Raw genomic sequence first — 56,577 nt, forward strand, 5'->3', positions numbered from 1 at the left:
TTCGGTTCAGGCTGGACCTGGCTGGTGAAAAACGCTGACGGCTCGGTCGAAATCGTCAACACCGACGACGCCGGCACTCCGATCACCAGCGGCCAGACTCCGCTGCTGACCGTCGACGTTTGGGAACACGCCTACTACATCGACTACCGCAACTCTCGCCCGGATTATCTGGCGGCGTTCTGGAAGTTGGTGAACTGGGAATTTGCCAATGAAAATTTCGCCAAATAACGGCGAAATTTTTGCTGGACGCTGAACGGGAGACGCAGGATAGGAGCGACGGTTTTGATCTTATCTTTAAGCGTCTCCCGTCTCCCGGCGCGAAACGCCCAAGCGTCTCCCTCTTTTCAACCAAAGGACCCTCAAAATGACTCGCGTTGGTATCGTCTATTTTTCGGCTGGAAAAACGCTGCAGCAGTTAGCAACGGCGTTGGCCGAAGGCGTGGACGCTTTGGCCGATAGCGAAGCTGTTTTGTTGCCCATTGAAGGTCGTCATATCCTTGAGGGGCGCTATCAAAATTCAGCCTTGTTGGAGCAGTTGGATCAGGTCGATGCCATCGCTTTTGGGTCACCGACTTACATGGGTGGACCGGCCGCGCAATTTAAAGCCTTTGCCGACGCCACTTCCGGACCGCGTTATACCGATCAGCTGTGGTCGGGTAAGGCGGCCGCAGGTTTTACCGTCGGTGGCAGTGAAAATGGCGATCAGTCAGCAACGCTCGGTTACTTCAATATTCTGGCCAGTCAGTTGGGTCTGGTCTGGGTCAATCTGGATATGGCCAGTCAATACAATGCGGCCGGGTTAAATCGGCTGGGTTCCCAGCAAGGCGTGGTAGCGAGATCGGAAAATGGTCGCCTGCATCACGATGATGTGGCCACGGCTTATTATCTGGGACAACGATTGGCAAAGTTTGCCCATCGTCTGCAGCCCTTGCAAAAAAGTGCACGGCCAGCAGACGACGGACGCTCCGCTCTGGTCATTTCCTAGTGCGACGGCAACGCCTGCCGGGTGCGGAAGAACGCCATAACCGAACGCAGGTGTTCGGCCTGCTCACTCAACTCACCCGCCGAACTGGTCAGATTTTCGGCCGCATCGGCATTGGATTGTGTGATGGAACTCATCTGCTCCATGGCCGAATTAATCTGCCGGGTAGCCCCTGATTGTTCGCCAGAAGCCACCGACACCTCACGCACCAACTCAAAGGTTTTCTGAATCGTCGGTACGATATCGGCAAATAATTGCCCGGCGGTTTCCGACAATTCAACGCTGTGCTTAGCAGCCTGACCAATCTCCTGTGAAGCACCCTGGCTTTGCTCGGCCAGGCGTCGCACCTCGGCCGCAACAACCGCAAAACCACGACCGTGATTGCCCGCTTTGGTGGCTTCAACAGTGGCGTTTAAGGCTAATAGATTAGTCTGGTAGGCAATGTTGTCGATGATGCTGATTTTCTCGGCAATTTTTTTCATTGCCGCTATGGTTCGGTCAACCGCCTCACTGCCTTTTTCGGCTTCCACCGTTAATTGCTGAGCAATGCTTTCGGTGGTTTGAGCATTCTTGGCGTTCTTATCAATGGACCCGGACATCTCTTCGATGGACGCCGTTGTTTCTTCGACATTCGCTGCCTGGTCCAAGGTTGACTGACTTAAGCGGCGCGACGTGCTGTTCAGGCTCGAAGCCGCCGTGCCCAGTTTGGCGGCGGACTGCAAAACTTCCTGAATGGTTTTATTTAACTGCGCCAGGGTCGCATTGATTGAATTTTGCAAATCCTTAAGCCGGCCCCGGTAAGCTGTGCCTTGCAGTGTCTGCGTCAAGTCGCCCTGTTCCAGCGCCTGCATCATGATGGTGATTTCATCAATGGGCTCGGCAAAGGCATTCATGACGCTGTTCAGGCCGGCGACGATGCGACGGAAATCACCCTGATGCACGGCTTCGTCGGCGCGCACATTCAGTTCACCTTCGACGGCAGCTTCGACCAGTTTATTGGTGTCATCAATCAGCGCTTTGATATTGCTGCGTACTTTTTCGATGGTGGTGTTGATAAAGACTTTCTTGCCCGGGAAGGGCGCCAGAGGTGCATCCATTTCGCCAGCGCCAAAAGCTTCAATGCAATCGAGAGCGGTGCGCTGATCAATGATGTGACCTTGCACCATCTGGTTCAAACCTTCAGCCATGGTGCGATAAGCGCCACCGAATTGTTTGGCATCGATCAGCACATCGATTTCACCCTTGGCATGAGCGTTCGACATGCGATTCATTTCAGCGATTAAATCATTGATGCGGCTGCGTACCACCTGCAATGCCGCCAAGATACTGTTGTCGTCACCGTCTTTTACCGCGATGGGAATGTCCAGATTACCATTGGCAATCTGCCGGGAAATTTCTGCGGCGGCTTTGGGTTCACCACCCAATTCGGACAGAATTCCGCGGCTGATACGCACCGATAAAATGAGCGCAATGATGACCATGATCAGACTGATCACCAGTAACACGGCCAGCGATAATTGATAGCTGGATTCGGCATGAGCCGTTTCGCGCTGCAGCAACAGGGTTAATTCGTTACCGATTTCATCAATGACATTGCGCATGGTATTGAACTGTTCGTCGACCTCGCTGAGGCTGCGATCAATCAAGCGTGAACGGACCAGTGGCGATGTCGTTGATTGCAAAGTACTGACCAATGTCATTGTGCTTTGCTGCCACTGGGTTTCCAGATCAAGATACTGCTCAACCAATTGATTGGATGTGGTGTTGTTAACCAAACTGGCGTAGCGCAGAACGCGATCGTGCGCCTGTTGAATGTTTTCCTGGTGCGACTCACGCTGTTCTGCGAAGGCTTCGCTGTCAGGTTCAAGTACCAGCAGGCTGCGTTCGGCCACCAGCGCCTGTTGTAAATCGCGGTCCGCATTGAGCAGAAAACCCTGGGCAGGAGCGTGTTCGTTGGAGATGCGACTGACCTGATCATTAAAGCGCCAGATAATGAAAGTACTCAGTGCAACAACCAGAATTAAACCAGCCGTCAAAATGCCAAAACCGACATTCAGCCGCGTACGAGTCTTGAGGTTTTCAAACATAGATCGGTCCCTGCAGGGCAGGCCTCCACAGTGAAATTGCCATCAGGCATTTTTTTGCTGATTTTCAGTATAGAAGGACTGGGAATAACGCAAGGCAGAGAGGGGACAGATGCGACACCGGTTATTGAATTGCCTAACCCTGTGTCCGGGTTCACGCTTTGAGAAAGCCGGTAAATCCTTTACAGAACCTTGATGGCGGCACGCCACAGGCTCACTAAAATCGCAGCTGCATTCACATGGACCCACTGCAATGACCGAAGTAACGAGCTCAGGCGGCGATGCTGTTTTCTCAAACGCTGCTCCGGGACACACCCAACCGTCCGTCACCGATATAACAACCGAAACCTCTTATCCAGCGTCATCCAGACTGCGCCGTGAAAGCGGGATGCGTTTATACAAACGCCTGATGGCGGGTTTATTTTCCAACATATTTTTTGCGCTGGCGTTGATAATGGCGCTGTCGAGTTTGTTTAATTTGGTCTCCGATATATTCGATACCGGGGAAATGATTTCGACCGTGGTGCGCGCCATTAATACGCTGGTGATTGCTTTGGCGATGTTTGAACTGGGCGCCGGCATCAGCAAGGAATACAGCAGTGAAGACAGCAGCGAAAATGTCTACACCAATATTCGCCGCACCATTACCCGTTTTGTCGGCACTGTTTGTATTGCGTTGGTGTTGGAAGCACTGATTATGATCATTAAGTACAGTCAATTGGATTTGGCCGGCAATCTTTATTATCCGGTTGCCATTTTGTTTGGCTCGGGCGTGTTGCTGTTATCGCTCGGAGGCTTTCTGGCGTTGACGCGCGGTCATACCGAGTAGCGCTTGCTGTTGAATCAGATGGGCAACTCGGTGGTGTACTTGAGTTGCTCCATGGCAAAGCTGGAGCTGACGTCGGCTAATTTGATACGACTGACCAGGCGTTTATAAAAGCGGTCGTAAGCGGAAATATCGCCGACGACGACGCGCAGCAAGTAATCCACTTCACCACTCATCCGATAAGCCTCGACGATTTCTGGCAGGGCGATCACCGTTTCGGTGAAGTCGTCCAGCCAGGCATCGTTGTGTTCGTTGGTGCGGATAAACACAAAGACATCCACCCCCAGCGCCAGCGGCTGGCGGTTCAACAGCGCCACCCGACGGCGGATATAGCCGCCGGCTTCCAGTGCCTGAATGCGGCGCCAGCAGGGGCTGGTGGTCAGGTGGATGCGTTCGGCAATGGCTTGAACTGAAAGCGTTGCGTCCTGTTGCAGCAAACGCAGTATGGCTAAGTCGGTGCTGTCGGGCATAAAAAACCATTAAGGATATAATTTGTAGAAAATATACGCTAATTATCAGCGGTCGGCTGAAAAATTTGGCAAATTTATTGATCAGCAGCGAGCGATACTGGTTCACCCACTTTATTAACGGAACCGGCCATGACGCTTGCCCTCAACCCCCGCACCGATCGTTGGCAGACGCTGCGCGATAACACCATCAACCTGCCCGATAACCGCCTCTATGCTGACTGGACGGCCAGCGGTCGACTGTACCGGCCCTTGGAAGAACGTCTGATCGATGTGGCCGCGCCTTGGATGGCCAATACCCACAGTGAGGCCAGCCTCAGTGGTCGCAGCATGACGGCGGCGTTAGAGCAGGCGCGCGAACAGATTCGTCGCGGTGTGGGCGCGGCCGAGGACGATGTCGTACTGTTTTGTGGCGATGGCATGACGGGCGCTGCGGCCAAGCTCAGCCGGCTGCTCGGTCTGTGGGTGCATGAACGGCATCGCGCCGCATTAAGCCTGCCGCAGGAACGGCGTCCGCTGATCTACGTCACCCATATGGAGCATCACTCCAACCAGACACTCTGGCTGGAAAGCCTGGCCGAAGTGCGGGTTATTCCTGCGGATGCCGATGGTGGTGTATCACTCGACTGGCTGGCTAACGATCTGGCGGATCTGCCGGATTCGCGTCCGCGTTATGCGTCGGTCACCGCCGCCAGCAATGTGACCGGCATTGCCTCTCCGTATCGGCAGATTGCCCGACTGATGCATCAGCATGGTGGTTATTGCTGGGTCGATTTCGCCTGCGCTGCGCCCTATGTCGACATCGATATGCACCCGGTTGATGACGAACCGTTGGACGCGGTGTTTTTCTCGCCGCACAAGTTTCTCGGTGGCCCGGGTTCCAGCGGCGTGCTGGTATTTAACCGCGCACTCTACGCCAACCGCGTTCCGGATATGGCCGGTGGCGGCACAGTGGTGTGGACCAATCCCTGGGGTGAACATCGTTTTATCCGCGACATCGAACGCCGCGAAAGCGGTGGTACGCCGGGTATTTTGCAGGGTTTGAAAGCGGGTTTGGCGATGCAGTTAAAAGCCGAGATCGGTGTGGTTGCCATGGCCGAACGCGAAGCGCAATTGAACGCTTATTTTCTCGCCGGGCTTGATCGGCTTGAGGGGGTGCAGCTGTTGGCTGATCAACACCGCCAGCGTTTGTCGGTGTTCTCGGTATTGATCGACGGTGTGCACTATTCACAAGCGGTGCGCCGTCTGAGTCACGACTATGGCATTGAAGCGCGCGGCGGTTGCAGCTGCGCTGGCACCTATGGCCATCATCTGCTGGGCATCGACCGCGCGGCCAGCCGCGCTTTCAGCGAGCGTCTGGAACAGGGTGATATGGACGCTCGTCCAGGCTGGGTACGGCTGAGTTTCCATCCGATGAACACCACCGCTGACCTGGATAGAGTCTTGGCTGCTTTGGCTGAGCTGGCGGCCAACCCAGAGCAAAGTGCCGGGCCCGCCAGCGCAGAGCTGGATCAACTCTGGTCGCCCTGGTTTTAGTGGTGGTTAGCGAATGACGCGGGCCAGTCGCCGCACTGCCTCGACCAGTTGCTCTTCAGCGTAGTAAGCGAAACAGAGTCGCAACGCCGAATGGTTATCGGCTTCGGCTGAAAAACGAGCGCCGGGCAAAAAGCCAGCGCCGGCGGCTATCGCTTCAGGCAGCAGAGTTTCGCTGTTGACCGGCTGGTTTAATTTCGCCCAGATAAAATAACCGCCTTGGGGCGCGGTAAAGCGAATCGCTTCGCCCATTTCCTGATGCAGCGCTGTGACCAGAGTCTGACAGCGGCGGGTTAATTGTTGACGCAACTGCAGAAGATGAGCGTTCAGGCGACCATCCTGCAGCAGTGGTTGCACTAATGCCGAAGTAAAGGGATTGAGGCCGCCGCCACTGTTGAACACGGCCGACTGCGTCAGTTTGTCGAGTAAATCGGGGTTGGTCTGAATCCAGCCCAAACGCAATCCAGGCGCCAGTATCTTGGAAAAACTGCCGATGGAAATAACCGGCGCCCGGGCATCGAAACTCGCCAGCGGCGGTGGCGGCGGCGTATCAAAATGCAGCAGTTGATACACCTCATCGGCCACCAGCGGGCAACCGCTCTGGCGAGCGACGGCCACCAGCTGTTGGCGCCGTTCAGTCGATACTGTGTGGCCAGTGGGGTTGTGAAACGTCGGGATGCAGTAACAAAAAGCCGGCTTGTGTTGATCGATCAGCGTGCTCAGTGCCTCTGGGTCCGGGCCGTCGTCATCGCGCGGGATGGGAACTAAGGTCAGTTCATGATCGGCCAGCAGGCTGCGCGCGATAAAGTAGGTTGGGTCATCGACCAGAACGGTATCGCCGGGTCGGGCAAAGCTGGCGCAGATGCGATCCAGCGCATTGGTCGAGCCGTTGGTGATCAGCAGGTTGTCGGCGGCGACGGTAACCGGGTAGTGCTCTGTCAGCCAGGTTGCCAGGGCGATGCGAAAGCGACCATCGCCAGCCGGCGCGCCATAGGCGAGCGATAACGGATCGGCGCGCAGTTGATCGAACAGGCCAATAGGCAGAAACGCCGGATCGGGCTGGCCGATACCGAGATCGAGGCGATCGGTGGGGGCGATCAGTTGGGTTATTGGCAGAGCACTCATTGTTTCTCCAGCAAACAGGAATGCTGCCAGTCTGGGCAAAAGCGCGGCGGGCTTCAAACCCGCCAGCTTCAGGAAACGTTTAGCGTGCCGGCACTTCCGGTAAAGGCTGCGCGCGCGGCAGGCTCAAGGTGGCCAGACAGGTGGGCACACAAATCAGCAACATGGCCAGAGTGATGCGGGTGATCGAGCCGTCGACCAGCAAGGTGGACAGGGTGGTCACGGTGCCGGAGACAACAAACTGCAAAGCGCCAATCAAGGCACTGGCAGTGCCGCTGAGCTGACTGAAATATTCCAGATAAGCGGCCTGGTTATTCGGGGCGATGGCGCCAACGGTGCCACCGACAATGACCATCATCGGCAGGAAGGACCACAAGCTGCTGCTGTTAAAGGCCAGGAAGATGTTCATCAGAATCAGCGCGACTAATTGCAGACTGACGGCAATTTTCAACAACTGCACCGGGGTGTAGGTGAGCAGCAAACGGCGGTTGATGATGCCCATCACCCCCATCAGACCAACGCCGGTGGCGAAGGCTGCCGAGAACTGAGCGTTGTTCAGACCAAACCAGCCCTGATACATAAAGGACGCGTGGGTGACAAAGAGCATCAGCACGCTGAAACCCAGCGCCTGAATGACGATGTGGCGCCAAGCGATAGGGTGCATCAGTACCTGCGCATAGTTGGTCAGCAACTTGCCGACCGGCTCATGTTTGATCTCACGCTTGGGCAGATGACGCAGCAGCTTGAACCACAGTAGAACCCCAACCAGCACACAGTAGACGGCGATAAACCAGAAGATCAGCGACCAGTCGCCAACCCACAGCAGCAGGGAACCCAGCGTCGGCGCCAATGCCGGGGCGATAAACATAATCAACGCTACCAGCGAAAACAGTCGCGCCGCTTCCTTGCCATGAGCATTGTCGCGCACCAGCGCCGGCACACTGACCATGATCCAGCCAGAACCAAACGCCATAATGACGCGCCAGGTAATCATCCAGGTCAGGTTATTGCTGGCGGCGACCATCAAAGCGGTCACAGCGTAGATGGCCAAGCCGGTTAACAGTACTGGCGCACGGCCATAACGATCCGATAACGGACCGCCGATGATCTGACCAAAGGCCAGGCCGAAAATAAACAGGCTCAAGGTCAGGGCAACTTGCGACTCAGCGACACCGAGGTCGGTCGCGATCACCGGAAAGGCGGGCAGGTAAACGTCAATGGCGAAAGGACCCATCGCCATGGTAGCCGCCATCAGGACGGCGAACTGGAGCGTTGTTTTCATGAAGAACCACTGTGATTGCAGCGGCGAATCGGGAGTGACTCGCCGGAAAGTCAGGCGGCGTAGTCTAGCAAAGAAGGCACGACGATCCGATGTGGAAAGTCACATCAACCACCCGTCGACTGGAACCCTGTGTCCAGCTGTCAGGATGGTCGGGAGTGGCCCCAGCGCACCGTCACCAACGTTGATAACCAACTGGCCAGGCCCGGCCATTCCAGGCTGATGCACAGCGCCAGGATGGCAGCGGTCAGTCCGCTGGTGGCGGAGAAAACGAAGAACAGGGCGGCAATCTGAACCGGCATCAACAGCAATAGCAAACCGGCGAGCATCAGCAGGCAACCGCCGGTGCGGGTCAGCAATACCAGGCGTGCACCCCACAGACCCAAGGCAATGCCGGCAACGCCGATAATGAGTGCGCTCGGGCGGACCAGCATTTGCCAGGCCTCGGTGGCGGCACGGGCGGTATTGGCCAGTTCTGCGGTGGTCAGCGCCAGGGCGCCCAGGGCCAGCCAAAGTAAGGCAAAAAGGCTGGAGGCGAGTCTAAAACGTTGCCAAGTGCGGTGGTCGAACATGCTTGGCTCCTCTGATACAACGTGAATTCAGTGGCTCCAGAACGGTGGGCATTCAGCAATCAATGCGTTCGTCCTGGGGACTACAACTACCACGCGATCTGTGATGAAGATAGCCCCGAAGACTGATTGGGACCCGAAGTTGAAGTGTAGACCGGGGAACGCTGGGTACTGTGTGTTTATGTTGTGTTGTGATGGGATAGACAATCCATTCGGACATCGGCTGATAATCGTTAAATGAGAATGATTGTCATAAATAACATGCTTGGGTATGATTTTCGCTTCTCATAACGCTGAGTAATTTATGTTTGGTGCCAACACCCGTGCAGCTCAGAATCGCCTTGATGCTGTGTTGACCTACATTCACCAACATCTGGGAAAGCCGCTGAAAGTGGACTTCCTGGCAAGTCAGGCTGGGTGGTCGCGTTGGCAATTCCAGCGGGTATTTGGTGCACAAACGGGATTGTCAGTTGCTCAATATGTCCGCGAGCTGCGTCTCAGTCGTGCAGCGGAAGCACTGTTGAGCACAAAGGCTCGTCAATTGGATATCGCTCTGGATTGTGGGTTTGATTCAGAGATCAGTTTCAACAGAGCTTTTAAGCAGGTATTTGGATGCACGCCTGGAGATTATCGTCGCAAAGGTGTGCGTAATGGTTTGAAAACCCCCATTCGAATCGGTAACACACCACTGCCGCCGGCTGAGTTAACGCCTCGCTTGTTACAGGTTCGTGTTGAAAGTCGACCGGCCATGGAGCTGGTTGGCGTCAGCAAAACCATTCAAGGCTTGTTTTCCTCACAGCCGAACTTTTCCTCAATAGTGCCCGCGTTATGGCGGGAGTTTCTCGCTGCCATGCCGCTTAATGAATGCGCGGGTCCCTTGCTTGGCGTGCTCGAAGTCAGCCGCTCTAAGGATCAGGGTAAGAGTTTTCCTTATTGGGCTGCGGCAGAGTACCGAGGGCAACCCGAATTACCGTCCGGTTTCGAAAAGCTGAGCGTTCCAGCACAACAATATGCAGCGATTCCATTTCAGGGGCCTATCCATGCCTTGGATAAAACACTGGAATGGTTCCTTCGTCATTGGCTGCCGGGTTCCGGGTATCGGGCTCTCTATGGTGTCGATCTTGAAGTGTATCCGCAGGGAAATACGCTGAATGGTGATCACACTGCCATGGAATATTGGGTGCCGATTGAACCCGCCCCGACAAACGTGTGAGGACCGAGTTCCGGATTTGATCCTCACGTTACTTGCACCATCTGGTTAAGTCTTAACGTCTAGTCGTCCTATAAAATGGGAATTGTTTCTATTTGTCTTTGATTCCCATTATTTAAAGGACTCGACTGATGCAAGCCCAAGCTCCTTTTCGACTATTACCCTTGATTGCGGCCATGGCTATAGCGCCCATGGCTTTGGCCGAAGAAACCAATCAGCCCGAAAGTGACGACACCGATACCCTTGATGAGGTTGTGGTGTTTGGCGAAACCTATCGAAATACGGCAACCAAGACCGTTCTTGACCCCCAGGAAACGCCTCAGGGCATTACCGTTCTAGACCGTGAAGCGCTTGAAATGCGTGATGCGGACTCAGTCTCCAGTGCATTGCGTTATGCTTCAGGAGTAAATACTGAATTGCGTGGTGGGTCGGTGAATCGACTCGAGCTATACAACATCCGTGGCTTCGAAAACCTCTACAACTATTACGATGGGCTGCCGCTGATTTACATCGACGGTTGGAACTATCAGGCGCAGGTCGATCTGGCTGCGGTTGGTCAAATTGAAGTATTCAAGGGACCAACCTCAACGCTCTATGGCGCTATGCCTCCAGGTGGCATGGTCAACATGATCGGCAAACAGCCATCGACTGATTCCGAACACCAGGTTGAATTGGCAACCGGCAGCCGAAACTTGCTTGAAGGCAAAGTGGAAAGCCAAGGGCAGATCGGCGATTCAGCGTTGTCGTATAGCTTTGTTGGCCTAGCTAGAGGTCAGGATGGACAGGCAGAAACATCGCGTATGGAACGTATGCTGGTTGCACCATCGGTGGATTGGCAGGTTAGTGATGACACGCTGATCAACTTGAATTTTTATTACCAGAATGATCCCGAAATGGGTATCTACAGCACGCTTCCTGCCAAGGGGGTGATCCTCGACAATGCGAACGGCGACTTGCCAGTAGATGCCTATGCGGGTGACGTAAACTGGGAAAAATACGAACGTGAAACCACGATGGCGGGTTTCAAAATCAACCACGATTTCAACAATAACTGGACCTTCCTGCATAACTTCCGCTTCACCGATGGCACTGGTTATCAGGAGAATACCTATAGCAATGGTTTGGCCGCAGATGATCGCACGCTAAGCCGTCGGGCCTATTCAACGGATGAAGAAACCCAGGCGATTACACTCGATAATCAGTTTACCGGTCTGGTGCAGACCGGGGCAGTCGACCATAACCTGCTGTTTGGTCTCGACCTGATTTCTGCGGATGCCAGTATTACCTATGACGATGCTGCCGCCCCAAACATCGATTTGTACGATCCAGATCACGATCAAATCGATCCTGACGCACTGACCTTTACTCGCTATACCGATCAGAACTTAAGTAAGCGCCAACTGGGTGTTTATATTCAGGATCAATTGGAATGGGGTGATCTTATTGTTATTGGTGGTCTTCGTTACGATGATTTTGAAAGTGAAATCAAAAATAACCTGGACGACACAACAACAACTCAACACGAGACCAATTTTTCCAAACGAATTGGCGCGCTTTATAACTTTAATGGCGTGTCACCCTTCATTAGTTATGCGGACAGCTTCCAACCGGAAGCGGGCACCGATACAGATGATAATCCGTTTGAACCATCCACGGGTGAGCAATGGGAAGCTGGTGTGAAATATGAATCAGCAGACCGTCGTACTGTGGCCAATGTATCGTTTTATCGTATCGACAAGAAAAATGTACCTGCGGCAGATCCGGATGGTGGTGCCTACGATAAAATTCAGGTTGGCGAAGTCCGTTCACAAGGTATTGAAATAGATGCCAGCGTTCAGCCGCTACAATCGTTGCTGGTTTCATTGAACTATACATACCAGAACGTTGAAATTACCGAAGATGAAACTGACCTGGAAGGCAAGACTCCGGTTTGGGTGCCTGAACAACTGCTGTCTGTCTGGGCGGATTATGGTTTCTATAACGGTGCTCTAGACGGCCTCACGGTCGGTCTTGGTTTGCGGTACATCGGTGAGAGCCAACTGAACGAGCAGAATACCGATACGGTTCCGTCTACAACGCTGATGGATATGAGCCTTGGCTATGATCTTGGCAGTCTGAACGAGCGACTCAATGGTGCTGAGTTGGGCTTGTCGGTAAATAACTTGCTGGATGAGCGGTATGCAACCTGTTTTGACGACGACAACTGCTGGTTCGGGGCCGAACGCACTGTCGAAGCCAGTGTCTCTTATACCTATTGATCGTTTATTTTGGTGACCAGAACCGGGCCAGTAATGGCCCGGTTTTTTTATAGCCTTTACCTGCTCCCCCGCCAATGCTTAGATAGCGCCGAAATCTTACCCGGCCACTGGCCGACAGCTCATGTTACAGATATCCAACACCGTCACCCTGGGCGACTGGGAAATCGAATTGCAGGCGATCCGGTCGCAAGGCGCCGGTGGTCAGAACGTCAATAAGGTGTCTTCTGCGATTCATCTGCGTTTCGATATTCAACGTTCCAGCCTGCCGCCGTTCTATAAAGAGCGGCTGTTGCGACGTAACGATCAACGCATCACCAAAGAGGGCGTGGTGGTGATCAAGGCGCAGCAGTATCGCACCCAGGAACAGAACCGCGCTGATGCGCTGGCGCGCTTGCAGGCGTTAATTCAGGAGGCCGGCTACAGCGTGAAAAAACGCAAGCCGACCAAGCCGTCGCGCTCGTCGCAGAACAAACGCATGGACCGCAAAACCAAAGACGGCCGCACCAAGGCGTTGCGCGGCAGGGTCGAGCCCTAGCGCCTCTGAATAAATCCCTAGCCTTTACGGCTGGCCAGAGCGACACCGGCCACCGCCACCAACATACCAGGCCAAGCCAGCAAGGCGATGCGTTCACCCAGAATCAGGAATGACAACAAAGCCGCGCCCGGTGGCACCAGAAAGAACAGCGATGCCACCTTGGCAGAACGCCCGACCCGGCTCAGCGCCAGCAGCAGAGTCACGGCAATCAACGAATTACCGATCACCAGATAAGCCAAGGCCCAACTGAATGAGGCGGTCACCGTTAAATGGCTGTCTTCAAACAACAGCAGCGGCGCACAGACCATCAAACCAACGCTGTACTGCACCAGGTTGGCGGTAACAATATGCTGCGGTGTGCCAAAGCGTCGCTCATACAACATGCCGCCGGAAATACCGAGCAGCGAGCCGATCGCCAGCAATAATTCCAGCCAGGATAAAGAAGTCGCGCCGGTCTGAGCCGACACCACCAGGATGGTGCCGCCAAAACCCAGCAGTAGCCCCAGCCACTGACGCCGACTGACGCTTTCACCGAGAAACCAGGGTGAGGCCAAACCGATCACCAGCGGTTGCAATGACACAATTAACGCCGAAACCCCGGCCGACATGCCCAGGCTCATCGAGACGTAAATCAAACCGAAGTAGAGCACCTGCACCAGAAAACCGACCACCGCCAAGTGACGCCAGGCCGCCGCGCTGGTGGGCAAGGGCGGACGAATGACGACCCACAACACCAACAGAATCAGCAGACTGAAGGCATAACGCAGCGACAGCACCACCAGAGGAGACGCATCGGCCAAGGCCACCTTGGCAATGGGGAAGCCCGCAGACCAAAGCAGCAGAAACAGCCAGGGCGCCAACGCCGTCAGCGAGCTTTGCCAACGGCCTGTCCCGGTGGGGGTTAGCATCATCAATCTCCGTTACAAAGGGCGACATTCAAGCACGCGTTCAGCGGGCAAACAACGCCTGGGGACGCTGGGATGCAGCGTACATCAACGGCCAAATCGGCTATGATGCGCGCCGTTCTTGAAGGGGGTGGGTATGCAGCAAGTCGATACAGTCATCATTGGTGGCGGTGCCGCCGGTTTGATGTGCGCCGCTACCGCAGGTGCTCGTGGTCGCTCGGTGCGGGTGATTGAACACGCCAAAAAAGTGGGCAAAAAAATACTGATGTCCGGCGGCGGTCGCTGTAATTTCACCAACCTCGATACCAGCCCGGCGCATTTTTTATCGGCCAATCCGCATTTCTGTAAGTCGGCCCTGAGTCGTTACACCCCTTGGGATTTTCTGGCATTGGTCGATCGTTATGAGCTGGCCTATCACGAAAAAACACCGGGACAGTTTTTCTGCGATGACAAAGCCAAAGATCTGCTCGACATTTTAATTGCCGAGTGCGAACAGGCCGGTGTCGACATTCGCACTCAATGCAGCGTTGAAGCCATAGAAACCTTAGCGGATGGCGGCCCTGATCGTTTTCAACTAGCCACCAGTGCTGGCGCGGTGCGATGTCAGTCACTGGTGATTGCCACCGGAGGTCTGTCGATTCCAACCTTGGGTGCTACCGGCTATGGCTACGACATCGCCCAGCAATTCGGTTTGCCAGTCACGCAGCGCCGGGCGGCACTGGTGCCTTTTACACTCAGCGATCACTGGTTGACGGTGGCGCGTGAACTGGCCGGGGTGTCGGTGCCGGTTACCGTACATTGCGGTTCACAGAGCTTTAGCGATGCGTTGCTCTTTACCCATCGCGGACTCAGCGGCCCGGCCATCCTGCAGATTTCCAGCCACTGGCGCGAAGGCGAGGCCATCAGCATCGATTTCTTACCGGCGGTTGATCTCGCCGAACAGTTACAGCAATGGCGTGATGAAGGTGCTAAGGCGGAGCTGAAGACGCTGCTCGGTCGATTGCTGCCAGCGCGTTTCGTGCAAAGTTGGCTGGTGGCCGATAAACGCCTGGCCAAATTGGCGGACCGACGCGTCATGGATCTGGATCGCGCCTCGCTCGATGCCCTGATCGAAGCCTTTACCCGATGGCAAAAAGTACCGGCGGGCACCGAAGGTTACCGCACCGCCGAAGTCACCCTGGGTGGTGTCAGCACCGAGGCGGTGTCGTCAAAAACCTTTGAAACCAAACAATGTTCGGGTCTGTATTTTATCGGCGAGGTGTTGGATGTAACCGGTTGGCTGGGCGGCTACAACTTCCAGTGGGCCTGGGCCAGCGGCTGGTGCGCCGGTCAGGTGGTGTAAGGGAAACAAAAGAAGGGCGTTAATTTACAAATAAGCGTTGACCAGGACATTCAGGGGTCCTATAGTCATCCTCGCTTGAAAGTACGACCTTGTAAAATGCAAACCATTTCGATGTCCTTACCAGTAGTTAGTACCTCGTCTTGATTTCATGAGTGATCGCACCGCTTAAAGCACAACCGTCTGCTCGCAGACATTTATGAATTCTGATATGACAGGAAAACTAACAATGGCTACCGTTACCGGCACCGTTAAATGGTTCAACGAAACTAAAGGCTTCGGCTTCATCGAGCAAGAAAACGGCCCAGACGTTTTCGCTCACTTCAGCGCCATCCAAGGTTCAGGCTTCAAAACCCTGGCTGAAGGCCAAAAAGTTGAGTTCACCATCACTCAGGGCCAGAAAGGTCCTCAAGCTGAAAACATCGTTGCTATCTAAATAGCCGATGGCTCTCGGTTAAACGAGAGTCCAGCACAAAAGAAAGCCGCTCATTGAGCGGCTTTTTTGTTGTTTGGAGAAAATGGCGGGCGCTCGCTTCAACCCACCGGATGCGCCCAAAGGTCGTATTCGTCGGCTTCTTCGACTTCGACGGTCAGAATATCGCCCGGTTTTAACTGGGTCTGACCGTCCAGAAACACCTGACCATCGATGTCCGGCGCGTCGGCTTTGGTGCGACCAACCGCGCCTTCGGCAACCACTTCATCGATGATCACCTCAACACGTTTGCCCACCTTGGCCTGCAACTTGGCGGCGCTGATGCGTTGCTGAACTGCCATAAAGCGGTCGAAGCGTTCCTGTTTTACCGCTTCATCGATCTGGTCCGGCAGTTCTTTGGAGGCAGCGCCGTCGACGTTGGAATATTGGAAGGCGCCGACGCGGTCGAGCTGGGCTTCTTCCATAAAGTCGAGCAGCATTTGGAAGTCGGCTTCGGTTTCACCGGGGAAGCCGACGATAAAGGTAGAACGCAAGGTGATGTCTGGGCAGATTTCACGCCATTTATGAATGCGCTCTAGCACTTTTTCCGAATGCGCCGGGCGTTTCATGGCTTTTAACACCGATGGACTGGCGTGCTGAAAGGGAATGTCCAAATACGGCAGGATGCGGTTTTCGGCCATCAACGGAATGATGTCGTCGACGTGCGGGTAGGGGTAGACGTAGTGCATCCGCACCCAGGCATCGAGCTGGCCGAGTTCCTGACACAGTTCTTTCATCCGGGTTTTCACCGGCTTGCCGTTCCAGAAATCGGTGCGGTATTTCAGGTCGACGCCGTAAGCGCTGGTGTCCTGCGAAATAACCAGCAGTTCTTTGGTGCCGTTTTTCACCAGCCGCTCGGCTTCGCTCAGCACCTGCCCGACCGGGCGGCTGACCAGCTTGCCGCGAAACGATGGAATGATGCAGAAGCTGCAGCTGTGGTTGCAGCCTTCGGAAATTTTTAAATAAGCGTAGTGTTTGGGCGTCAGCTTAACGCCGGTATCCGGCACCAGTGAAATAAACGGATCGTGCTTCGGCGGCACCACCTCGTGCACTTGGCTGACCACCTGCTCGTAAGCGTGGGGGCCGGTGACCGACAATACGTTCGGGTGTACTTCGCGAATGTCATCTTCTTTGGTACCCAGACAGCCGGTGACCAGCACCTTGCCGTTTTCAGCCAGCGCTTCGCCGATGGTGTCGAGTGATTCCTGCACTGCCGAGTCGATAAAGCCACAGGTATTGACGATGACCACATCGGCGTCGTGGTACGACGGCACGATGTCGTAACCTTCGGCGCGCAACTGGGTGAGGATGCGTTCGGAGTCGACGGTGTTCTTCGGACAGCCCAGGCTGACAAAACCGACTTTGCCGTGCGCGCCGGCGGGCTTGCCATCAATCGGCTGGCCTTCGCGGGGATCGTGGTTTTGGACGGACATGGAGGCCTCGGCTGCGGTGGTCAAAAAAGGAGCGCCATTGTAGCTGCCCGGCGTTTCGCTGCAAGACCGCTGATACCATGAAACTGAGCGTATCCGAGCCTCCTTAACGCTCAGGCACGGCAGTTATTGCCCAGCGTCAGTAAAAACGCTGTGTTCGCGACTGACGGATTCGCCACCCTGCGCCTATAATGCGCGTTTCTTTTCCTTTCGATGCATTTGCCGTTTCAGGAGTTCAGTATGGCCACCCCTTCCCAGCACGATCTGCGCAACGACTTCCGCGCTTTGTTAAACAGCGATCAGTGCTTTTATACCGCGTCCACCTTTGACCCGATGTCGGCCCGTATCGCAGCGGATCTGGGTTTTGAAATCGGCATTCTTGGTGGCTCGGTGGCTTCCCTGCAGGTGCTGGCCGCACCGGACTTTGCGTTGATCACACTCAGTGAGTTTGTCGAGCAGGCCACGCGCATCGGCCGCGTCGCTCGTCTGCCGATCATCGCCGACGCGGATCACGGTTACGGCAATGCCTTGAACGTGATGCGCACCATTACCGAACTGGAACGCGCCGGCGTGGCGGCTTTGACCATTGAAGATACCTTGCTGCCGGCGAAATACGGACGCAAATCCACCGACCTGATTCCGCTGGATGAAGGCGTTGGCAAAATCGAAGCCGCTTTGGATGCGCGCATCGACCCGGCGATGTGCATATTTGCCCGCACCAACGCCGGCCAGTTGAGCGTTGAAGCGACTATCGAACGGGTGAAGGCCTACCAGGAAGCCGGCGCTGATGGCATCTGCATGGTCGGCATCAAAGATTTCGAGCACCTGGAAGAGATCGCTCAGCATCTATCGATTCCGCTGATGCTGGTCGCCTACGACAACCCGGAACTGCGTGACCGCGAACGTCTGGCGCGCAATGGTGTGCGCGTCGTCGTCAACGGCCACGCGGCTTATTTTGCCGCCATCAAAGCAACCTACGACTGTCTGCGCGAACAACGTGGCATTGCCGAAGGCACTCTGGACGCTTCGGAATTGTCGGTGCGTTACTCCACGCTGGAAGAAAACCGCCAGTGGGCGCGCGACTTTATGAAGGTGAGCGAGTAACCACTCACCTCTGATCTCTCCTCTTTGAAGGCAAGGCGTTGGGCTCAGTTTTGCGCCCAGGCCATCACCGCGCCCTGGTGAATCGCCTGATACACCCGATTGCGCAGTGCATTGGCTTCGGCCTGAGTGACACTGCGGGTTGGGTGACGAATGGTCAGGCGCACCAGCACATTTTTCTGGCCCGCCGTTAACCCTAGCCGTTCGATCGCCTGTGGCGGTAACTGCGCCGCCGGCGTTTCACTGAGCACTCTGACCGCTTCCAGCCAATCCACCTGTTCCGGCAGTGCCTCGCGGATTTGGTCACCCAGCATTTCGGCATCCATGGATTCATCGGTGGCGATCGACAGATCACGCTCGATCGCCGGTTGCCAGGACACCGGCTTCCAGGGATCGAGCGTCAGCATCTGCTGCGCCACTCTGGGGTCGCCATTGCGCAGCAGGCGGATGTCCGGCAATCCCTTGCGCAGCATCAACAGGCGATCCAGCCCCAGACCGATGGCAATGCCAGTGACCTTGTTCGGGTTCCAGCCGCAGCGCGCTAATAATTTCGGGTCGATGATGCCGGCTTCGCCGATTTCCACCAGCTCACCCTTGTCTGACAACGCATCCATCTGAATGCCATCGCGGGTGTAGGGATGTGGCGAGTCGCTCAGGCTGATGGCTTGTTGTGGTAAAACCCGGCGTAGCAAATCGCTAACTGCTGCGCGGATATCAAGGGTTTCGGTGCTCGGTAACAAGACCCAGATATCGGCCTGATGCGGTTCGGCGCAGTGCAACCGATCGATGCTGTCGCGTCGATACACCAGACCGTGGGTCAACAGCATTAAGCGGCGCGGAGTTTTATCGGGCCAGGATTTCAGCCAGGTTGGCACCAGGGAGGAAGTTTGGGTACGCAGCATCCAGTCGGCGGACAGATAACGGCTGTAACGACTTTCCCGTGCTGGTCCGTCGGGCGGATACCCTAAGGCATCGTAGTTCTGTTTAACCGCGACCAAGGGCGAAACCGGCAGCCGCTGCAAGGGCGCTTGATAAGTTTCGGCAAGATGTGCCGCTATGGCGTCGAGCAATAATTGAATGGCGTGCGGGCCATGGTCGGGATTGCTCAGATCGCGCAGCGATAGTGCCGCTACAAGCTGTTGGACAGTGAGAAGGGTGTTCATGATGTCTCCAAAAAGCCAGGACCAAAACAGCGGTGCTTTGGTCAATTCATTCCAAGTTGCTTTCCCAGGGGATGGGTATTTTGGAATCCTCCGAACCGGGGCTCGGAGATGGCTTTTCAGACAGGAAAAGTCAGACCGCCGCGCCCTTTTGCAAGGCTCGGAGGTCAGTAAATCGTGGCGTGTGAATCCAGATAGTCATGCGTTGAAGTCTATGCAGCGCGAAGTCACTGTCAACGAAAAGGCGCCGCAAGCGGCGCCGAGGGGAACTGGCCTGCCCGTCACAGGCCGAAACGCATCAAGCGAACTGGGCTTCTTCGGTCGAACCTTTGAGCGCTGTGACTGATGAACTGCCACCCTGAATGACGGTGGTCATATCATCGAAGTAGCCGGTGCCGACTTCCTTCTGATGCGCCACAAAGGTGTAGCCCTTGTCGGCATCGCGGAATTCCTGCTCCTGCAATTCGACGTAGGCCGACATGTCCTTGCGGGCGTAGTTGTAGGCCAGGTTGAACATGGAATTCCACATGTTGTGAATGCCCGCCAGGGTGATGAACTGGAACTTGTAACCCATGGCCGACAGCTCGGTCTGGAACTTGGCGATGGTGGCGTCGTCCAGATTCTTCTTCCAGTTGAAGGACGGCGAGCAGTTGTACGCCAATAGCTGGTCCGGGAATTCCTTGCGGACTGCTTCGGCGAATTTCTTGGCTTCGTCCAGGTTCGGCGTTGCCGTTTCGCACCACAGCATATCGGCGTAGGGCGCGTAGGCGAGGCCACGGGAAATTGCCTGGTCGATACCGTTGCGTACCCGGTAGAAACCTTCGTTGGTGCGCTCGCCAGTGAGGAACTGGGCGTCGTACGGATCGCAATCTGAAGTCAAAAGGTCAGCCGCATTGGCGTCGGTGCGCGCCAGAATGATGGAGGGGACGCCTTCCACATCGGCCGCCAGACGCGCAGCCGTCAGTTTCTGCACCGCTTCCTGAGTCGGCACCAGAACCTTGCCGCCCATATGACCGCATTTTTTCACCGCCGCCAGCTGATCTTCGAAATGCACACCGGAAGCGCCGGCGCGGATCATATTCTTCATCAGCTCATAGGCGTTCAGCACGCCGCCAAAACCGGCTTCGGCGTCGGCGACGATGGGTGCGAAGTAATCGATAAAGTCGGCATCGCCCGGCTGTTTGCCGGCCTGCCACTGAATCTGGTCGGCGCGCTCAAAGGCGTTGTTGATGCGGCGTACCACCGTCGGTACCGAATCAACGGCGTAGAGTGATTGGTCCGGGTACATGGTCTCCGAGCTGTTGGCGTCGGCCGCCACCTGCCAGCCCGATAAGTAAATCGCCTGCACCCCGGCTTTGACCTGCTGCACCGCCTGGCCACCGGTTAAAGCGCCCATGGCGTTGACGAAGTCTTTGTCCGGGCGGAATTCCGGACGGCCGCCTTCGTTGACCAGTTGCCAGAGTTTTTCTGCACCGCGGGTGGCGATGGTGTTGTCGCGTTTCAGCGAGCCGCGCAGCCGCACTACGTCTTCGGCGCTGTAGTTGCGACGAATGGTGCTCCAGCGGGGGTTGGTTTCCCAATCCCGTGCGATGGCATCGATTTCCTGCTGGCGATCATAGTTTCCAGTTGTTGAGGTAGTCATCGGAAGTCCTCTTGGTTGTGCTGCCATACGGCTTGTTGTTTTTGGGTTCCGTCGGCGCCGGAATTGTTTTGATTGTTTTTTGATCAGTCGGCGTCGATAAATTCACCTTAGGGTCCGTTGAAAAATTTGGCTAATTTATAATCGTTATTTTCACTATTCCTGTGGTGAATGGAGTTTGGCTTGGTTAGGATAAAGCGACCTTTTCGACGGACATCGCCATGCAACTGAACCGTATCGACATGAATTTGCTGGTCTATCTGGATGTGCTGCTGCGCGAACGCAGTGTCACCAAGGCCGCCGATCAACTGGGCATCAGCCAGCCGGCGATGAGCAACGGCCTGCGCCGCCTGCGGGTGCTGTTTGACGATCCGCTGCTGATTCGCACCAGTGAAGGTATGACGCCGACCGAGCGAGCGCGTCAGTTGGAACCGACGCTGCGCACCGTGCTGCAGGACATCGAACGAGCGGTGCGGCCACGCAGCGATTTCGACGCCGCCGCCAGTGGCCGGGTGTTCCGTATCATGGTCAGTGATTACGCCGAATCGACGCTGATTCCGCCGCTGCTACGGCGTTTGCGGGAGATTGCGCCAAGCGTGATTCTCGATCTGATGACGCCCAGCGACGTCAGCTTTTTCGACGTCGAGCAAGGCAAGGTCGATCTGGTGATCAACCGCTTTAACTCCATTCCGCAGTCGTTCCACCAGACCACAGTCTGGAAGGACGACTTCTGCTGCATGGTCAGCCGCGACAATCCCATTCTCGATAATTTCAGCCTGAAAAATTACCTCGAAGCCCAGCACGTCTGGGTTTCCAAGACCGGTTTTGGCGTCAGCGTTGGTGTCGATCCGGGCGATGTGCAGCGCCTGGGCTGGGTCGACGAAGTCTTGCGCCAACTCGGTAAAAAGCGCCGCATTACCGTTTTTACCCGCCACTATCAGGCCGCCATGCTGCTCTCGGAACAGAACGACCTGGTGCTGACGGTGCCATCGCGCGCCGCCTTATTGCAGGCGGAGAACCCCAGGCTGGTCGTGAAGGCGCCACCCTTCGAGATTCCGCCGATCCAGCTCAAGCTGGTGTGGAGCCCACTGCTGCACCACGATCCGGCACACCGCTGGATGCGACGGCTGATTAACGAAGTGGCTGAAGAAGTGGTGGCTCCTGAGTTTTAATTCATTTGGTGAATGTTCGTTATAACGAAAATAAATAAATTGAATTTCCGGTCTGAAATTATAGTCGCCTTAACCGGTTTGATTGACCGCAGCAGCCTGCGGCTTGGTACGTTCCCAGGGTGAAATCGGCTGAGTAGCCTGCTTTAACCATTGAATGGCTTCCTGCACCGCCGGATTGCTGCGGCGGTTTTGCGGCACCAGGGCTTTGACCCACAAATCCGGAATCGGAAACTCCTCCAGCACCGGCACTACTTTTCCCGCCTCTACGCTCGGCAGGGCGATGTGTTTGGCAACCATGGCGATGCCCAAACCGTTCTCCACCGCATTCATCAGCACTAGGCTGTCGTTGACGCTGACCCGGGGTTTGACGTCAACGTTGATGGTGCCGCTGGGCCCGTCGAAGAACCAACTGGTGCCGGTGGCCAGAAAGGTCAGGCAGTCGTGGTCGATCAGATCACGCGGGTGCTGCGGCGCCTCGCTGTGCGCTAAATAGTCCGGTGCGGCAATGAGGATGCGTGGCATCGGGCACAGCGGTATGTCCATCACATCGGCGTAAGACGACGGCAATGCGCCGATGGCGATATCGAAACCTTCCTCGATCGGGTTCACCGACCGGTCCATCAACACCAGTTCCATGTTGACGCCGGGGTGGGCTTTCTGGAACGAGGTCAGGATGTTGCCGAAATACTGGATGGTCAGGGTCGTCGGGCACTTGATGCGCAGCCGCTCCTGCAAGGGCGAACGAGCGCTGGCTAAATCCTGCAAGGCATTGTCCATTTCGGTGACGATGGCCAACAACCTCGGGTAATAACGTTCGCCCGCTTCGGTCAGCATCAGCTTTCGCGTTGAACGATTGAACAGCGTGACTTTCAGTTGGTGTTCTAGCTGATTGATTCGCTTGGCAATCACCGAAGGTACGGTGTTTAACGAGCGCGATGCGGCTGAGAAACTACCGGTTCTTACCACGGTCAGAAAGCTTTTCAGGTTGGTCAGGGTGTCCATGCTGTCGCCTCGTCTTGTCATTATTTTTCGCGATTCGCGTTAAGAGTTATCTTAAAACAACTCTTTTTTCAAAAGATAGCGCTGGCTAGTCTGGACCTATTCACAGTCGTTACCGCCCTCAACAACAGCGATAAAAATGAGGCGGGGCGATGTTCGAAAGGCAGTCAGAGGCAATAACAATCATGGTATCTGGACCTAGTACAGCAACTCGGGTGCTGCGTCGCACCCCGACTTCCGGTTTTAAGACACTGCGCGCCGACATCTGTGTTGTCGGTGCCGGCATCGCCGGTATGTCGGCGGCGTTGCAGGCCGCCAAGTTGGGCCGCTCGGTGATAATGGTGGACAGCCAACCCGCGCTTGGCGGTCAGGCGGTGAATTCCATCATCGCTACTTTCTGCGGCATGTTCTCCAACGGCACCCACGGTTATCAGTTCACTCACGGTATTGCTGACGACATCCTCAGCTACTTAGAGCGTCACGATCAGTCGATTTATTACCGTCACGGCCCTAACACTACGGTGGTTTATTACGACGAAGTCACGCTCGGTCGTTGGATTGAACAAAGCGTCTTGGAGACCGGGGTAACGCCCTTGCTCGGCGCTATGTTGCTCGACACCCGCATGGAAAATTCGCGGCTGGTCAGCGCCGACTTTATGACTCGCTACGGCGGCGTCACCATCGAAGCCGATGGCTTTATTGATGCAAGTGGCGATGCCGCTCTGGCCTGGCAAGCGGGCTTGCCGTGCCGTGAACCGGAGCAAAATGGCGTCTTCGGTACTCAGATGGTGGTATTGGAAAACATCGACGAAGAGCATCAGCCGACCCGCGATGTTATCGGTGCGCGCATGAAAGAATGCGGTGAACGCTATGGCCTGGTGCGCCGCGAAGGCTTGGGTTTCATTATACCTGGCCGCGGCATCGCAGCGATGAACATGACCCATATCGAAACCCCGCTCGATCCGGTCGAAGCCTCGGCCAAGGCGCTGGAGGGTAAAGAGCAGGCCAGTCGCGCCATTGAATTTTTAAAGCACGAATTCCCCGAATGTTTTGCCAAGGCGCGGGTGCGTTCCTTTGGTTTGCCGGGTATTCGGCAGACCCGCTGGATTGTTGGTCGGCATCATTTGACCGTCGAAGAACTGACCAGCGGCAAGAAGTTTGACGACAGCATTGGCCGCACCGCCTGGCCGATCGAATTGCACGATCACAGTGATGGCCACCACTGGATTACCTTCGATGAAGACCACGTGCATTACATTCCGCTGGGCAGTTTGATTCCCGAAGAGTGCGACAACCTGGTTGCCGCCGGACGCTGTATCGATGCCGACTCAGCGGCGCTGTCGAGCGTTCGTGTAATGGGACCGTGCATTGCGATGGGCATGGCTGCCGCCCATGCGCTGGATCTGTCAGCATCGGGCAGCGTGCATCAGATCGATATGGATCAGATGCGCCGCCGCGTCGCTGAAAACGTAGAACAACAACATTATCGCTGGGACGAAAAGGAGCTCGCCTCCAAGGTCGATGCTTCTTGATGGCAAGCCTGCTGATAGCAAGCCTGTTGAGAGCCAAGCCCAACCCAGCCGGAGCGAACCATGCAGTTAACTGATTTTGAAAAAGCCATGCTCGATGGCGCCAACGGCCGTGCCAAGGCGCGAGCCATGGATTTATTAGTGCGCTACGGCGAAGCCGTGGGTGCCGAACGGCTGATCGAAACCAACAACGTCGCCGGGGCTTTTAATGCCTCGACACCATCGGTTAAGCCCATCGTCGATAAAGGTTTCGATGCAGTCTATTCGGAGTTGAATCTCGACAGCGATGAAGTGGTCGAAATCCCCCATATGGCGGTCAACACCACCCAGTTGATCACCGGCATCGATATCGAAAACTGGCGCATCCAGGGCGCCGATGAAGCCCTGGTGAAGATGCAATTGGCTTCTGAAAAATACCTGGGCGAACGCGGCGTGAATTTGTGCGCCACCTGTACGCCATACCAGGTCGGCAACGTGCCGGTGCTGGGAGAGCACTGCGCATGGATGGAATCCTCAGCGGTGATTTACTGCAACTCAGTATTGGGAGCGCGCACCAATGTTGAGGGCAAAGAAAGCACCGGTGCCGCCGCATTGACCGGCCGTATTCCCTACTGGGGTTATCACCTTAAAGAAAACCGTTACGGCAACTACCGCATCGATCTGGAGATCGAAGTCGATGACATGATGGACTGGGGTTTGCTCGGTTATTTCATCGGCGAAATGGTCGAAGAAGACAAGCCGGTGGTGCACAACATCAGCCATCAACCCAACCTGATCAAGCTGAAGCATTTCGGTGCGGCGGCGGCATCATCGGGCGGTGTGGAGATGTATCACATCCCCGGTGTTACCGCTGAAGCGCGTACTCTGGAAGAAGCGTTCGGGCCCAATAAACCCAAGGAAATTATTCGCTATGGCGCCGCTGAACGTCGTGCCATCTACGAAAAATTGCAGTGCGCGACCGACCCCAAAGTCGATTTCATCATGCTCGGCTGCCCGCACAATTCCATCGAACAGATGGCCTTGATTGCGCAGTTATTGCGCGGCAAAAAAATCCACGCCGATGTGGAACTCTGGGTGCATACCCCGCGCGCCATTAAAAGCGTGGCTGAACGCAATGGTTATCTGGCGGTGATCGAAGCCGCTGGTGGCGTAGTGATGAGCGATACCTGTCCGGCCATTTCCCGGCGCCTGCCTGAAGGAGTACGAGTGATGGCGACGGACTCGGCTAAGCAAGCGCATTATCTGCCTGCCATTGCCAAGATCGATGGCTGGTTTGGCTCGGTCGGTCAATGTATTGATGCGGCCCTAACCGGCCAGTGGAACGGAGGTCTGGTGTGATGAGTGAACAACCGAAACCCGGCACCACCATTACCCTGACCGGCCGCAAAGTGGTCGGCGGTGTCGCCGAAGGCGAAGCCTTGGTGACGCGCGAAACCATCTCCGGTTGGGGCGGTATTTCCGAGCGTGATGGCACCGTTATTGAACGCCGTCACGAACTGGTGGGTCAGTCTTTCGCTGGCAAAATCCTGTTGTTTCCCGGTGCTAAAGGCTCCTCCGGTTGGTCGGCTTATTTTCATATGACGCGCCTCAATGGGGTGTCGCCGGCGGCCATGTTGTTTACCCGTATGACCACCAAGATGGCGCTCGGTGCGGTGGTCACCCGAGTCCCGGCGATGACTGATTTTGAGCAAGACCCTTATGCGCTGATCGACAGCGGTGACTGGGTCAAGGTCGATGCCGATGCCGGCGTATTAACCATTACTAAAGCCGCTGGATAAGTTGAATCCCCAGCGTGCCAAGAGCTATTTAGCAGGAGAGTATGTCAGGTATGTCGCTGTGAAGTTTTGCGCAGTGGCGCATCAACTTAAGTCAGTAATCAACAACAGTGCCTCGTTCATAGACAACAAAAACAAGACACCCGCGAGGGTGACTATCGGTAAGAGGAAGCAAATCATGTTTACAACGGCCCCAAAACGGCTCGGATTTCTAGCCCGTATCATCCTCGGAACTGGCCTGTTTTTGGCCAGCTTAAGCAGTCAGCTTATGGCTGACGACGATTATCAATGGCCGCGTTATTTCAACATCGTGACCCCCAATGTGGGGACCGCCAATCATTCTTTATCAGTTGCCTGGGCGTCGGAATTTTCGGCGCAAACCTCATCGCGTTCGCGGGTATTGCCGGCGCCCAATGGTTATTCGCGGGTGACCTGGTTAAACACCGGTGAAGGTCGCCTGGCGATGTTTCAGGCATCGGATTATTTCGATCATATGGATGGCGTCGACGGCTTTGCCACCCCTAATGCCGGTCCGGTCGATACGCGTTTGGTGAACGTTAATATGATCACGCCCTGGGGGTATGTGGTGCGTGGTGATTCTGACATCAAAACCATTAATGACATTGGTCCGGGAACCCGCATTGCCTATGCGGCGAGTTCATCTTTTCTGCTGACCGGTATCGATGCACTGCTGGCCTACCTCGATCTGGACCCGAGCGAGGTGACGTTGGTGGAAGTCGGTAATTACGGTGCCAACACCGCCATTATTGCCGAAGGTCGCGCCGACGTTGCCTTTACCTCACCGCATTCGGGACCGAGTTATGAAGCCGCTGCCGGTCCGCATGGCATTCGCTGGTTGGCCTTGCCTGCACCGGAAGAAGACCCCGAAGCTTTTGCCCGTTACCGCGCTTTGCATCCGGGGTATGTGGCGCGTGAAACTCAGTCCGGCGTGCCCTCTGCACGTGGTGTGGTGATGGATCATGCTTTCCAGGCCAACCATGTATTGGCTGATGAAGATCCCGAATTTGTCTATCAGTTAGTGAAGTGGATGGACGAGCAACACGACGCCTACAAAGACGATTACACCTACGCCTACATGATGTCCATCGACAGCCTGGTGCAGTTTTTGGAGCTGGGTGCGCTGCAGCCACTGCACGAAGGTGCCATCCGTTATCTGCAGGAAAAAGGTCTGTGGACCGATGCCTTCCAGCGTCGTCAGGATCAGTTGGTGGCCATGGCGCAGCAACGTGAAGCGCTCTACAAGGAAACCATGGCCGAAGCCCGTGCTGAAGGTATGACGGTGTCACCGGCCGACGAAGACTGGATGGCGTTCTGGATGCAAACCCGAGATCAGCAAAGTGATGGTCGCAGTTACGGCGAAATGGTGCTGTCGCTGCAACCATGACGACCTCTTTCCCGGCCCTTTCCGGGCCGGGTTTTTTACCCAGTCTTGTGCTGTTGATGTAGCCAACGATTTTTATTTTTTACTCACCAATCGCCACTCTAGCGGCGACTGGTACTCCTGGGCGGAGGCCTGAACGATCATGAACGCAACACCCGAAAACCAATCCCCTGTCGATCCCGACAACGCCCTACCCGAGGCCTTTGTAGACCGAACCTTGGAACGCTATCAGTCGATGCCAGCACCCATTCGTCTGCTGACTTTGGCGATGTCGTTCGGCGGTGTGGCCCTGGCGGTAGTCTATATTTTTGGACTGATCCCGCTGTTGGATCTGACTTACTACTTCCTGCTGATGGCCATGTATTTGCCCATGGCTTATTTGCTATTACCCGCTCACAAACGCGAAGTGCGGGTGTCCTGGATGAGTTATTTACCGGCGCTGGCGATTTTTTGTTTGATGTTGTTTATGGCGTCCAAAGGTCGCGATCTGGTCTATCAGACTTGGGTGCCGGTCAGTGAAAGCTGGCAGCTTTGGGTGGCCGCTGCGCTGATGGTATTGATCCTTGAAGCGGCGCGCCGTTCCGGTGGTTTGATCTTTCTGTGTATCGTTATTTTCCTCGGTTTCTATCCGGTCTTTGCCGACTCTATGCCGGGCATTTTGTGGGGCCCGCCGACGACTTTGGAGCGCACCATTGCTTTCAATATTTATTCCGGTGACGCCATGCTCGGCATCGTTACCCGAGTAGTGGCTGAAACCATCGTCGGCTTTTTGATTCTCGCTGCCCTGTTGGTGGCCACCGGTGCGGCCGACTTTTTCCTCAAATTGGCAACGGCATTAATGGGCCAGGCCAAGGGCGGTCCGGCTAAAGTTAGTGTCTTGGCGAGCGGCTTTTTTGGCAGCCTCAGTGGCAGCATTTTCGGCAATGTGGTCAGCACCGGTTCGGTCACCATTCCGAGCATGAAAAAAGCCGGTTTCCCCGGTTATTACGCCGGTGCTTTGGAAGCCTGCGCTTCGACCGGTGGGATGTTGATGCCTCCGGTGATGGGCGCGGTCGCTTTTATCATGGCCGACTTTACCAACACCGAATATGGCGTCATCGTCGTGGCCGCCATCATTCCCTCCTTGCTGTATTTCTTCGGTCTCTATTGCCACGTGCATGGCTATGCCGCCAAGGCCGATTTGCAGGGCTTACCCAAAGCCGATTTGCCATCACTGCGCGAGACCTTAAAAGAAGGCTGGCCGTTTTTAGTGGTGCTGGGCTTTTTAGTCTGGGGTCTGGTGGTGATGCGCTGGGAACGACTGACGCCTTTCTATGCCTCTGGTCTGTTGATTGTGCTGACGCTGTTTAAGAAAGAGCTGCGCATCACTCCAAGCAAGTTGCCGGACATTCTTTTTCAAATCAGCAAATTGCTTAGCCAGACCATGGCGCTGTTGTTGCCGACCAGTTTTATTCTCGGCGGTTTAATGGCGACGGGCGTCGCCCCGGTGATTGCTTCAGAACTGGTGCGCATGGGTGGCGGTAGCCTGATTCTGGTACTCGCCATTGGCGTGGGGGTATGCATTATTTTCGGCATGTTGGGCATGATCGTCGCTGCTTATCTGATGCTGGCATTAACGCTGGCACCGGCACTGGAACAGATTGCCGGTTTGAATACGCTGGCGATCCATCTGTTTATTGCTTATTACGCCACCCTGGCAGCGATTACCCCGCCGGTGGCGCTGGCGGCTTTTCTCGCTTCGCGCATCAGCGATTCCGATCCGTTACGTACCAGCTTGCATGCCGCTCGTTTAGGGGTGGTGTTGTATTTCGTGCCGATCTTTTTCCTGTTCGAACCGGCCTTGATTTTCCAAGGCCCACTGCATCTGACGGCGATCTGGTTCTGCTTCAATGTCATCGCCGTCATGTTGATTGCTGGTGGCTCTGAAGGTCGATTGATGTTGGTTGGGAAGCTGCCCACCTGGGCGCGTCCAGTGATCATCATCAGTGGTTTGCTGGTCGGTTTTCCGGAGTGGATGTCGACGCTGGTCGGCCTGATTATCAGCGCTGTAGTGGTGCTGCTGGTGCGCTTATCGATGGCCCAGCAAGCGGTTGGCTTGCAAGCTCGTTCGCGCTGATAAAGGCGTGCTAAAACAACAATAACCGTCCACAGACGGAAGGAGTTTCCGCTATGACATTAACCGTTAAACCCTTGCATCCATTGTTTGTTGGTGAAGCATCCGGCATCGATCTGAGTCAGCCGTTGGATGCGCAAAACGTGCAGGCCATTCGCCAGGCCATGGACGAATATGCGGTGCTGGTATTTCGCAATCAGCCGTTGAGCGAAACCCAACAATTGGATCTGGCCAAGTCGTTTGGGCCTTTGGATTTGGGTTTGAAAAAACTCAAACATCGGCCCGATCGTTTGCAGCATCATGAACTGGCGGACTTGTCGAATGTGCGCGATGAAGGTGGCGTGGTTGATCGTGACGATCCGAAAATTGTCAGCAATATCGCCAACCAGTTGTGGCACAGCGACAGTTCCTTTCAGAAACCGTCGGCGGAATATTCGATGCTCTGTGCGGTAAAGGTTCCGCCTGCCGGTGGTGAAACCGAGTACGCCGATTTGCGCGCTGCTTATGATTCGTTAACGGCTGATATGAAAGCCGAAGTAGCCGATCTGCAGGCCGAGCATTACGTGCTGCATTCGCGTTTTATGCTCGGCTATACCGACTACAGTGACGCTCAGAAAAACACCATTCCGCCAGTGACCTGGCCGCTGGTGCGCACCCATCCGGGTTCCGGTCGCAAGGTGTTGTTTGTCAGCTCGCATGCGCGCTCGGTGGATGGCTGGACGCTGGCCGAAGGGCGAATGTTGTTGCTGGATTTAATCGAGCACGCTACTCAGCGCGACTTTGTTTATCGCCATCACTGGCAGGCTAACGATCTGGTGATCTGGGACAATCGCTGCACCCTGCATCGCGGTCGGCGCTTTGATTTTAATCAGGTGCGTGAATTGCGCCGTGCCACCACCTTGGATGTTAATGCCCCTGAACTGCACGCTGGCTAAAACCTTGCGCCATTACTTAGGAGAACGCTGAAATGCTGTCTATTCCCCGCTTGGATAGTCGTGAAGCGCACTGGCTGATCGAAGGCGCCTGGCGCGAAGCCGAAGCGATCGGCGTGCCGATGTGCATCGCCGTGACCGACGAGTCCGGCAACCTGATCGCCTTTGAGCGCATGGATGGTGGCAAGATCACCAGTATTACCCTGGCGCAGGATAAAGCCTTTACCGCCGCGGCCGCTCGCAAGGCGACGCACGACTACAACGCGGCCTGTGTGCCTGGTCAGTTGGCCTTTGGTGTTCATACCGCTCTGGGCGGCCGGTTGTCGGTGGTGGGCGGTGGTTTGCCGGTGCTGGTCGACGGCGAGGTCGTAGGTGGTATTGGCCTCAGTTCGGGGACTCCCCAGCAGGATATGCAGTGCGCTCAAGCGGGCATCGATTTCCTCTTGGCGCAACTGGGGCAACAGCCGTAGCGCGGCATCAGGCGTTTTCCGGGGCGAACATTCATGCTGTGAATGATGAAAATAACAACAATAAATTAGTGGAATTATTTTTCGGTCCCTAGGCTCAGGGTGTGCACAACACAAAACCGCACACTAAAACGCCCAGAAAAAGGCGCGCCAGCGCCAACAACAAAATAAGAGGCACCGAGCATGACAGACCGCACTACCGAGGGCGGCTTGCAGATCGCAACAGCGCTGCACCGCCTGGTCGCCGAGGAACTTCTGCCGGGTACCGGCATCGAGCCGAGTCAGCTGTGGCAACAACTGGAATCCATCCTGGATGAACTGACGCCGCGCAACGACGCCTTGTTGCGCGAACGTGAGCAACTGCAGGCGCAGCTGGATCGTTGGCACGCCGAGCACAGCGAAGAGCCTTTCAACCGCGACGACTACCGTGCCTTTCTCGAGCAGATTGGCTATTTGCTCCCTGCTGGCGATGATTTTCAGATTCGCACCACCGGTGTGGATCGTGAAATCGCTGAGCAGGCCGGTCCGCAGTTAGTGGTACCGGTGAAGAACGCGCGCTTTGCGCTGAACGCTGCTAACGCCCGTTGGGGCAGCCTCTACGATGCGCTCTACGGCACCGATGCCATCGCCCACAGCGACGGCGCCGAAGCCAGTGACGATTACAATCTGGTGCGCGGCGCCCGGGTGATCGCCTATGGCCGGCAACTGCTCGATCAGGCAGTGCCGCTGGCCGAATGCAGCCATTCGCGGGTCAGTGCGTATCGGGTGCTCGGTGGTGAATTAGTGGTGGAGTTGGTTGATGGCCGCGAAACCAGTCTGGCGCAGCCGGAGCAGTGTCTGGGTTTTCAGGGCGATCCGGAAAACCCGAGCGCTATTTTGCTGGTCAATAACGGTCTGCATATCGAAATTCAGATCGACCCGACCGACAAGATCGGCAGCACCGACGCTGCTGGTGTGAAAGACCTTTTGATCGAGGCGGCCTTGACCACCATTATGGATTGCGAAGACTCGGTCGCCGCCGTCGATGCCGATGATAAGGTCGAGGTCTACCGCAACTGGCTGGGTCTGATGCGTGGCACCCTAAGCGAGAGCTTCACCAAAGCCGGCCAAACTGTCACCCGCCGTCTGGCCGAAGATCGTCACTACCAGGGTCTGGATGGCCGGCTGCTGACCTTGCCCGGTCGCAGTCTGATGTTTGTGCGCAACGTTGGTCATCTGATGACCACGCCAGCGATTCTCGATCGCCATGGCCGGGAAATCTACGAAGGCGTGCTCGATGCGATGATGACGGCGCTTGCCGCCATGCACGATTTAAAACAACTGGGCGAACTGCGCAACTCGCGCACCGGCAGCGTCTATATCGTCAAACCCAAGATGCACGGCCCGGCCGAGGTGGCCTTTGCGGTCGAGCTGTTCGAGCGCGTCGAGCAGGCGCTGGATCTGGCACCCAACACCCTGAAAATTGGCATCATGGATGAAGAGCGGCGCACCAGCCTGAACCTGAAAGAGTGCATCCGCGCGGCTATGGATCGGGTGGTCTTTATCAACACCGGCTTCCTGGACCGCACCGGCGATGAAATCCACACCGACATGCTGGCCGGGCCGATGATCCCCAAGGCGCAGATGAAACAGACCGCCTGGATTGCGGCTTATGAAAACAACAACGTCGATGTCGGCCTGGCCTGTGGTCTGGCCGGTCGCGCCCAGATCGGCAAAGGCATGTGGCCGATGCCGGATGAAATGGCGGCCATGCTGACGCAGAAAATCGCCCATCCCGAGGCTGGCGCCAACACCGCCTGGGTACCGTCACCCAATGGCGCGACGCTGCATGCCTTGCATTATCACCAGGTGGATGTGCGCGCGCGGCAGTCGCAATTACGCCAGCGCGCGCCGGCTAAGCTGGACGATCTGCTCACCTTGCCGCTGCTGGAAGACCGCAGCGTGCTCAGCGCCGCCGATATTCAGCAAGAGTTGGACAACAACGCCCAGGGCATTCTTGGCTATGTGGTGCGCTGGATCGATCAGGGCGTGGGTTGTTCCAAGGTGCCCGACATCAACGATGTCGGTCTGATGGAAGACCGCGCGACGCTGCGCATCTCCAGTCAGCATATGGCCAACTGGTTGCATCATGGTCTCTGTACTGAAGCCCAGGTGGTCGAGACGATGCAGCGCATGGCGGCGGTGGTTGATCGGCAGAACGCGCACGATGCGGCGTACCGACCTATGGCGCCGGACTACGACGCCAGCATCGCCTTCCAGGCGGCGCTTGCGCTGGTGCTCAAAGGCAAGACACAACCCAACGGCTACACCGAGCCACTGCTGCATGCTTACCGGCAACAGGCCAAGGCGGCTCGCTCAGCTAAAGCTGGCGCTGAAAGTAGTTCACCAGCTGCTGTATAACGGCGGCGTCTTTCAGCGCGCCGGTGTGGCCGAGGCCGCGGGTCTGAATGGACTCAGCTAAAGGCCAGGCTGCAGCGGTGCGCTGAAAATCGCCAGGGGGCACTTCCGGGTCGTCCTCATCGATCACCAATATTCCCGGCAGTTGCAAAAAGGGCTCGGCGAAGTCGAGGCTGATGCGTTGCCAGATACTGGTGTCTTCATCCAGAAAACGGCGCGATAGCTCACGGCTGTGCGCCGTCAGATGACGCAAAAACGCCTCCCGGCTGCGCTCGTTCAACCCCAGAGCGCCGTGAAACCGCGCAAATAACGCCTGCACATCCAGACCCGGCGCGATCAGCGCCAGCTGGCCCGGCTGCAAACCCAGCGCCATCGCCTGAATCACCGACTGAGCACCCAGAGAATGCGCCATCACTGCGGCTGGCTGGCCCAGCTGTGCCTGAATCAGCACCAGTGCCTGGGCGAATTCGTAGACGTGAGTATGGCGACTTTTGTTCAGACCGTGACCGGGCAGATCGAACAGACAGACCTGATAGCCTGCCTCGACCAACGGCGCTACCAGCTCGCGGAATTGACTGCCGCTGCCACGCCAGCCATGCACGCCCAGAATCAAGGGCGCGTTGGGCGCGCCCCAAAGATGCAGATCGAGACCAGCGGGATCGAGATAGAGTGTCTGGCGGCGCTCGGCGCTGTTCCAGAAAGCGCGGGTGCGCACTCCAGGTTCGCCGTGCACCGGTGTGAACCAGAGTCGGGTCAGTGTCTGGGCGGCAAGGTTTGGCGCTAGCCAGCTCAGCGCATTCAGCGCACGGCCCAGTCGTTTGAAACTGGCGGGCATCAGCCCGGTCTGGGCGGCAACCGGCGCTTGGGTTTGCTGGCTGGATAAGGCGGAGAATAACGTCATCAGGCTATTCCGGTGCAAAGGAGCCTGAAGTCTGCGCTGGTTTTGCTGGAAAGCTGAGTGTCATATTTGACAACTTAGGGTCTAAAACTGACATTATGAGCCTTTGTTGGAACAACTCAGGTGGCTGCCATGCAGGTGGTGATACTGCTGACTGAAAACAGCATGGGTTCGCAGGTGGTGGGTCTGGTCGATGCGCTGATGATGGTCAACTACTGCCATCACAAAGCCGGCGGCGAAGCGCCGCTGTTTGCATGGTCGCTGGTCTCCATCGACGGCCAGCCGGTGCGGCCCTTTAACGGTTTACCGGTGGCGGCTGACCAATCGCTGGCGCAGGCGCTGGCCGATGATCGCTATCCGCTGGATCAAAAACTCTGGCTGGTGCCCTCGGTGATCGAGGCGGTGTCCCGGCCGGAGCGCATTCGTCAGGCGTTGCAGCAACTGGCGCCCATGGTCGATGCCGTGCAGCAGTATTATCAGCGCGGTGGTCGCATCGCCAGTGCCTGCACCGGCGCCTTTGTGCTGGCCGCTGCCGGCTTGTTGGCGCCGTATCCGGCCTTGATGCACTGGCGCAGCGAGGCCAGTTTCCAGCAGTTGTTTCCTGGCATACGCACCGATACCCGCACCGCTTTGGCCGATTATGGCCGTATTCTCTGCGCCAGCGGCGGTATGCAGAGCGCGGCGCAACTGGTGTTGCATCTGGTGGCTCGGCAACACAGCGAGGCGCTGGCGCTGGAGGTCGCCAAATTGATGCAGGTTGACCGGCAATCGACTGCGCCGGTGGCCTATGGCGCTACCCAGACGGATCGGCCGCATAACGACGATAAAGTCCGCCTGGCTCAGGCGCGGCTGCGCGAGCGCTTGCATCTGAGCGTTAGTATCGAGCAACTGGCGACGGAGCTGGCCATCAGTGACCGTCAATTAAAGCGGCGTTTTGCCCAGGCCACAGGTCTGTCGCCGCTGAAATATCTGCAGAAGGAGCGCCTGAAACGCGCCTGCCAGTTGCTGGAGAACAGTCGCCTGACCTCGGCGCGCATTGCCGGCGAGGTGGGTTATCAGGACGAGAGTAATTTCCGCCGGCTGTTCAAACGCGAACTGGGCATGACCATGGAGCATTACCGGCGTCGTTTCAGTGCTGCGCTCAGCGCGCATGACTAGCGGCTTGTACGCCTTGCTGTGCTAAACTGCGCCACCTTTTTTCCGCCTTGCGATTGCGAGTTTACGATGCCAAAAGCCCCCGAAATCAAACCCGGTCATGTTGTCGAACTGGATGGCCAGCCGTTTATTGTCCGCAAAGTCGATGTGCACAGCCCCAGCGCTCGTGGCGCGTCCACGCTGTACAAGATGACCTTCAACGATCTGGTCACCAAGCGTAAACGCGAAGAAACCTACAAGGGTGATGAGCTGCTGACGCTGGCCGATGCCCAGATGCGCACCGTCCAATATCTGTTTGCCGACGGCGACATGCACACCTTTATGGACACCGAAGACTACGCTCAGCATATGCTTTCGAGTGACGACCTGGACGATACCCTGCCGTGGCTGGAAGACGGTATGGAAGGTCTGACCGGCGTGGTGGTCAACGATGTGCTGGTGGCGATTGAATTGCCGCAATCGGTGGTGCGCACCATCCTCGATTGTGCTCCGGCGATCAAAGGCGCTTCAGCCTCGGCGCGCACCAAGCCGGCGGATCTCGGCCGCGGCCTCAGTGTGCAGGTTCCCGAATACATCGAAGTGGGCGAACGCATCAAGGTGAACACCGAGTCACGCAAGTTTATGTCCCGAGCCTGACGCCGACCCAAAATCAGGTTATTGTGATAGAGTTCACATAAAATTCGCTAACGCCGACAGGGAGGTCGTAAGCCAGCGTGGAACCAACCAAGCCATCTGTTAATCCCCCGGCTGACGAAACCGCCGTCGCCCAATTGCTCAAGCTGTTGCACCAGGATGCCAGGGTGAAGGCAGCGATGGACCGTTTGGGGGTCTTTGTCGTCAATCATCGTGACTACGACCAGTACCCCCTGACAACCCCGATGCATCACAACGGCAAGGTACCCTTTGCCCATGCCTGGGACTGGCTGGATTATGTTCATCCGCAAGACCGGCCTCGGGTGGAAGAAGCCTGGAATGCGGTGATTCGCGGCGAAACCGACCTTTTCTGCGCCGAATATCGTTTTAAACAGCGCGATGATGAGTATTGTTGGCTGCTTAATAAAGGCACGGTCGTGTATCGCACCGAAGACGGCTATCCCTGGATTTACGTGGGTGCCGATACCAATATCGAAGAACTCAAACACATCCAGCGCCGCCTGCTCGAACAACAGGATGAGTTGCGCGACAGCCTGATGCGCGACCCGCAGCTGGGCATTCCCAATCGACGTTTTCTCGATGAACAGGCACCCGACATGCTCGCCCATGCCTGCCTGGAAGGCCTACCACTGACCGTTCTGGTCTGCGATCTGGATAATTTCAAAACCCTGAACGACACCCTGGGCCATTCGGTCGCTGACGGCATCCTGATGCAGGTGGTCGGCAAAATCGGCGATTGCCTGCGCGATACCGATGTCATTGCCCGTTTCGGCGGTGATGAGTTTGTTGTCCTGCTGGCCGCGACCGATGCCGACCAGGCCGCTCAGGTAGCGCAGCGGATTTTGATTTCGGTGCGTGAACTGTCGGCTGGGATTGCAGGTACTGAGTTGGCCATCTCCATCGGTGGCTACAGTTCGCGTCCCGCTGAGGGGGAAACCCTGTGGCAGTTTTTCGAGAAAGCCGACAAGGCGCTGTATCGCGCCAAGCAGCAGGGCCGGGATTGTTTCGTCGCTGCTGCGGAATGATTTAAACCCACCCGCCAAACGGTCTTCTTTTTATCGCTACGACCAAGGTTTCGTTGCCACGGCCTGGGTTTGATGTTTAATATTAGCAAATTCTAATAAAAAGAAGAGTGACTCTATGACACGTCAATATCAGATCGTTATCGCCGGGGGTGGCGCTGCCGGTATCGCCGTTGCCGCTTCACTGAAACAACGTCACAGCGCGCTGCGCATCGCCCTTGTTGAGCCCAACCAGACGCACGTTTATCAGCCGGGCCAGACTCTGGTCGGCCGGGGCGTTATGACGCTGAAGCAACTGAAACGACCGACGGCATCCTTGTTGCCCCGGGGCGTTGACTGGATACAGCAGAGCGTGGCGGCTTTCGAACCCGAACAGCGTCAGGTCCGGCTGGATAACGACGAGGTGCTGGAGTACGAGCAGTTGGTGGTTGCGCTCGGGTTGGAATTGAACATCGACGCCATCGACGGTCTGAGCGAGACGCTGGGTAAAAACGGTGTGACCTCCAACTACGTCACTGAGCTGGCCGATTACACCTGGCAGCAGGTGCAGGCGTTACCGTCCGGCAAGGCGCTCTTTACCCAGCCGCCGATGCCAATCAAATGCGCCGGCGCGCCGCAGAAAGCCATGTACCTCAGTTGCGATTTTTGGAAGCAGCAAGGGCGACTGAAAGACATTCAGGTTGAATTCCACAACAGCGGTGCCGCCATGTTCGGTGTCGCGGACTTTGTGCCGGTGCTGGAAAGTTATGTGCGTGGTTACGGCGCGGTTCCGGTCTTTGGCAGCACCCTGGTGCGGGTTGATGGTCCCAACCACAAAGCCTGGTTTGCCCAAGCCGACGGCACCGAACTTGAAACCTCCTTCGATCTGCTGCACGTCACCCCGCCACAGCGGGCGCCGGCGGTTGTTCGTAACAGTCCGCTGGCCAATGAAGCCGGTTGGCTGGAGGTCGATCAGTACTCTTTGCAACATCCGCGTTATGCCAACGTCTTTAGCCTGGGCGATGTCAGTTCGGCGCCCAACGCCAAGACCGCGGCAGCGGTGCGCAAGCAGGCGCCGGTGGTGGCGCTGAACATTCTGGCGATGCGTAAGGGCCAGCCATTCGCCGTGGCTTACGACGGCTACGGCGCCTGCCCGCTGACGGTGGAAGCGGGCAAGGTGGTGTTGGCCGAATTTGGCTATGGCGGCAAGTTGCTGCCCAGTTTTCCGTTAAATCCAACCCGGCCACGGCGTTTCTACTGGTGGATGAAAACCACGCTGTTTCCCTGGGTGTACTGGAATTTGATGCTTAAAGGACGGGAGTGGTGGCTGAAGAACCAGCGGCCGGGTCAATCCTGAACAAAGAGGAGTCGTTATGTTCAGCAAGAAATATCAGCACTGGGTGCAGGCACTGTTGATGTCGGTGTTGATGGTGACCTTGATGACCGCTGTGATCACAGCGGTCAATACCGGGGTCGACGTGGGTTTTGTCGGTCGCTGGGGCGGCGCTTTTGTGGTCGCCTGGCCGATTGCCTTTGTCATCATCCTGCTGTTTGGCCGCCGCGTGGCGCAGTTATCGGCGCGCTTGTGTTCGTTGGATTGAGCGGCTCAAAAGCCGCTACTGGCTGAGCAAAACCGCCAGCCAGCGGCTTTTCGGGTAGAGCTCCAGGCCGATCTTGACCACCACCGTTAACGGCACCGCCAGCAAGGCGCCAACCGGACCTAACAGCCAGCCCCAGAACACCAAGGAGATAAACACCACCAGGGTCGAGAGGTCGAGAGAGCGTCCCATCAGTCGCGGCTCCAGCAGGTTGCCGATCACCGCATTGATGGCGCCGAAACCCAGCCCACTGATCAGCAGGCCGGGCCAGCCGAGCTGGACAGTAGCTAGAAACATCGGCGGTACAGCGGCGATCAGCGAGCCGATATTGGGGATGAAGTTCATCAGGAAGGCAAAGGTGCCCCAGAGGATGGGGTAATCGACGCCCATCAGTTTGATCAGCGCCCAGACCACCACACCGGTGACGGTGCTGACCAGGCATTTGATCGCCAGGTAACGCTGTACTGAATCGCTGAAGCGGCGTGCGAAGGTCATATCGACGCTGTTGCCCAGGGCACGGCGGGCTTTTTCTGGCAGGTTCTGCGCTTCGTAGAGCATAAAGATCAGGATAAAGATGGTCAGCGCCACCGCCACCAGTATGCTGCCGACGCCGGAAAACAGGCGGCCGGCAAAGCTTATAAAACTGTCCGGTGGTGCCAGCGATTGCAGATCGACCCTCAGCCAGGGTAGGCGCTCGCGCAGATAGGCAAGGCCATTGTCGAAGGTGCTTTCGTACTCGGGCAGATGGTTGAAAAAATCGTCGGCAGAGGTCGCCACCAAAGTACCGAGGATATAGAACACAGCGAAGACCAACGCCACGACAATACCGATGGCGATGGGGATCGGCAGCTTCCATTTAACCAGCCAACGTACCGCGGGCGCTGTCAGCACCGCCAGAAACAAGGCCAACAGACACGGCACGATGATCGACTGGGCGATTTTCATACCGGCCAGAATAATGATGACTGCCGCTACCGTCAGTAGGGATCGAGCCATAGGGGCGTCGGTTGATTTCGGCAGAGGCTTGGGGTTCATCCTTGGGGCTTCCTTGTAATGGGGCGGGCTATCGAAGCATTAAAACACAGCCTGAGCGATTGGCGCAGTCGCCTGAAAGTCATCAATGGGACTCGGCAGCCGGCTGGCTACCGCGTTAGAATGGCGGCACTTTTGGGGCGGGTATCGATCATGACTGTGCACAGTGCTTTTACCTTCTTTCTGGCTCTCTTCCTGTTCAGTATCACGCCGGGGCCGGGGGTCTTTGCCATCCTGGCGCGGGCGCTGACCCGCGGTGCCAATGCCTGTGTGTTGCTGGCGCTGGGCATGGTGGTCAGCGATCTGGTCTATCTGGTTCTGGCGACCTATGGCCTGGCAGCCATTGCCGAAAACTGGGCCGGGCTCTTTACCCTGATTCGCTATCTGGGCGCGGCCTATCTGATCTATCTCGGTATTCGTATGTTTCGCGCCGTGGTCAGCGATGATCAACCGTTGGCGGCGGAGGCTGAAGGTGGCGGTGCCTTGTCGGGTTTTGTGCAGGGCTTTTTAATTTCCGCGTCCAATCCCAAGGTGATTTTGTTCTACATCGCCTTCCTGCCGACCTTTGTTAACCTCAGCGCCTTGTCGACGGCTGACCTGCTGCTGGTCTGTGTGCTGACGGCGGTGGCGCTATCGCTTGGTCTGATGCTGATTGCCGTCAGTGCCGCCCGCGCCGCCCGGGTGTTAAAAACGCCCAAGGCGGTGCGTCGGCTGAACCGTTCTGCCGGTGGCATCATGATGGCGGCGGGCGCTTATCTGGCGCTCAGTAAGTAAGCCGAATTAAACCGTTGCGGTGGCCGACACTCGCGCGGTCACCCAGTCGCCCAGGCGGCGAATGGCGTCCTCGCGCTCCGCTGTCCAGCGGTGTGCAAAACTCAGCCGGAAACAGTGCCGAAATTGCTTGTTGAGCGAGAACATTTCGCCCGGCGCGATCAGCACGTCCTGATCTTTGGCGTGGTGGTACAACTCTGTGGTGTTCACCGACGGGGGTAATTCAAACCAGGCGCCAATGCCGCCTTGGGGGCGTGACACCTTGGTCACCGACGGGAAGTGTTCGCTTACCAGATCGGCCAGCCGCTGATAACGTTGGCGATAGACTTCGCGCGCCTGACGCAGATGGCGCTCATAAATACCCTGACTGAGGATGTCGGCGCACACCAATTGCGGCAGCAGCGGCGTGGCGACCAGATTGACGAACTTGCGGTACAGAATCTCTTCGTAATAACGGCCCGCCAACACCCAGCCGACGCGCACCTGCGGATCGATGGTTTTGGAGACCGAGGAGCACAATAAAACCCAGCCCTGGGTGTCGAATGCTTTGATTGTTTTGGGGCGCCGCTCACCAAAATAGAGATCGCCATAAATGTCGTCTTCGATCAGCGGTACTTCGTATTGTTCCAGCAAACCGACCAGAGCGCGTTTGCGTTCTTCCGGAATACTGCAACCGAGCGGGTTGGAGAAGTTCGACACCGTCAGGATGGCGGCGATCGGCCATTGCTCAAGCGCCAGTTTCAATGCTTCCAGGCTCATGCCGGTTTGCGGATGCACCGGGATTTCCACCGCACGCAGACCGTAGGATTCAATCAATTGCAGAATGCCGTAGTAACAAGGCGATTCCACCGCGACCACATCGCCCGGTTGCGTCAGTGCCTGTAAGCACAGCCCCATAGCGTTCAGGCTGCCAACCGAGGTGACAATGCTGTCTGGTGAGACCGCCACACCCGTATCGATGGCATGACGGGCAATCTGCTGGCGCAACTCATACGAGCCTTCCGGCACGGTGTAACCCACGCCCAGATGCTCGCGAGTTCTCGCCAGCCGGGTGTAACTCTGTTGCAGGTGTTTGGCGATGGGAAAATCGTTGGCCGGAGTGGCGCGGCTGAAATTAATGGCATTGGAGCGAAAGCCATTGCGCTGCACATCCATCACCAACTGAGAGGTGGTCGCGACGATAGGGCGCGCTTCAGTCTGGGCGATGGACGGCATCGCCAATGACGGCCGGGCCTGCTTGATGGCGTAATAGCCCGACTTGGGTCGCACCTCCACCCAGCCTTGTTCTTCCAGCATGCTGTACGCCGACATCACCGTGGAAATACTGACGCCTTCCTGCTTCGCCAGTTGCCGGATAGAGGGTAGGCGTTCGCCTGTGGCGATAGCGCCGGTGCGGATATGGTCGGCCAGTTTCTCGGCCAGTTGATGATAAAGGCTGGTTTCCATTCGGCTCACCATAACAGTTGCAGGGAAAAAAGAGCGTAACAGTTGGGGCTCTGGTGAATCTGTACTTATTGATATAGCTGAGATCTGAATCTGTGCCGGTCCAGATCATGGCAGTAGCATAATCCCAGTACAGTGAAGAAGTACAGGAGCCGGAGATGAGTACCCAAACAACGCTTAATAACAGCTTGGCAATGCGCTCAACCAAGGTTGGTTGGGTGTTCTGGAAGGGGCGCTTGGCCCGAATGCAGGCTTTGCTGCGTTTCTGGCAGCGGCGGATCAAAACGCGCCGCCAGTTAAAGCGCCTGCCAACACATCTGTACCGCGATGTCGGCCTGAAGCCGCATGAGGTTCAGCAAGAGGTGCACCGATCCTTTTGGCAATAACGGCGGCCATAAAAAACCCGGCGTGAGCCGGGTAAGAGAGCAAAGCGGTACGAGGTGATTGATCAGGCGCTGGCCAGTTTGGCCGGTCGCTGATCGATCCAGATCAGCGCCCGCTGAGTGATCCAGGTGCCGGCAAGGTAGGCCAGAATGATGGTGACTATGCCGCCATTTGGGCTGCCATCGGCAAAGCTCAACGAGGTGATCATCGGGCCCGGGCAATAACCCGCCAGACCCCAGCCGGCACCGAAGATGATGCCACCGAGCACGATGCGCCGATCGATTTCGGTCTTGGCCGGCAGCCGGAAATAGTCGGCTAACCAGGGCCGCGCCTGCTTGAAGATCAGCGGTGTCAGAATGAAATTCACCGCCAGGCCGCCACCCATAACGAACGCCAATGATGGGTCCCAGGCGCCGAACACATTGAGAAAACCAACAACCTTGGCCGGATCAATCATCTGCGCGACCGACAAACCCAAACCGAACACCATTCCGGCGAACAGCGCGGCCACTAAGCGCAATGTCTGTATCATGCCCCGACTCCCATCAACTGACGTACAACAAAGACAGTCACCAGACCACTGCCCATAAAACTCAAGGTCGCGACCAGCGAACGCGGGCTGCGTCGGGCCAAGCCGCAAATGCCGTGACCACTGGTGCAACCGGCACCGATGGTGGCACCAACGCCCACCAGCAGACCGGCCAAGACCAAAAGTCCGGGGCTGACGACAGGCTGAATATGCGCAACGCCAGCACCAAAACCGAGCACTCGGTACAATACGCCGCCGAGCATCAGTCCGATCACAAAGACCGCACGCCAGGCGACATCACCGCGTACCGGCTTGGTCAGGCCGCCGACAATGCCGGAGATACCGGCGATGCGACCTTGGGACCACAGCAGGAAGGCGGCGGATAAACCAATGAGCGCGCCACCGATCAGCGCGGACACCGGCGTGAAATTAACGATTTCCATCTTAGCTAAACCTAATTTAGTAGAATCTAATTAAACTGCCCAAAATAATGCGGCCAATGGCCGCAGCTTCAAGTTTGCGATGTAACAGCAGAGCCAGGCCCTGCCGTGGCGCTTACTGAGCGCGTTCGGCGCGAATGTTCAGCGGGATCTTCAGATAGCGCTTGCCGTTGCTTTCCTGCTTGGGCAGGTGACCGGCTTCGATGTTCACCAGAATGCTCTGATAGATCAGCTTGGGTGCGGCCAGCTTGGCGTCGCGCTGTTCGCGGAACTGCACGAACTCGTCTTCGCTGGTGCTGCTTTTCAACTGAACGTTCTGCGCCTTCTCTGCACCGATGGTCGATTCCCACTGCACGGCGCGGCCGCCGGGTTGATAGTCGTGACCGGTAAAGACGCGCGTTGCATCCGGCAGGCTGTACAGATTGGCCTGAATGCCTTGATACAGAGTGCGCGCATCACCCGCCGGAAAATCACAGCGGCCAGTGCCGTAGTCCGGCATAAAGAGCGCATCGCCAGTGAAGACGGCGTCTTCGATCAGGTACGACAGACAGGCTGGCGTGTGTCCCGGTGTCGGCAGTGCTTTGATGCTCAGCGTGCCGGCGGTGAGGGTTTCAAAGTCTTCCACCAGACGATCAAACTGTTCGCCGTCGGTCACAAAGCTGTCGGCCAGGTTGTAGACGGTTTTGAACACAGACTGCACCTGACGAATGCGCTCGCTGATGGCGACCTGCAAAGACGGAAACTCATCGCGGAACAGCTGACTGGAACTCAGATGGTCGGCATGAGCGTGGGTTTCCAGCACATAGTGCAGCGTCAAACCCTGCTCTTTGCTGAAGTCGACGACTTTTTGATAGCTCTCATCAGAGACAATGCTGCCGATAGGGTTGTAGTCCAGCACCGGGTCGATCACCACAGCGTCTTTGGACGCCGGATCAAACACCACATAGGTGAGGGTGTTGGTGGCCTCGTCGTAAAAGGTTTCAATCTGAATGCTCATAAGGTTTGCCTCCATTTGGGCGCAAGCTTGGCAATCTTGGTGTAAGCCAATATTAGCATTTACTAATCAAATGTTGTGCCAAGGTCCCAGCGGCCATTTCACGGCCTCTGCGGGCTGAGTTCGTTAATGATGTTTCAGCTTGTTGCAACATCCGTTTCACTGCGCTGCGCCCAGGCGCGGGCAGCGGCCATGGCCGGTTCGGTTTCCAGGAAGAAATGATCTTCGCCCAGCGTCGAGCTGAAGCCGGAACGATCCATCACATCCTTAACCGGGCCTTTGACGTGAGCGATAAACAACTCGATGCCGCGCTGGCGATAACGGTGCAACAAATCGTGCAAGGCGGTGTCGGCCGAGCTGTCGAGCTGGTTGATCGAACAGGCATCGAGCACCACGGCGCGCAAGGGTACATCGAGGCGTTGTTCGACGCGGCGAATGGTGTCTTTCAGGAAGCTGACGTTGCCGTAGTAGAACTGGGCATCGAAGCGAATCGCCAGAATGCCCGGTTCGATCTGCGCTTCCGGATGACGCTCGATATTGCGATAAGCCTCGGTCCCCGGCAGTTTGCCGAGCACGGCGTAATGCGGTCGGGTGGTCTTGATCACGAACCACAGCATGGACGCGCCCACCGCCAAAAAGAGCCCGTCTTTGGCGCCCAGTGCCAGGGTGGCGGCGAAGGTAAAGAGCAACAAACCCAGGTCGCTGCGTTTTACCTTCCACAGATGTTTCACTTCGTGCAGATCAATTAACCCGGCGACCGCTACCATAATCACCGCCGCCAACGCCGCCTTGGGCAGGAAGTAAAACAGCGGTGTTAAGAACGCCAGCGCAATGGCGATCAGGCTGGCGGTGATCAGCGGTGCCAGACCGGTATTGGCACCGGCATTGGCATTGACCGCGGTGCGACCAAAGCCACCAGCGACTGGCATGGCGCGGGAAAAGGCGCCAACCAGATTGGCCAGGCCCAAGCCGATCAGTTCCTGATTGGGATTAATCTCATAGCGCCGTTCGCTGGCGTATTTGCGCGCTACGGCAATGCTTTCCATAAAGCCAATCAGCGCGATGGCGATAGCCATCGGCAGTAATTCCATGGCATCGGCAAGGCTGAAAGCCGGGGCCGATAAGGCGGGCAAACCGGCCGGAACGGCGCCGACCACGGCGACACCGGCCTGATCCAGTCGCAATGCCCAGACGGCAATAGTGGTAACGGCGACGGTAATCATCGCCGCCGGTAAGGCTCGGTTAAGGCGTTTTAAACCGACCAATAACGCCAGGCTGACGGCGCCGATGATCAGCGTCGGCAGATGAATCAAGGTCCATTGATCGACCGCATGCCACAGCGTTTCGGCGATGTTCTCAGTGCGCGGCAGCGATAATCCCAGCAGGTTGGCTATCTGGCTGACGGCTATAATCAGGGCCGCGGCGCTGGTAAAGCCGGAGATCACCGGATGCGATAGAAAGTTGGTCAGAAAGCCGAGTCGGAAAATGCCCATCACCAGGAAGACGCCGCCAACCAACAGCGATAACAGGATCGTCAGCTCGATATAGCGTTCGGAACCGACTGGCGCCATCAGGCCAATACCGCTGGCGACCAGCAGCGCCACCAGCGCAACCGGGCCAACCGCCAACTGACGCGAAGTGCCAAAGAACGCATAGACGATCATCGGCAGTACTGAAGCGTATAAACCGATGTAGGGTGGCAGGCCACCGAGCAGCGCATAAGACATCGCCTGGGGCACCAATAAGGTCGCCGTAGTGATCCCAGCGATCACATCACCGCGTAACCAACTGCGCTGGTAATTGGGAATCCACTCCAGCGCCGGAATATAGGGGCGCAAACGAGCGGTAAGGGATTGGACAGTCATGGCAGCTCCTGTTGCCGGACTCGGTCGTCACCGGGCTTCGCTGGGTTAGCATAGGCCAGATCGGCAGCGGTCGACCGAACGAGTGTTAAACAATTGAAGGCCCTATTACAACGAACGTGCCAATCTTTAACTTATTGAAAATAAAGAATTTTTTAATCGATGAGCGAATTTAAGGTTTAATGTTGTTGCAACATCTGTTTCGCATTGCAACGTCTTTGCTGGCGCTGTTCCTCTTGGCCGGCTGTGACCGCAGCGCCGAAGCCTTGCTCGACGACTACGTCACCCGGGTCGGTCGGGTTCTGGACGCCAAACCACCACCGCAGCGAGCCATGGCATTACCGGCGTACCCGCGGCCACGCGACTTGCTGCAAAGCCCACCGGACATCCGTCTAGACCTGCTCGACGCCTGGTCGCTGCGCGGCTGTGAAGTCTTCGTGCTGATCGGCGAACGCAACTCCATTCTCGGTAAACTGGCCGACCCGGTGATTCGCCTCGACTACGAACGCCGCCTGCTCGAACTACTACCGGCCTGCCTCAATTCCGATATCGAACTCGATGCCGAGTTGCGCACCGAATTGGAAAACGCCCTGGTGCAAAAACGCGCCACCTTTCACCAACACCTCTGGAACGCCACCCTCGCCAACCCCGACTACAGCGGCTACTGGACCGACGGCAGCACAGCGATCAAACCCAACGACGACATCGATGCCAACGGCTACGCCGCCAACCAACAAGCGCTCGCTGACCTCGTCGCCAACCCCATGCAAAGCATCCAGGACGACTGGCTGAACGTGCTGCAACTGACCACCCAATACCCCATGGGCGGCCACAGTCTGCAATCGATGCGCCTGGCGATTCAGTACTTACAACAAGCCGAAGCCATGCTGCTGGAAGCCGCCGAAGACAAACGCCTGTGCCCCATGGGCCCGGCAATGAAGGAACTGGGTTATGCGCGCAATGTGATGGCGAATGTGTTTGTAGGTGAGGTGCAGCCTTGGCTGGGGGAGGTGGATCGGCGGTTTTTGGCGGGGTTTAACAGCCTTCAAACCATGACCGAGAATCTGGGCGAATTGAGCGATGAGCTGACGCGCTACCAACAGACGTTGGCAGCGCTGCATCAGCAATATCGCGCCGTCATTCGAGCTCAGGTTCAGGCCTGGCAATCGTTAATTGAAGCCTGTGGCGGTCAGGTTAGCCGCTAGCCTTATTTAACCGCAGGCCGAATAACCAGCGGCTGAGCGTGAATCGACGCAGACATTCGAAGCCAACAAAGCAACCCAAAATCGTCAGACTGAGGATGGATAGCGCTTCCACTGCTAACGGCAAACCGATCGGCTTCAGCCAGGCTGCAAAGATCAGAATCAAGGTCTGATGCAGCACATACCAAGGCAGGATGGCTTCATTGGCATAGCGTCTTATTTTTCCCTCCCGATCAAAGGGCAAATCCGGCTTCGATAGATAACGTCCGCCATAACCGATCACCGCGAACATCCAACACCAGTGGTTGAGCATTTCCACCGCGGCATAAATCCAATCAACCAATTGGGCATGAGTGAAGTAGGGCGCGAAGCGATTGAGCTGACCTTCGCGGTCGAGAATGATCAGGCTGTAGGTTGCTATGGCAGTTAGCAAGAACACCAGTCGAATTTGGATGATGCGCTGCCACCAGGTCTCGTTCAGTGCCAGCCAATAACCGAATACGAAAACCGTCAGGTAGAGAGCGTGGTTGTACCAGTCGTCGAATAAAGCATGAGTGACTGGGTAACGGTCTTGGAGTGTGATGACGATCCAGCTGGTAAAAACCAAGACGAGAAGAAGCGCCCAACTGAGTGGCAGTCGCTGCATAAATTGGCTGTTTGCCAAGCGTCGAATCAGTGGCGACAGCGTTAGAACGATCAAGCTGTAACACCATAAATAAGGAATAAACCACAGATGATTCCAGGTCAGCAGACCCAAGCCGGTTTGCATCTGTGGAATCTCGGTGGTGGTCGGGTTGATATAGAGTCGCCAGAAGGCGAAGAAGCCGAGATCGGTGTAGCCTCGGTCGATCGCCTGCAAATAAGCCTGAGGCGCGATTGCGACAAACATGCCGAACACCAGCGGCACCAAGAGTCGGTTGGAGCGCAGTGCAATTAACCGACCGATGCCAAAGCGTTGCCGGGCGAGCGCCAGCGCCATGGCGCTGATCAAAAAGATCAGTGACATCCGCCACGGATTGGTCAGAATCATCAGGTTCTGCAGCGCTTCGACCGGGCGATCACTCTTCAGATGAAAGCCCCAGTCGGCGACGTAGTACATGCCCAGGTGGTAGAGAATCAAGACGCCAAAGGCGAGAATTCGAATCCAGTCGAGGTCGGTGTGTCGGTGGTTTTGCATGCTGAGCAATCACTGTGAATTGAAACCAAAGGCGAGTGTCTGCGCTGGCGGATGCGTTAGACAGAAAGAAGTGACGGACGGTGGGCCTTCAGTGACAAGCGGTGGAATCAATCTAAGCAGACGGCTGTTTCTAGCCTTTCAGCAACACCCAGAGCGATATCTGTACTCCGCCTTGGCGGCTTACTTTTTTGTCACCGCTTCTTTGAACACCAGCATCATCTGGCTGGAACATAACCGGCCGGGCAGTAATCCTTTGCAATGGTGGGAAGCGCCGCTGTGGGAATACTCCAGCGCGCTGAGTTTTCTGGTGTTGTGCCCGTTGCTGTTCGCTGGCTTTCGACGTTACCCCTTGCGCTGGCTCGGTTTGCCGGTGCAGCTGGTTGGTCATTTTTTAGCCTCAATTCTGTTCTGCCTCTGTCATGTTGGCTTGATGGTGACGCTGCGCGAACTGGGTTATTCACTGGCGGGCCAGGACTATGATTTTGGCCCCTGGCTACGTGAGTTGTTCTACGAATATCAAAAAGATGGCTGGAGTTATTTTGCGGCGTTAACGGCTTATCAGTTGGCGAACTTTATCTACAGTCGCCTGCAAGGTGAGGCGCATTGGCTGGACCTTAGTGAGGCCGAAAACGACGAAGATCCTTCCCGGGCCGAACCACTGCAACAGGTTTTGGTTAAAAAACTCGATAAAGAATTTCTGGTGCGTTTTGATCAGGTGCAGTGGCTGGAAGCGAATGGCAATTACGTTAATTTGCACAGTAATGGTCGGGTGTACCCGCTGCGCACTACCTTAAGTAAGTTGGAAGATCAGCTGATTGAGCAGGGCTTTTGTCGGGTGCATCGGCGTTATCTGGTGAATCAGGCAGCGATTGACCATCTGAGTTTTCAGCCCAGCGGTGATGGGGAACTGCGTCTGAAAGAGGGTGTCGTTCTGAATGTCTCTCGTCGTTATCGCGAAGCATTGCGACTTAGATTGTCGAAGGACGGGAACCTTCGCTAAGCTGCTTCTTAACTATTAAACGGATTCCACCATGCTCGACGACTTCAAAAACACCTACCCCGTTATCATCGAACTGCCGGTGCAGTGGGGTGATATGGATGCCTTTAATCACGTCAATAACGTGGTTTATTTCCGCTATTTTGAGAACGCCCGCATCGCTTATTTTGAGCGCACGCCGGTGTTTGAGCAGATGAAACAAACCGGTGTCGGTCCGGTGGTGGGGCATACCGAATGCCGTTACCGTCGGCCGCTGACTTATCCCGACAAAATTTTGGTTGGAGCCCGAACCCTGAGCGTGCAGGAATTCGGTTTTGTGCATGAATACGCGGTGTTCAGTGAGCGCCAACAAACCATCACCACCGATGGCAAGGCACGCATCGTGCTGTTCAATGGCAAGACCGGCCAGAAAGCGGCGGTCGATGAGGTGATGCGTCAGTCGCTGGTTGAGCTGGAAGGCCGACCGTTGTCTGACGAGGAATAAAAACAGCCTGGGTCTGTATTCAGACCCAGGCTGTTTCTTTCGTTTGCTCGTTACCAGGGAATCACACCGCCACTGGTTAAGAACAAACCGGTGGCACCATCGCTACCTTCCAAAGCGGTTTTAACCGCTATGGCCGCACCTTCCTCCGCCGTTCCGGGCGCGTTCTGCCCACCCAGGTCCGTGGCAATCCAGCCCGGGCTGACCGAATTCACTCTGAAACCTTCAGCGCGCAGTTCTTTGGCCAGCAACACGGTGAACATATTCAGCGCTGCCTTGGATGCGTTATAAGCCATGGGCACCGCGCCGTGGAACGGCCAGGACGGGTCGCCGTGTTGGGTGATCGAGCCCAGGCCGGTCGAGAGGTTGACGATGGCTTTGTGGTTGCCTGCGCGCAGTAACGGCAACATTTGCTGAGTCACTGAGAGGGTGCCGAACAGATTGGTCTCAAAGGTGGTTCTCAAGTCACCCAAGGCAACGGTCGATGCCGTACCAAAATCGGTGATGATACCGGCGTTGTTGATCAATCCATCCAGATAGCCGCTGTCAGCGTTAATCTGCTCGACGGCGGCGGCCTGTGAGGCCTCATCATTTAAGTCGATTTGTACAAAACGCACATCGCCTGCGGCCTGCAGTTCGGCTGCCGCTTGCTCGCCCGCGTCACGCTGACGGGCACCGAGGTAGACTGTATGGCCTGCACTGGCCAGCTGACGGACGATGGCTTTGCCGATGCCTTTGTTGCCACCGGTTACCAGGAAGACTTGGTTACTCATGATTCGCTCTGCTCTTTAGCTGGGTGAGTTGGGTGGCGCTGGTTGGGGCGTCACTGTCAGAGCCAGTATCGGGTTGGGCGATTATCAGTAAAATAGCTATAATTTTTATAGATTATTCGATGGTATCTCATAATGACCTTGCCTCCGATGAACGAGCTGCTGGCGTTTCAGCAGGTCGCGCGCCATCTGAGTTTTAAGCAGGCGGCCGAGGAGTTGAACCTGACGCCGTCGACGCTCAGCCATTTGATTCGTACTTTTGAAGAGCGCCTGAAGACACGGTTGTTCAATCGCACCACGCGCAGTGTGTCGTTAACGGAAGCCGGTCATACCTTGTATGGGCAGGTGTCGACGATTCTGAGTGATCTCAACCAGGCGGTGGAAAATCTCGATGCCGACGACGCTCAGCCGCACGGCCGGGTACGGATCAGTGTTAACGAGGTGGCTGCGCCGATTCTGCTCGACAAGTTAGGCGTCGATTTCCACCAGCGTTATCCTGGTATTGAGGTGGAATTGATCGTCGATAACCGACTGATCGATATTGTCGCCGAGGGCTTTGATCTGGGTGTGCGCCTGCAAGATGCCATCCCTCAGGATATGGTCGCGGTGCCGGTGGTAGAGGATTTTCGCTTTGTCACCGTGGCCGCAAAAGTCTACCTCGAACGTCATGGCACACCGCAGCAACCGGCCGATTTACTGGCGCACAATTGCATCGGTTTTCGTTTTCAAAGTGGGCGGCGTTATGAGTGGGCGTTTCAACGCCAGGGTGAGCGTCAGGTGGTCGATGTCAAAGGCAGTCTGACCACCAACAATCCGGGCTTGATGATGCGCGCGGTTAAAAACGGCCTGGGTATCGCGCACTACGCTGAACCTTTGCTGCGTGAGGACATTGCCAGCGGCGAGCTGGTTTCTGTGCTGGAAAGCTGGAACCTGGATTGGCCCGGTTTGTATCTGTATTTCCCGCAAAACCGCCATATGCCGGCGGCGTTGCGTGTGGTGATCGATGCGCTGAAAGAGGCTTGATCAGTCGGTTTCGACGGTCGCCGTTGTCACCGGAATCAACGCATCTCTGTCCCAGCCCAAGCGTCCAGTTGCCACGGCTTTGCGGCGCAGTCCTTTGACCGGCGCGAGATAAAACAAATCGCCGTTTAATCCGGTCAATTGCTGCTTCACGCCGGCATCGCGAGCGATATGGGCGTTGGCGGCCATATGTTCCGGCTCGCCGTGAACCGGTATCGCCAGCTTAGGTTGCACCCACTGATACATCTGCGCCAATTCGTCACGCGCCGGGTGACCGGAGGCGTGAATGGGCAGGGCGGAATCGTCGGCAGCGATGACTTTGATGTCGCGTTGTTGCAGCAGCTTGATCAGCGCTTCAACCGGCTGTTCGTTGCCGGGAATCACTCGGGAGCTGAACACCACGGTATCGCCGGCTTCGAGGGTGAGTTCGGGGTGGTTATCGCGCGCCAGTCGATGCAGTGCTGCGCGCGGTTCGCCCTGGCTGCCGGTGGCGATGGCGAGAAAATTCTGCCGTGGAAAATATCCCAGATCGAAGCTGTCGATAAACTTCGGCATGCCGCTCCAGTAACCGCTGGCACGGGCGGCCGACACCATATTGCGCAATGAACGACCGAGCAGACCGACTTGACGGCCGCTGTCTTCGGCAATTTTCATCAGCGTTTTTAGCCGCGCCACATTGCTGGCAAAGCAACTGATCACTACCCGACCTTCGGCGTTTTCGACGATCTGTCGCAGACCTTCATAGAGTTCGGCTTCGGAGGTGGAATGGCCGTCGACCAGCGCATTGGTGGAATCGCAGATCATGGCGTCGGGTTCTTCCAACGCCAGCTTTTTATAGGGCTCGGCATCGAAGGCCGGGCCGATAACCGGTGCTGGGTCGAGTTTCCAATCGGCGGTGTGAAAGGCGCTGCCGACCGGGGTGCGAATCATCAAGGCCTGGGGTTCGGGAATGGAGTGGGTAATCGACAGCCACTCCACATTGAAGGGGCCAATCTGACGGCGTTCGCCCGGTTGCACGATGTGCACCGGCACTTTGCCGGCCAGATTGAACTCCATCAGTTTGCGCTTGAGGATCTCGGCGGTGAAGGCGGTGGTGTAGACCGGGGCGCGAAAGCGGCGCCATAAATAAGGCAGCGCGCCGACGTGATCTTCGTGGGCGTGGGTGATAACGATGCCGGCCAGTTGCTCGGCGCGCTCGGCGATAAAAGCCGGGTCGGGCATCTGTACGTGCGGATCGGTGAGGTTGCCAGGTTCGGCGAAGGTGACGCCGCAATCGACCATCAACCAGGCGTCATCGTGTCCATAGAGATTCAGGTTCATGCCGATTTCGCCGCAACCGCCGAGCGGCAGGAACCAGAAATCTTGGCTGTCGGGTGTCATATACAACAATTGTCTTACTGAAACCAACAGTGTAACGGCAATGGCTGCATATTGAGAGCGCGGATGGTCACAGCCTGAGAAACGGCGCGCTTAACTGAGTTGCAGCGTTTTCATCTTGCGCCACAGCGTAGCGCGGGAAATGCCGAGTTCATCAGCCACAGCCTGTTTGTGACCTTTGTGGCGTTGCAGCAATTCCAGAATACGATCACGTTCGCGCTGCTCCGGTGGCAGCGGCGCTTCATCGGGCGGGGCTTCGCCGCGCAGTTCCGGCGGCAGGTCGGCGATGTCGATACGTGGGCCGGTGCCAATGGCGTGGGCATAGGTGATGACGTTGTTGAGTTCGCGAATATTACCCGGCCAGCGGTAGGCGAGCAGGGCGTCGAAGGCTTCCTGGCTGACGCACTCGATGCTGCGTTCGTTGCGCGCATTCTGTTCGCCAATAAAGTGCCAGCTGAGCATTTCAACGTCACCGAGACGGGCGGTCAGCGGTGGCAAATAGAGCGGGACGACGCGCACTCGGTACATCAAATCTTCGCGGAACTGGCGTTCGGCAACTTGCCGGCGCAGCGAGGTATGAGTGGCCGAGATCAACCGAATGTCGGTCTGAATCACTTCGCTCGAACCGAGCGGCGTAAAACAACGATCCTGCAATACCCGCAGCAAGCCGGCCTGAATATCGAGCGGCATTTCGGCGATTTCATCGAGAAACAACGTGCCGCCATCGGTCAGTTTGAACAGGCCAGTGCGATCGGCGGTAGCGCCGGTAAAGGCGCCGCGTTTGTGACCGAACAGTTCCGAGGCCATCAATTCGCGCGATAGAGCGGCGCAGTTGATGGCACTGAATTGGGCGTTGGCGCGACGCGACGTCTGGTGAATATAACGTGCGACTAACTCCTTGCCGCTGCCGGTCTGGCCGCGCACTAAAATTGAGGCGTCGGTGCGCGCCACCCGCTCGGCCTGGGCCATAAAATCGAGCATTTGCGGCGCCACTGTGAGCAGGCCGCCGAAGTTGTGCGGCTGGAACTGGGGCGCGCGCAGATCGCTCATGCGGAAGCTTCCTGAGCGGCAGCACCGCTCAGCCGTTGCTCGATTTTGAATTCACACCAGGGCAGACGCACGCCCAGCGTATTGGCAATGCGTTTTAATTCATCCGGATAACCGCAGATATCGACGCTGATGCCTCGGTGCTGGCACAGCTCGCAAAAGCGCAGCAACGCCTGAGTGGCGGCAATGCGTGTTTGGTGAGCGTGGTTTAAGTCCAGCGTCAGCCGTTGGGCATCATCGGGAATCAGCGGCTCCAGCCGTTCGGGCAACTGACGCGCGGCAGCGAAATAGAGGCTGCCGGAAATCTGGATGGCGTAGTGACCGTTGTGGCTGCGTTCATCGCTGACCAGCCAGCCGTTGCTGTCGACGCCATAGCGGCGCAGTTGCGGCACGCTCGATTGCAACAGGAAGATGACCAGACCGAGACCGGCGCCCAGCAAAATGGCTTCGTGGAAAGCCAGCACCAGGGTACTGGTGACGGTGACGATAAACAGCGTTCGGGTCTGGCGGTTGGCGCGCAGCACCGAGGTGATTTGATCGGGCTTGAGCATCGACAGCGCCGTGGCGACCAACAAACCGGCAATCACTGGCTGTGGAATGGCGCGAATCAGATCGGCGCCGAACAGCAGTATGGGCAGCAACACCGCCGCGGCAATAAAGGGTGCCCAGCGACTGGTGGCGCCGCCGATATCAAGCAGCACAGATCGGGTTAGCGAGGTGCTGGCCGGGAAGGCACCGACCAGACTGCCGGCTAAGTTGGCCACGCCCTGGCTGCCGAGTTCGGCGCGCAGATAGCGTTGTTCCTGGCGGTTGCGCAGGGTAACGATCAACTCCAGCGAGCCGATAAAGGCGACCGCAAAACCGGGCACAATCAGCGCCTGTATCATCTGCCAGTTAGGCAGTTGGGTAGCCAGTTGCGGCCAGCCGTCGGTGATGACGGTGCTTTCTTCCAGGGTGATCCAGCGTTCGATAAACGCCCAGGGCGCAAACCAGACCAGCGCAATGCTGCCGATCAGAGCCGCCAGTGGAATGGGCCAGCGCGGCAGATAACGTCGGCCGAGTACGACGGATAACAAGGCTGCCGCGGCCAGTCCCAGAGCGGCCGGTTCGATGGCGCCCAGATCGATTTGGGTTAGCCGATAAATTTCATCGACTACAGTACGCACGCCGTTAAAGGGCGCACCGAGAAATTCGTCCAGTTGCATCAAGGCAATGATGATGGCGGCGCCGGTGGAAAAACCGAGCAGCACCGCTTCGGGAACAAAGTCGAAAACCCGCTCGGCACGCAAGGCAACAATCATCAAGCGCGATAAACCAGCCAGCACGCTGAGCGTCACCATGGCGGTCAATAACAGATCGGGGCTGTCGGCCCAGGGAGCCAGGCTGGTGAGGATGATCAGACCGGTGGTGTTGGTCGGGCCCACAGTGACGTGAGCACTGCGGCCGACAACGGCGGCGATCATGCCCGGCACAATGGCCGTTACCAGGCCGTACATCGGTGGCAGGCCCGACAACATGGCGTAGGCCAGACATTGCGGAATGCCGACTAAAGCAACGAGCAGACCGGCGTTAAGGTCGCCGGTCGAAGGTAGGGAAAACGACTTCATTCGCGCCAGAATCAAGCCTCGCCCATGGCCGCACGGTAGAGAATGCTGCTGCGGTTACCGCTGCGGCAATAGCCCAATACCTTGTCGTTTTGTTGCAGGACCGAACGCAGAGTTTCGGATTGCTCGGCGGAGAAAACCGGGCCGTTCATCGGCAGCATATAGAACTTCAGACCGGCGGCTTCGGCAGCACTTTGGATATCGGCAGCCGGGGTTTGATCGGCCGATTCACCATCGGGTCGGTTACAGACGATGGCTTGAAAACCCTGGGCTTTAGCTTCGGCAACATCGTCGAGGCTGATCTGTGGCGCGACCCAATAATTCGTGGCCAGTTGAGTGGCGTTCATCGGTGAATCCTCTTGGTAGGAAAGGATGATGGGGATGCATGCTAACACAGGGTATCTGGCGTGCGACTGCCTCAAAGCGACGCAGCGTTCCGGATAC

General features: G+C 56.6%; 53 protein-coding genes. 30 read left to right on the top strand and 23 right to left on the bottom strand.

What is annotated here, in order from left to right:
* Both ABMA60_RS15850 and ABMA60_RS15855 read left to right on the top strand, forming a co-directional pair.
* A partial coding sequence (locus ABMA60_RS15850) for a superoxide dismutase (RefSeq protein ID WP_392805028.1) occupies positions 1-228 on the top strand: 228 nt, incomplete at its 5' end.
* Between the two features lie 136 nt (positions 229-364).
* Positions 365-985, top strand: a complete 621-nt coding sequence (locus tag ABMA60_RS15855) for a flavodoxin family protein (RefSeq protein WP_392805031.1) — start codon at positions 365-367, stop codon at positions 983-985.
* Here the strand turns inward: ABMA60_RS15855 and ABMA60_RS15860 are convergent.
* Positions 982-3,069, bottom strand: coding sequence for a methyl-accepting chemotaxis protein (locus ABMA60_RS15860; protein WP_392805034.1), 2,088 nt, complete (start codon positions 3,067-3,069; stop codon positions 982-984). The genes ABMA60_RS15855 and ABMA60_RS15860 overlap by 4 nt on opposite strands.
* A 385-nt stretch (positions 3,070-3,454) precedes the next feature.
* Here ABMA60_RS15860 and ABMA60_RS15865 point away from each other — a divergent pair, with 385 nt between their 5' ends.
* Positions 3,455-3,895, top strand: a complete 441-nt coding sequence (locus tag ABMA60_RS15865; RefSeq protein ID WP_392805037.1) for a hypothetical protein — start codon at positions 3,455-3,457, stop codon at positions 3,893-3,895.
* 14 nt (positions 3,896-3,909) lie between these two features.
* Here ABMA60_RS15865 and ABMA60_RS15870 read toward each other — a convergent pair whose 3' ends face one another.
* Entirely contained in the window at positions 3,910-4,362 is a 453-nt protein-coding gene (locus ABMA60_RS15870) for an Lrp/AsnC family transcriptional regulator (RefSeq protein ID WP_392805039.1), read from the bottom strand.
* Between the two features lie 129 nt (positions 4,363-4,491).
* Here ABMA60_RS15870 and ABMA60_RS15875 point away from each other — a divergent pair, with 129 nt between their 5' ends.
* Positions 4,492-5,895, top strand: a complete 1,404-nt coding sequence (locus ABMA60_RS15875; RefSeq protein ID WP_392805042.1) for an aminotransferase class V-fold PLP-dependent enzyme — start codon at positions 4,492-4,494, stop codon at positions 5,893-5,895.
* A 6-nt stretch (positions 5,896-5,901) separates the two neighbouring features.
* Here the strand turns inward: ABMA60_RS15875 and ABMA60_RS15880 are convergent, their stop codons facing one another.
* From ABMA60_RS15880 to ABMA60_RS15890, 3 genes are all read right to left on the bottom strand, one after another.
* Positions 5,902-7,017, bottom strand: a complete 1,116-nt coding sequence (locus ABMA60_RS15880) for a PLP-dependent aminotransferase family protein (protein ID WP_392805045.1) — start codon at positions 7,015-7,017, stop codon at positions 5,902-5,904.
* Between the two features lie 79 nt (positions 7,018-7,096).
* The gene (locus tag ABMA60_RS15885) at positions 7,097-8,296 is read right to left on the bottom strand and encodes a multidrug effflux MFS transporter (RefSeq protein WP_392805047.1); all 1,200 of its coding nucleotides are present in this window, start codon (positions 8,294-8,296) and stop codon (positions 7,097-7,099) included.
* Between the two features lie 140 nt (positions 8,297-8,436).
* Complete coding sequence (locus tag ABMA60_RS15890; RefSeq protein ID WP_392805050.1) at positions 8,437-8,865, bottom strand: hypothetical protein; 429 nt, start codon at positions 8,863-8,865, stop codon at positions 8,437-8,439.
* A 301-nt stretch (positions 8,866-9,166) separates the two neighbouring features.
* Here ABMA60_RS15890 and ABMA60_RS15895 point away from each other — a divergent pair, with 301 nt between their 5' ends.
* From ABMA60_RS15895 to arfB, 3 genes are all read left to right on the top strand, one after another.
* Positions 9,167-10,075 carry a helix-turn-helix domain-containing protein gene (locus tag ABMA60_RS15895; RefSeq protein WP_392805052.1) on the top strand — a complete coding sequence of 303 codons (909 nt, stop codon included), beginning with the start codon at positions 9,167-9,169 and terminating at the stop codon, positions 10,073-10,075.
* 128 nt (positions 10,076-10,203) lie between these two features.
* Positions 10,204-12,330 (top strand): TonB-dependent siderophore receptor, encoded by a 2,127-nt coding sequence (locus tag ABMA60_RS15900; RefSeq protein WP_392805055.1) that lies wholly within the window; start codon positions 10,204-10,206, stop codon positions 12,328-12,330.
* A 121-nt stretch (positions 12,331-12,451) separates the two neighbouring features.
* Entirely contained in the window at positions 12,452-12,865 is a 414-nt protein-coding gene (gene arfB, locus ABMA60_RS15905) for an alternative ribosome rescue aminoacyl-tRNA hydrolase ArfB (RefSeq protein WP_392805057.1), read from the top strand.
* Positions 12,866-12,882: 17 nt separating this feature from the next.
* Here arfB and ABMA60_RS15910 read toward each other — a convergent pair whose 3' ends face one another.
* Entirely contained in the window at positions 12,883-13,776 is an 894-nt protein-coding gene (locus tag ABMA60_RS15910; RefSeq protein ID WP_392805061.1) for a DMT family transporter, read from the bottom strand.
* 130 nt (positions 13,777-13,906) lie between these two features.
* On the opposite strand from ABMA60_RS15910, the gene ABMA60_RS15915 reads away from it, so the two are divergent.
* Positions 13,907-15,112, top strand: a complete 1,206-nt coding sequence (locus tag ABMA60_RS15915; protein ID WP_392805065.1) for an NAD(P)/FAD-dependent oxidoreductase — start codon at positions 13,907-13,909, stop codon at positions 15,110-15,112.
* A 226-nt stretch (positions 15,113-15,338) separates the two neighbouring features.
* The gene (locus ABMA60_RS15920; protein WP_108125007.1) at positions 15,339-15,545 is read left to right on the top strand and encodes a cold-shock protein; all 207 of its coding nucleotides are present in this window, start codon (positions 15,339-15,341) and stop codon (positions 15,543-15,545) included.
* 98 nt (positions 15,546-15,643) lie between these two features.
* Here the strand turns inward: ABMA60_RS15920 and rimO are convergent, their stop codons facing one another.
* Positions 15,644-17,014 carry a 30S ribosomal protein S12 methylthiotransferase RimO gene (rimO, locus tag ABMA60_RS15925; protein WP_392805067.1) on the bottom strand — a complete coding sequence of 457 codons (1,371 nt, stop codon included), beginning with the start codon at positions 17,012-17,014 and terminating at the stop codon, positions 15,644-15,646.
* Positions 17,015-17,251: 237 nt separating this feature from the next.
* On the opposite strand from rimO, the gene ABMA60_RS15930 reads away from it, so the two are divergent.
* Positions 17,252-18,115 carry an oxaloacetate decarboxylase gene (locus ABMA60_RS15930; protein WP_392805070.1) on the top strand — a complete coding sequence of 288 codons (864 nt, stop codon included), beginning with the start codon at positions 17,252-17,254 and terminating at the stop codon, positions 18,113-18,115.
* 44 nt (positions 18,116-18,159) lie between these two features.
* Here the strand turns inward: ABMA60_RS15930 and ABMA60_RS15935 are convergent, their stop codons facing one another.
* Entirely contained in the window at positions 18,160-19,275 is a 1,116-nt protein-coding gene (locus ABMA60_RS15935; protein WP_392805073.1) for a hypothetical protein, read from the bottom strand.
* A 295-nt stretch (positions 19,276-19,570) separates the two neighbouring features.
* A complete protein-coding gene (aceA, locus tag ABMA60_RS15940; protein WP_392805077.1) occupies positions 19,571-20,914 on the bottom strand; it encodes an isocitrate lyase in 1,344 nt (447 codons plus the stop codon).
* Between the two features lie 218 nt (positions 20,915-21,132).
* On the opposite strand from aceA, the gene ABMA60_RS15945 reads away from it, so the two are divergent.
* The gene (locus ABMA60_RS15945) at positions 21,133-22,083 is read left to right on the top strand and encodes a LysR family transcriptional regulator (protein ID WP_392805080.1); all 951 of its coding nucleotides are present in this window, start codon (positions 21,133-21,135) and stop codon (positions 22,081-22,083) included.
* Between the two features lie 69 nt (positions 22,084-22,152).
* Here ABMA60_RS15945 and ABMA60_RS15950 read toward each other — a convergent pair whose 3' ends face one another.
* Positions 22,153-23,085, bottom strand: a complete 933-nt coding sequence (locus ABMA60_RS15950) for a LysR family transcriptional regulator (RefSeq protein WP_392805083.1) — start codon at positions 23,083-23,085, stop codon at positions 22,153-22,155.
* A gap of 182 nt (positions 23,086-23,267) precedes the next feature.
* Here ABMA60_RS15950 and ABMA60_RS15955 point away from each other — a divergent pair, with 182 nt between their 5' ends.
* From ABMA60_RS15955 to ABMA60_RS15990, 8 genes are all read left to right on the top strand, one after another.
* The gene (locus tag ABMA60_RS15955; protein WP_392805086.1) at positions 23,268-24,614 is read left to right on the top strand and encodes an FAD-dependent oxidoreductase; all 1,347 of its coding nucleotides are present in this window, start codon (positions 23,268-23,270) and stop codon (positions 24,612-24,614) included.
* A gap of 60 nt (positions 24,615-24,674) precedes the next feature.
* Complete coding sequence (locus ABMA60_RS15960) at positions 24,675-25,949, top strand: aconitase X (protein ID WP_392805089.1); 1,275 nt, start codon at positions 24,675-24,677, stop codon at positions 25,947-25,949.
* The gene (locus tag ABMA60_RS15965; protein WP_392805092.1) at positions 25,949-26,389 is read left to right on the top strand and encodes an aconitase X swivel domain-containing protein; all 441 of its coding nucleotides are present in this window, start codon (positions 25,949-25,951) and stop codon (positions 26,387-26,389) included. The genes ABMA60_RS15960 and ABMA60_RS15965 overlap by 1 nt, the downstream gene beginning before the upstream one ends.
* Positions 26,390-26,564: 175 nt before the next feature.
* Complete coding sequence (locus ABMA60_RS15970) at positions 26,565-27,791, top strand: TAXI family TRAP transporter solute-binding subunit (RefSeq protein ID WP_392805095.1); 1,227 nt, start codon at positions 26,565-26,567, stop codon at positions 27,789-27,791.
* Positions 27,792-27,930: 139 nt separating this feature from the next.
* Positions 27,931-29,904: a TRAP transporter permease gene (locus tag ABMA60_RS15975; protein ID WP_392805097.1), complete on the top strand. Its 1,974-nt coding sequence runs from the start codon at positions 27,931-27,933 to the stop codon at positions 29,902-29,904.
* Between the two features lie 53 nt (positions 29,905-29,957).
* Positions 29,958-30,836 (top strand): TauD/TfdA dioxygenase family protein, encoded by an 879-nt coding sequence (locus tag ABMA60_RS15980; protein ID WP_392805099.1) that lies wholly within the window; start codon positions 29,958-29,960, stop codon positions 30,834-30,836.
* A gap of 32 nt (positions 30,837-30,868) precedes the next feature.
* Positions 30,869-31,303, top strand: a complete 435-nt coding sequence (locus tag ABMA60_RS15985) for a heme-binding protein (protein ID WP_392805102.1) — start codon at positions 30,869-30,871, stop codon at positions 31,301-31,303.
* 180 nt (positions 31,304-31,483) lie between these two features.
* Positions 31,484-33,700: a malate synthase G gene (locus ABMA60_RS15990; RefSeq protein WP_392805105.1), complete on the top strand. Its 2,217-nt coding sequence runs from the start codon at positions 31,484-31,486 to the stop codon at positions 33,698-33,700.
* Here the strand turns inward: ABMA60_RS15990 and ABMA60_RS15995 are convergent.
* On the bottom strand, positions 33,660-34,598 hold the full coding sequence (locus ABMA60_RS15995) for an alpha/beta fold hydrolase (RefSeq protein WP_392805108.1): 939 nt from the start codon (positions 34,596-34,598) through the stop codon (positions 33,660-33,662). The two genes, ABMA60_RS15990 and ABMA60_RS15995, sit on opposite strands and share 41 nt — an antisense overlap.
* A gap of 129 nt (positions 34,599-34,727) precedes the next feature.
* Here ABMA60_RS15995 and ABMA60_RS16000 point away from each other — a divergent pair, with 129 nt between their 5' ends.
* The 5 genes from ABMA60_RS16000 (at position 34,728) to ABMA60_RS16020 (ending at position 39,006) form a co-directional block, all read left to right on the top strand.
* Positions 34,728-35,753: a GlxA family transcriptional regulator gene (locus ABMA60_RS16000; protein ID WP_392805310.1), complete on the top strand. Its 1,026-nt coding sequence runs from the start codon at positions 34,728-34,730 to the stop codon at positions 35,751-35,753.
* 66 nt (positions 35,754-35,819) lie between these two features.
* Positions 35,820-36,386, top strand: a complete 567-nt coding sequence (gene yeiP, locus ABMA60_RS16005) for an elongation factor P-like protein YeiP (protein ID WP_392805111.1) — start codon at positions 35,820-35,822, stop codon at positions 36,384-36,386.
* Between the two features lie 77 nt (positions 36,387-36,463).
* Positions 36,464-37,429, top strand: a complete 966-nt coding sequence (locus tag ABMA60_RS16010) for a diguanylate cyclase domain-containing protein (protein WP_392805114.1) — start codon at positions 36,464-36,466, stop codon at positions 37,427-37,429.
* Between the two features lie 115 nt (positions 37,430-37,544).
* On the top strand, positions 37,545-38,762 hold the full coding sequence (locus ABMA60_RS16015) for an FAD/NAD(P)-binding oxidoreductase (protein WP_392805118.1): 1,218 nt from the start codon (positions 37,545-37,547) through the stop codon (positions 38,760-38,762).
* Positions 38,763-38,778: 16 nt separating this feature from the next.
* Positions 38,779-39,006 carry a DUF2798 domain-containing protein gene (locus ABMA60_RS16020; RefSeq protein WP_392805121.1) on the top strand — a complete coding sequence of 76 codons (228 nt, stop codon included), beginning with the start codon at positions 38,779-38,781 and terminating at the stop codon, positions 39,004-39,006.
* A 15-nt stretch (positions 39,007-39,021) separates the two neighbouring features.
* On the opposite strand, the gene ABMA60_RS16025 is transcribed toward ABMA60_RS16020, so the two are convergent.
* Complete coding sequence (locus ABMA60_RS16025; protein WP_392805123.1) at positions 39,022-39,999, bottom strand: AI-2E family transporter; 978 nt, start codon at positions 39,997-39,999, stop codon at positions 39,022-39,024.
* A 189-nt stretch (positions 40,000-40,188) separates the two neighbouring features.
* On the opposite strand from ABMA60_RS16025, the gene ABMA60_RS16030 reads away from it, so the two are divergent.
* Complete coding sequence (locus ABMA60_RS16030) at positions 40,189-40,809, top strand: LysE family translocator (protein WP_392805126.1); 621 nt, start codon at positions 40,189-40,191, stop codon at positions 40,807-40,809.
* 6 nt (positions 40,810-40,815) lie between these two features.
* On the opposite strand, the gene ABMA60_RS16035 is transcribed toward ABMA60_RS16030, so the two are convergent.
* Positions 40,816-42,252 (bottom strand): PLP-dependent aminotransferase family protein, encoded by a 1,437-nt coding sequence (locus tag ABMA60_RS16035; RefSeq protein WP_392805129.1) that lies wholly within the window; start codon positions 42,250-42,252, stop codon positions 40,816-40,818.
* Between the two features lie 155 nt (positions 42,253-42,407).
* On the opposite strand from ABMA60_RS16035, the gene ABMA60_RS16040 reads away from it, so the two are divergent.
* Complete coding sequence (locus ABMA60_RS16040) at positions 42,408-42,635, top strand: DUF1127 domain-containing protein (protein WP_392805132.1); 228 nt, start codon at positions 42,408-42,410, stop codon at positions 42,633-42,635.
* A 62-nt stretch (positions 42,636-42,697) separates the two neighbouring features.
* Here ABMA60_RS16040 and ABMA60_RS16045 read toward each other — a convergent pair whose 3' ends face one another.
* The 4 genes from ABMA60_RS16045 to ABMA60_RS16060 all read right to left on the bottom strand — a co-directional run bounded on the left by ABMA60_RS16045 (position 42,698) and on the right by ABMA60_RS16060 (position 46,461).
* Positions 42,698-43,165: a DUF6691 family protein gene (locus ABMA60_RS16045; RefSeq protein ID WP_392805134.1), complete on the bottom strand. Its 468-nt coding sequence runs from the start codon at positions 43,163-43,165 to the stop codon at positions 42,698-42,700.
* Positions 43,162-43,605 (bottom strand): YeeE/YedE family protein, encoded by a 444-nt coding sequence (locus ABMA60_RS16050; protein ID WP_392805137.1) that lies wholly within the window; start codon positions 43,603-43,605, stop codon positions 43,162-43,164. The genes ABMA60_RS16045 and ABMA60_RS16050 overlap by 4 nt, the downstream gene beginning before the upstream one ends.
* A 112-nt stretch (positions 43,606-43,717) precedes the next feature.
* A complete protein-coding gene (locus tag ABMA60_RS16055; protein ID WP_392805139.1) occupies positions 43,718-44,599 on the bottom strand; it encodes an MBL fold metallo-hydrolase in 882 nt (293 codons plus the stop codon).
* 134 nt (positions 44,600-44,733) lie between these two features.
* Positions 44,734-46,461, bottom strand: a complete 1,728-nt coding sequence (locus ABMA60_RS16060; protein WP_392805142.1) for a SulP family inorganic anion transporter — start codon at positions 46,459-46,461, stop codon at positions 44,734-44,736.
* 179 nt (positions 46,462-46,640) lie between these two features.
* Between ABMA60_RS16060 and ABMA60_RS16065 the strand changes: the two genes are divergently transcribed.
* Positions 46,641-47,663, top strand: coding sequence for a DUF3080 family protein (locus ABMA60_RS16065; protein ID WP_392805145.1), 1,023 nt, complete (start codon positions 46,641-46,643; stop codon positions 47,661-47,663).
* Here the strand turns inward: ABMA60_RS16065 and ABMA60_RS16070 are convergent.
* Entirely contained in the window at positions 47,653-48,837 is a 1,185-nt protein-coding gene (locus ABMA60_RS16070; RefSeq protein ID WP_392805148.1) for an acyltransferase, read from the bottom strand. The two genes, ABMA60_RS16065 and ABMA60_RS16070, sit on opposite strands and share 11 nt — an antisense overlap.
* 91 nt (positions 48,838-48,928) lie before the next feature.
* Between ABMA60_RS16070 and ABMA60_RS16075 the strand changes: the two genes are divergently transcribed.
* A complete protein-coding gene (locus ABMA60_RS16075) occupies positions 48,929-49,837 on the top strand; it encodes a LytR/AlgR family response regulator transcription factor (protein WP_392805150.1) in 909 nt (302 codons plus the stop codon).
* A gap of 31 nt (positions 49,838-49,868) precedes the next feature.
* Complete coding sequence (locus ABMA60_RS16080; protein ID WP_392805152.1) at positions 49,869-50,318, top strand: acyl-CoA thioesterase; 450 nt, start codon at positions 49,869-49,871, stop codon at positions 50,316-50,318.
* A 50-nt stretch (positions 50,319-50,368) separates the two neighbouring features.
* Here ABMA60_RS16080 and ABMA60_RS16085 read toward each other — a convergent pair whose 3' ends face one another.
* Complete coding sequence (locus ABMA60_RS16085) at positions 50,369-51,088, bottom strand: SDR family NAD(P)-dependent oxidoreductase (RefSeq protein WP_392805154.1); 720 nt, start codon at positions 51,086-51,088, stop codon at positions 50,369-50,371.
* Positions 51,089-51,220: 132 nt separating this feature from the next.
* Here ABMA60_RS16085 and ABMA60_RS16090 point away from each other — a divergent pair, with 132 nt between their 5' ends.
* Complete coding sequence (locus tag ABMA60_RS16090) at positions 51,221-52,108, top strand: LysR family transcriptional regulator (RefSeq protein ID WP_392805156.1); 888 nt, start codon at positions 51,221-51,223, stop codon at positions 52,106-52,108.
* Here ABMA60_RS16090 and ABMA60_RS16095 read toward each other — a convergent pair whose 3' ends face one another.
* From ABMA60_RS16095 to ABMA60_RS16110, 4 genes are all read right to left on the bottom strand, one after another.
* Positions 52,109-53,485, bottom strand: a complete 1,377-nt coding sequence (locus ABMA60_RS16095) for a ribonuclease J (protein ID WP_392805159.1) — start codon at positions 53,483-53,485, stop codon at positions 52,109-52,111.
* A 90-nt stretch (positions 53,486-53,575) separates the two neighbouring features.
* Positions 53,576-54,532 (bottom strand): sigma-54 interaction domain-containing protein, encoded by a 957-nt coding sequence (locus ABMA60_RS16100; protein WP_392805162.1) that lies wholly within the window; start codon positions 54,530-54,532, stop codon positions 53,576-53,578.
* Positions 54,529-56,136 carry a SulP family inorganic anion transporter gene (locus tag ABMA60_RS16105; protein ID WP_392805164.1) on the bottom strand — a complete coding sequence of 536 codons (1,608 nt, stop codon included), beginning with the start codon at positions 56,134-56,136 and terminating at the stop codon, positions 54,529-54,531. The genes ABMA60_RS16100 and ABMA60_RS16105 overlap by 4 nt, the downstream gene beginning before the upstream one ends.
* Before the next feature lie 11 nt (positions 56,137-56,147).
* A complete protein-coding gene (locus ABMA60_RS16110; RefSeq protein ID WP_392805167.1) occupies positions 56,148-56,480 on the bottom strand; it encodes a TIGR01244 family sulfur transferase in 333 nt (110 codons plus the stop codon).
* Positions 56,481-56,577 lie beyond the last annotated feature (97 nt).

The organism is Saccharospirillum sp. HFRX-2 (assembly GCF_043196805.1).
Lineage (GTDB): Bacteria > Pseudomonadota > Gammaproteobacteria > Pseudomonadales > Natronospirillaceae > Saccharospirillum.

Bases quoted from the DNA above. Each gene is read 5' to 3' on its own strand.
- ABMA60_RS16095 (WP_392805159.1), bottom strand. From the start codon at position 53,485: ATGACACCCGACAGCCAAGATTTCTGGTTCCTGCCGCTCGGCGGTTGC.
- arfB (WP_392805057.1), top strand. From the start codon at position 12,452: ATGTTACAGATATCCAACACCGTCACCCTGGGCGACTGGGAAATCGAA.
- ABMA60_RS15880 (WP_392805045.1), bottom strand. From the start codon at position 7,017: ATGAGTGCTCTGCCAATAACCCAACTGATCGCCCCCACCGATCGCCTC.
- ABMA60_RS15910 (WP_392805061.1), bottom strand. From the start codon at position 13,776: ATGATGCTAACCCCCACCGGGACAGGCCGTTGGCAAAGCTCGCTGACG.
- ABMA60_RS16015 (WP_392805118.1), top strand. From the start codon at position 37,545: ATGACACGTCAATATCAGATCGTTATCGCCGGGGGTGGCGCTGCCGGT.
- ABMA60_RS15960 (WP_392805089.1), top strand. From the start codon at position 24,675: ATGCAGTTAACTGATTTTGAAAAAGCCATGCTCGATGGCGCCAACGGC.
- ABMA60_RS15890 (WP_392805050.1), bottom strand. From the start codon at position 8,865: ATGTTCGACCACCGCACTTGGCAACGTTTTAGACTCGCCTCCAGCCTT.
- ABMA60_RS16105 (WP_392805164.1), bottom strand. From the start codon at position 56,136: ATGAAGTCGTTTTCCCTACCTTCGACCGGCGACCTTAACGCCGGTCTG.
- ABMA60_RS16025 (WP_392805123.1), bottom strand. From the start codon at position 39,999: ATGGCTCGATCCCTACTGACGGTAGCGGCAGTCATCATTATTCTGGCC.
- yeiP (WP_392805111.1), top strand. From the start codon at position 35,820: ATGCCAAAAGCCCCCGAAATCAAACCCGGTCATGTTGTCGAACTGGAT.
- ABMA60_RS15920 (WP_108125007.1), top strand. From the start codon at position 15,339: ATGGCTACCGTTACCGGCACCGTTAAATGGTTCAACGAAACTAAAGGC.
- ABMA60_RS15970 (WP_392805095.1), top strand. From the start codon at position 26,565: ATGTTTACAACGGCCCCAAAACGGCTCGGATTTCTAGCCCGTATCATC.
- ABMA60_RS16000 (WP_392805310.1), top strand. From the start codon at position 34,728: ATGCAGGTGGTGATACTGCTGACTGAAAACAGCATGGGTTCGCAGGTG.
- ABMA60_RS15935 (WP_392805073.1), bottom strand. From the start codon at position 19,275: ATGAACACCCTTCTCACTGTCCAACAGCTTGTAGCGGCACTATCGCTG.
- ABMA60_RS16080 (WP_392805152.1), top strand. From the start codon at position 49,869: ATGCTCGACGACTTCAAAAACACCTACCCCGTTATCATCGAACTGCCG.
- aceA (WP_392805077.1), bottom strand. From the start codon at position 20,914: ATGACTACCTCAACAACTGGAAACTATGATCGCCAGCAGGAAATCGAT.
- ABMA60_RS16070 (WP_392805148.1), bottom strand. From the start codon at position 48,837: ATGCAAAACCACCGACACACCGACCTCGACTGGATTCGAATTCTCGCC.
- ABMA60_RS15975 (WP_392805097.1), top strand. From the start codon at position 27,931: ATGAACGCAACACCCGAAAACCAATCCCCTGTCGATCCCGACAACGCC.
- ABMA60_RS15875 (WP_392805042.1), top strand. From the start codon at position 4,492: ATGACGCTTGCCCTCAACCCCCGCACCGATCGTTGGCAGACGCTGCGC.
- ABMA60_RS16035 (WP_392805129.1), bottom strand. From the start codon at position 42,252: ATGGAAACCAGCCTTTATCATCAACTGGCCGAGAAACTGGCCGACCAT.
- ABMA60_RS15860 (WP_392805034.1), bottom strand. From the start codon at position 3,069: ATGTTTGAAAACCTCAAGACTCGTACGCGGCTGAATGTCGGTTTTGGC.
- ABMA60_RS16100 (WP_392805162.1), bottom strand. From the start codon at position 54,532: ATGAGCGATCTGCGCGCGCCCCAGTTCCAGCCGCACAACTTCGGCGGC.
- ABMA60_RS15995 (WP_392805108.1), bottom strand. From the start codon at position 34,598: ATGACGTTATTCTCCGCCTTATCCAGCCAGCAAACCCAAGCGCCGGTT.
- ABMA60_RS15885 (WP_392805047.1), bottom strand. From the start codon at position 8,296: ATGAAAACAACGCTCCAGTTCGCCGTCCTGATGGCGGCTACCATGGCG.
- ABMA60_RS16055 (WP_392805139.1), bottom strand. From the start codon at position 44,599: ATGAGCATTCAGATTGAAACCTTTTACGACGAGGCCACCAACACCCTC.
- ABMA60_RS15955 (WP_392805086.1), top strand. From the start codon at position 23,268: ATGGTATCTGGACCTAGTACAGCAACTCGGGTGCTGCGTCGCACCCCG.
- ABMA60_RS15915 (WP_392805065.1), top strand. From the start codon at position 13,907: ATGCAGCAAGTCGATACAGTCATCATTGGTGGCGGTGCCGCCGGTTTG.
- ABMA60_RS15945 (WP_392805080.1), top strand. From the start codon at position 21,133: ATGCAACTGAACCGTATCGACATGAATTTGCTGGTCTATCTGGATGTG.
- ABMA60_RS15985 (WP_392805102.1), top strand. From the start codon at position 30,869: ATGCTGTCTATTCCCCGCTTGGATAGTCGTGAAGCGCACTGGCTGATC.
- ABMA60_RS15930 (WP_392805070.1), top strand. From the start codon at position 17,252: ATGGCCACCCCTTCCCAGCACGATCTGCGCAACGACTTCCGCGCTTTG.
- ABMA60_RS15965 (WP_392805092.1), top strand. From the start codon at position 25,949: ATGAGTGAACAACCGAAACCCGGCACCACCATTACCCTGACCGGCCGC.
- ABMA60_RS16110 (WP_392805167.1), bottom strand. From the start codon at position 56,480: ATGAACGCCACTCAACTGGCCACGAATTATTGGGTCGCGCCACAGATC.
- ABMA60_RS16020 (WP_392805121.1), top strand. From the start codon at position 38,779: ATGTTCAGCAAGAAATATCAGCACTGGGTGCAGGCACTGTTGATGTCG.
- ABMA60_RS16090 (WP_392805156.1), top strand. From the start codon at position 51,221: ATGACCTTGCCTCCGATGAACGAGCTGCTGGCGTTTCAGCAGGTCGCG.
- ABMA60_RS15950 (WP_392805083.1), bottom strand. From the start codon at position 23,085: ATGGACACCCTGACCAACCTGAAAAGCTTTCTGACCGTGGTAAGAACC.
- ABMA60_RS16065 (WP_392805145.1), top strand. From the start codon at position 46,641: ATGTTGTTGCAACATCTGTTTCGCATTGCAACGTCTTTGCTGGCGCTG.
- rimO (WP_392805067.1), bottom strand. From the start codon at position 17,014: ATGTCCGTCCAAAACCACGATCCCCGCGAAGGCCAGCCGATTGATGGC.
- ABMA60_RS15855 (WP_392805031.1), top strand. From the start codon at position 365: ATGACTCGCGTTGGTATCGTCTATTTTTCGGCTGGAAAAACGCTGCAG.
- ABMA60_RS15870 (WP_392805039.1), bottom strand. From the start codon at position 4,362: ATGCCCGACAGCACCGACTTAGCCATACTGCGTTTGCTGCAACAGGAC.
- ABMA60_RS16040 (WP_392805132.1), top strand. From the start codon at position 42,408: ATGAGTACCCAAACAACGCTTAATAACAGCTTGGCAATGCGCTCAACC.
- ABMA60_RS15900 (WP_392805055.1), top strand. From the start codon at position 10,204: ATGCAAGCCCAAGCTCCTTTTCGACTATTACCCTTGATTGCGGCCATG.
- ABMA60_RS15980 (WP_392805099.1), top strand. From the start codon at position 29,958: ATGACATTAACCGTTAAACCCTTGCATCCATTGTTTGTTGGTGAAGCA.
- ABMA60_RS16085 (WP_392805154.1), bottom strand. From the start codon at position 51,088: ATGAGTAACCAAGTCTTCCTGGTAACCGGTGGCAACAAAGGCATCGGC.
- ABMA60_RS16050 (WP_392805137.1), bottom strand. From the start codon at position 43,605: ATGGAAATCGTTAATTTCACGCCGGTGTCCGCGCTGATCGGTGGCGCG.
- ABMA60_RS16030 (WP_392805126.1), top strand. From the start codon at position 40,189: ATGACTGTGCACAGTGCTTTTACCTTCTTTCTGGCTCTCTTCCTGTTC.
- ABMA60_RS15990 (WP_392805105.1), top strand. From the start codon at position 31,484: ATGACAGACCGCACTACCGAGGGCGGCTTGCAGATCGCAACAGCGCTG.
- ABMA60_RS16060 (WP_392805142.1), bottom strand. From the start codon at position 46,461: ATGACTGTCCAATCCCTTACCGCTCGTTTGCGCCCCTATATTCCGGCG.
- ABMA60_RS15865 (WP_392805037.1), top strand. From the start codon at position 3,455: ATGCGTTTATACAAACGCCTGATGGCGGGTTTATTTTCCAACATATTT.
- ABMA60_RS16045 (WP_392805134.1), bottom strand. From the start codon at position 43,165: ATGATACAGACATTGCGCTTAGTGGCCGCGCTGTTCGCCGGAATGGTG.
- ABMA60_RS15895 (WP_392805052.1), top strand. From the start codon at position 9,167: ATGTTTGGTGCCAACACCCGTGCAGCTCAGAATCGCCTTGATGCTGTG.